General features: G+C 54.7%; 50 protein-coding genes and 9 pseudogenes (2 of these 59 running past the window's edge). 35 read left to right on the top strand and 24 right to left on the bottom strand.

Annotated elements, in window-relative coordinates:
• The 5 genes in view from ACR0DY_RS12475 to ACR0DY_RS12455 are tightly spaced (at most 55 nt apart) and all read left to right on the top strand, a layout consistent with a single transcriptional unit that may run on beyond the window.
• A protein-coding gene (locus ACR0DY_RS12475) for an aminomethyl transferase family protein (protein WP_480545993.1) crosses the window boundary here: on the top strand, positions 1-851 show its 3' portion. 295 nt of this gene lie to the left of the window's left edge; only the last 851 of its 1146 coding nucleotides appear in the window; the start codon falls outside the window, past its left edge; it ends in the stop codon at positions 849-851.
• Between the two features lie 55 nt (positions 852-906).
• Entirely contained in the window at positions 907-1503 is a 597-nt protein-coding gene (locus tag ACR0DY_RS12470; RefSeq protein WP_480487939.1) for a dimethylamine monooxygenase subunit DmmA family protein, read from the top strand.
• Entirely contained in the window at positions 1500-2462 is a 963-nt protein-coding gene (locus ACR0DY_RS12465) for a PDR/VanB family oxidoreductase (RefSeq protein ID WP_480508325.1), read from the top strand. The genes ACR0DY_RS12470 and ACR0DY_RS12465 overlap by 4 nt, the downstream gene beginning before the upstream one ends.
• A gap of 13 nt (positions 2463-2475) precedes the next feature.
• Positions 2476-3543 (top strand): heme-dependent oxidative N-demethylase family protein, encoded by a 1068-nt coding sequence (locus ACR0DY_RS12460; protein WP_480483607.1) that lies wholly within the window; start codon positions 2476-2478, stop codon positions 3541-3543.
• A 28-nt stretch (positions 3544-3571) separates the two neighbouring features.
• A complete protein-coding gene (locus tag ACR0DY_RS12455) occupies positions 3572-4069 on the top strand; it encodes a GNAT family N-acetyltransferase (RefSeq protein WP_480483606.1) in 498 nt (165 codons plus the stop codon).
• On the opposite strand, the gene ACR0DY_RS12450 is transcribed toward ACR0DY_RS12455, so the two are convergent.
• The 7 genes and pseudogenes from ACR0DY_RS12450 to ACR0DY_RS12420 all read right to left on the bottom strand — a co-directional run bounded on the left by ACR0DY_RS12450 (position 4047) and on the right by ACR0DY_RS12420 (position 9090).
• Positions 4047-4676 (bottom strand): helix-turn-helix domain-containing protein, encoded by a 630-nt coding sequence (locus ACR0DY_RS12450; protein WP_480483605.1) that lies wholly within the window; start codon positions 4674-4676, stop codon positions 4047-4049. The genes ACR0DY_RS12455 and ACR0DY_RS12450 overlap by 23 nt on opposite strands.
• Before the next feature lie 550 nt (positions 4677-5226).
• Positions 5227-5358 (bottom strand): annotated as a pseudogene (locus tag ACR0DY_RS12445) (IS481 family transposase); the annotation flags it as partial.
• Between the two features lie 270 nt (positions 5359-5628).
• Entirely contained in the window at positions 5629-6228 is a 600-nt protein-coding gene (locus ACR0DY_RS12440; RefSeq protein ID WP_480483604.1) for a short chain dehydrogenase, read from the bottom strand.
• A complete protein-coding gene (locus ACR0DY_RS12435; protein WP_480898387.1) occupies positions 6225-6587 on the bottom strand; it encodes a MerR family transcriptional regulator in 363 nt (120 codons plus the stop codon). The genes ACR0DY_RS12440 and ACR0DY_RS12435 overlap by 4 nt, the downstream gene beginning before the upstream one ends.
• Positions 6588-6784: 197 nt before the next feature.
• Entirely contained in the window at positions 6785-7495 is a 711-nt protein-coding gene (locus tag ACR0DY_RS12430) for a transporter substrate-binding domain-containing protein (RefSeq protein ID WP_480483602.1), read from the bottom strand.
• Positions 7492-7857 carry a MerR family transcriptional regulator gene (locus ACR0DY_RS12425; protein ID WP_480483601.1) on the bottom strand — a complete coding sequence of 122 codons (366 nt, stop codon included), beginning with the start codon at positions 7855-7857 and terminating at the stop codon, positions 7492-7494. Before ACR0DY_RS12425 ends, ACR0DY_RS12430 begins: the two co-directional genes overlap by 4 nt.
• Before the next feature lie 321 nt (positions 7858-8178).
• On the bottom strand, positions 8179-9090 hold the full coding sequence (locus tag ACR0DY_RS12420; RefSeq protein ID WP_480483600.1) for a PLP-dependent cysteine synthase family protein: 912 nt from the start codon (positions 9088-9090) through the stop codon (positions 8179-8181).
• 126 nt (positions 9091-9216) lie between these two features.
• Between ACR0DY_RS12420 and ACR0DY_RS12415 the strand changes: the two genes are divergently transcribed.
• Entirely contained in the window at positions 9217-9594 is a 378-nt protein-coding gene (locus ACR0DY_RS12415; RefSeq protein WP_480483599.1) for a winged helix-turn-helix transcriptional regulator, read from the top strand.
• A 364-nt stretch (positions 9595-9958) separates the two neighbouring features.
• On the opposite strand, the gene ACR0DY_RS12410 is transcribed toward ACR0DY_RS12415, so the two are convergent.
• The 6 genes from ACR0DY_RS12410 to ACR0DY_RS12385 form a co-directional block, all read right to left on the bottom strand.
• Positions 9959-10636: an aspartate/glutamate racemase family protein gene (locus ACR0DY_RS12410; RefSeq protein WP_480545999.1), complete on the bottom strand. Its 678-nt coding sequence runs from the start codon at positions 10634-10636 to the stop codon at positions 9959-9961.
• A gap of 7 nt (positions 10637-10643) precedes the next feature.
• On the bottom strand, positions 10644-11366 hold the full coding sequence (locus tag ACR0DY_RS12405) for an ABC transporter ATP-binding protein (RefSeq protein ID WP_480546000.1): 723 nt from the start codon (positions 11364-11366) through the stop codon (positions 10644-10646).
• Positions 11367-11369: 3 nt separating this feature from the next.
• A complete protein-coding gene (locus ACR0DY_RS12400; RefSeq protein WP_480546001.1) occupies positions 11370-12152 on the bottom strand; it encodes an ABC transporter ATP-binding protein in 783 nt (260 codons plus the stop codon).
• Complete coding sequence (locus tag ACR0DY_RS12395) at positions 12149-13120, bottom strand: branched-chain amino acid ABC transporter permease (protein ID WP_480546035.1); 972 nt, start codon at positions 13118-13120, stop codon at positions 12149-12151. Before ACR0DY_RS12395 ends, ACR0DY_RS12400 begins: the two co-directional genes overlap by 4 nt.
• Before the next feature lie 19 nt (positions 13121-13139).
• Positions 13140-14009 carry a branched-chain amino acid ABC transporter permease gene (locus tag ACR0DY_RS12390; RefSeq protein ID WP_480483595.1) on the bottom strand — a complete coding sequence of 290 codons (870 nt, stop codon included), beginning with the start codon at positions 14007-14009 and terminating at the stop codon, positions 13140-13142.
• Between the two features lie 97 nt (positions 14010-14106).
• The gene (locus ACR0DY_RS12385; protein ID WP_480483594.1) at positions 14107-15294 is read right to left on the bottom strand and encodes an ABC transporter substrate-binding protein; all 1188 of its coding nucleotides are present in this window, start codon (positions 15292-15294) and stop codon (positions 14107-14109) included.
• Between the two features lie 228 nt (positions 15295-15522).
• Here ACR0DY_RS12385 and ACR0DY_RS12380 point away from each other — a divergent pair, with 228 nt between their 5' ends.
• Positions 15523-16233, top strand: coding sequence for a GntR family transcriptional regulator (locus ACR0DY_RS12380; RefSeq protein ID WP_480483593.1), 711 nt, complete (start codon positions 15523-15525; stop codon positions 16231-16233).
• A 57-nt stretch (positions 16234-16290) separates the two neighbouring features.
• Here the strand turns inward: ACR0DY_RS12380 and ACR0DY_RS12375 are convergent.
• Positions 16291-16970: pseudogene (locus ACR0DY_RS12375) on the bottom strand (IS6 family transposase); the annotation flags it as partial.
• 83 nt (positions 16971-17053) lie between these two features.
• Positions 17054-17257: pseudogene (locus ACR0DY_RS12370) on the bottom strand (transposase); the annotation flags it as partial.
• 476 nt (positions 17258-17733) lie between these two features.
• Between ACR0DY_RS12370 and ACR0DY_RS12365 the strand changes: the two are divergent.
• Genes ACR0DY_RS12365 through ACR0DY_RS12355 form a run of 3 tightly spaced genes read left to right on the top strand, consistent with a single transcriptional unit; the run spans position 17734 to position 19800 of the window.
• On the top strand, positions 17734-18408 hold the full coding sequence (locus ACR0DY_RS12365) for a phosphatidylserine decarboxylase (protein WP_480483591.1): 675 nt from the start codon (positions 17734-17736) through the stop codon (positions 18406-18408).
• 12 nt (positions 18409-18420) lie between these two features.
• Positions 18421-19167 carry a CDP-diacylglycerol--serine O-phosphatidyltransferase gene (gene pssA / locus ACR0DY_RS12360; RefSeq protein WP_480487950.1) on the top strand — a complete coding sequence of 249 codons (747 nt, stop codon included), beginning with the start codon at positions 18421-18423 and terminating at the stop codon, positions 19165-19167.
• A gap of 9 nt (positions 19168-19176) precedes the next feature.
• Positions 19177-19800 (top strand): class I SAM-dependent methyltransferase, encoded by a 624-nt coding sequence (locus ACR0DY_RS12355; protein ID WP_480483589.1) that lies wholly within the window; start codon positions 19177-19179, stop codon positions 19798-19800.
• Between the two features lie 104 nt (positions 19801-19904).
• On the opposite strand, the pseudogene ACR0DY_RS12350 reads toward ACR0DY_RS12355, so the two are convergent.
• Positions 19905-20373: pseudogene (locus tag ACR0DY_RS12350) on the bottom strand (DDE-type integrase/transposase/recombinase).
• Positions 20374-20634: 261 nt separating this feature from the next.
• A complete protein-coding gene (locus ACR0DY_RS12345; RefSeq protein WP_480898383.1) occupies positions 20635-21318 on the bottom strand; it encodes a DnaA N-terminal domain-containing protein in 684 nt (227 codons plus the stop codon).
• Between the two features lie 469 nt (positions 21319-21787).
• Between ACR0DY_RS12345 and ACR0DY_RS12340 the strand changes: the two genes are divergently transcribed.
• The 7 genes and pseudogenes from ACR0DY_RS12340 to ACR0DY_RS12310 form a co-directional block, all read left to right on the top strand.
• Positions 21788-23095 (top strand): AAA family ATPase, encoded by a 1308-nt coding sequence (locus ACR0DY_RS12340; RefSeq protein ID WP_480483587.1) that lies wholly within the window; start codon positions 21788-21790, stop codon positions 23093-23095.
• Positions 23092-24201, top strand: coding sequence for a ParB/RepB/Spo0J family partition protein (locus tag ACR0DY_RS12335; protein ID WP_480487952.1), 1110 nt, complete (start codon positions 23092-23094; stop codon positions 24199-24201). Before ACR0DY_RS12340 ends, ACR0DY_RS12335 begins: the two co-directional genes overlap by 4 nt.
• Before the next feature lie 530 nt (positions 24202-24731).
• Positions 24732-24964, top strand: a pseudogene (locus tag ACR0DY_RS12330) (IS6 family transposase); the annotation flags it as partial.
• Between the two features lie 68 nt (positions 24965-25032).
• Entirely contained in the window at positions 25033-25677 is a 645-nt protein-coding gene (locus tag ACR0DY_RS12325) for an IS110 family transposase (RefSeq protein WP_480546002.1), read from the top strand.
• Positions 25677-26057, top strand: a complete 381-nt coding sequence (locus tag ACR0DY_RS12320; RefSeq protein WP_480483584.1) for a transposase — start codon at positions 25677-25679, stop codon at positions 26055-26057. The genes ACR0DY_RS12325 and ACR0DY_RS12320 overlap by 1 nt, the downstream gene beginning before the upstream one ends.
• Before the next feature lie 232 nt (positions 26058-26289).
• Positions 26290-26739 (top strand): annotated as a pseudogene (locus ACR0DY_RS12315) (IS6 family transposase); the annotation flags it as partial.
• A 92-nt stretch (positions 26740-26831) separates the two neighbouring features.
• Positions 26832-26963, top strand: a pseudogene (locus ACR0DY_RS12310) (IS110 family transposase); the annotation flags it as partial.
• A 303-nt stretch (positions 26964-27266) separates the two neighbouring features.
• Here the strand turns inward: ACR0DY_RS12310 and ACR0DY_RS12305 are convergent.
• Positions 27267-27425, bottom strand: a pseudogene (locus tag ACR0DY_RS12305) (IS6 family transposase); the annotation flags it as partial.
• 107 nt (positions 27426-27532) lie between these two features.
• Here ACR0DY_RS12305 and ACR0DY_RS12300 point away from each other — a divergent pair.
• Entirely contained in the window at positions 27533-29356 is a 1824-nt protein-coding gene (locus ACR0DY_RS12300) for a caspase family protein (RefSeq protein ID WP_480898381.1), read from the top strand.
• A 25-nt stretch (positions 29357-29381) separates the two neighbouring features.
• Here ACR0DY_RS12300 and ACR0DY_RS12295 read toward each other — a convergent pair whose 3' ends face one another.
• On the bottom strand, positions 29382-31250 hold the full coding sequence (locus ACR0DY_RS12295; protein ID WP_480898379.1) for a CHASE2 domain-containing protein: 1869 nt from the start codon (positions 31248-31250) through the stop codon (positions 29382-29384).
• A 44-nt stretch (positions 31251-31294) separates the two neighbouring features.
• A complete protein-coding gene (locus ACR0DY_RS12290) occupies positions 31295-31945 on the bottom strand; it encodes a DUF928 domain-containing protein (RefSeq protein ID WP_480483581.1) in 651 nt (216 codons plus the stop codon).
• Between the two features lie 222 nt (positions 31946-32167).
• Between ACR0DY_RS12290 and ACR0DY_RS12285 the strand changes: the two genes are divergently transcribed.
• Both ACR0DY_RS12285 and ACR0DY_RS12280 read left to right on the top strand, forming a co-directional pair.
• On the top strand, positions 32168-33943 hold the full coding sequence (locus tag ACR0DY_RS12285) for a caspase family protein (RefSeq protein WP_480483580.1): 1776 nt from the start codon (positions 32168-32170) through the stop codon (positions 33941-33943).
• A gap of 134 nt (positions 33944-34077) precedes the next feature.
• Positions 34078-35775, top strand: coding sequence for a caspase family protein (locus tag ACR0DY_RS12280; protein WP_480483579.1), 1698 nt, complete (start codon positions 34078-34080; stop codon positions 35773-35775).
• Positions 35776-36172: 397 nt separating this feature from the next.
• Here the strand turns inward: ACR0DY_RS12280 and ACR0DY_RS12275 are convergent, their stop codons facing one another.
• On the bottom strand, positions 36173-36826 hold the full coding sequence (locus tag ACR0DY_RS12275) for a GntR family transcriptional regulator (RefSeq protein ID WP_209506749.1): 654 nt from the start codon (positions 36824-36826) through the stop codon (positions 36173-36175).
• 208 nt (positions 36827-37034) lie between these two features.
• Here ACR0DY_RS12275 and ACR0DY_RS12270 point away from each other — a divergent pair, with 208 nt between their 5' ends.
• The 14 genes from ACR0DY_RS12270 to ACR0DY_RS12205 all read left to right on the top strand — a co-directional run bounded on the left by ACR0DY_RS12270 (position 37035) and on the right by ACR0DY_RS12205 (position 51960).
• Positions 37035-38117: a Gfo/Idh/MocA family protein gene (locus tag ACR0DY_RS12270; RefSeq protein ID WP_480483578.1), complete on the top strand. Its 1083-nt coding sequence runs from the start codon at positions 37035-37037 to the stop codon at positions 38115-38117.
• 100 nt (positions 38118-38217) lie between these two features.
• Entirely contained in the window at positions 38218-39228 is a 1011-nt protein-coding gene (locus ACR0DY_RS12265) for a sialic acid TRAP transporter substrate-binding protein SiaP (RefSeq protein WP_480483577.1), read from the top strand.
• A gap of 30 nt (positions 39229-39258) precedes the next feature.
• Entirely contained in the window at positions 39259-39834 is a 576-nt protein-coding gene (locus ACR0DY_RS12260) for a TRAP transporter small permease (RefSeq protein WP_480483576.1), read from the top strand.
• A complete protein-coding gene (locus ACR0DY_RS12255; protein ID WP_170753386.1) occupies positions 39831-41126 on the top strand; it encodes a TRAP transporter large permease in 1296 nt (431 codons plus the stop codon). Before ACR0DY_RS12260 ends, ACR0DY_RS12255 begins: the two co-directional genes overlap by 4 nt.
• A complete protein-coding gene (locus ACR0DY_RS12250; RefSeq protein WP_480898378.1) occupies positions 41126-43012 on the top strand; it encodes a bifunctional sugar phosphate isomerase/epimerase/4-hydroxyphenylpyruvate dioxygenase family protein in 1887 nt (628 codons plus the stop codon). The genes ACR0DY_RS12255 and ACR0DY_RS12250 overlap by 1 nt, the downstream gene beginning before the upstream one ends.
• Positions 42954-43886 carry a shikimate dehydrogenase gene (locus tag ACR0DY_RS12245; protein WP_480898376.1) on the top strand — a complete coding sequence of 311 codons (933 nt, stop codon included), beginning with the start codon at positions 42954-42956 and terminating at the stop codon, positions 43884-43886. The genes ACR0DY_RS12250 and ACR0DY_RS12245 overlap by 59 nt, the downstream gene beginning before the upstream one ends.
• On the top strand, positions 43883-44698 hold the full coding sequence (locus tag ACR0DY_RS12240) for a citryl-CoA lyase (protein WP_480487955.1): 816 nt from the start codon (positions 43883-43885) through the stop codon (positions 44696-44698). Before ACR0DY_RS12245 ends, ACR0DY_RS12240 begins: the two co-directional genes overlap by 4 nt.
• Positions 44688-45857: a Gfo/Idh/MocA family protein gene (locus ACR0DY_RS12235; RefSeq protein ID WP_480546007.1), complete on the top strand. Its 1170-nt coding sequence runs from the start codon at positions 44688-44690 to the stop codon at positions 45855-45857. Before ACR0DY_RS12240 ends, ACR0DY_RS12235 begins: the two co-directional genes overlap by 11 nt.
• A gap of 7 nt (positions 45858-45864) precedes the next feature.
• Positions 45865-46155 carry a hypothetical protein gene (locus ACR0DY_RS12230; protein WP_480546008.1) on the top strand — a complete coding sequence of 97 codons (291 nt, stop codon included), beginning with the start codon at positions 45865-45867 and terminating at the stop codon, positions 46153-46155.
• Positions 46156-46203: 48 nt separating this feature from the next.
• Entirely contained in the window at positions 46204-46539 is a 336-nt protein-coding gene (locus ACR0DY_RS12225) for a hypothetical protein (RefSeq protein WP_480826651.1), read from the top strand.
• Positions 46532-47722 carry a Gfo/Idh/MocA family protein gene (locus ACR0DY_RS12220; RefSeq protein ID WP_480487961.1) on the top strand — a complete coding sequence of 397 codons (1191 nt, stop codon included), beginning with the start codon at positions 46532-46534 and terminating at the stop codon, positions 47720-47722. Before ACR0DY_RS12225 ends, ACR0DY_RS12220 begins: the two co-directional genes overlap by 8 nt.
• A gap of 152 nt (positions 47723-47874) precedes the next feature.
• Positions 47875-48789 (top strand): sugar phosphate isomerase/epimerase family protein, encoded by a 915-nt coding sequence (locus ACR0DY_RS12215; protein ID WP_352996563.1) that lies wholly within the window; start codon positions 47875-47877, stop codon positions 48787-48789.
• Positions 48770-50179, top strand: a complete 1410-nt coding sequence (locus tag ACR0DY_RS12210; RefSeq protein WP_480483569.1) for an aldehyde dehydrogenase family protein — start codon at positions 48770-48772, stop codon at positions 50177-50179. The genes ACR0DY_RS12215 and ACR0DY_RS12210 overlap by 20 nt, the downstream gene beginning before the upstream one ends.
• On the top strand, positions 50179-51960 hold the full coding sequence (locus tag ACR0DY_RS12205; protein ID WP_480483568.1) for a thiamine pyrophosphate-binding protein: 1782 nt from the start codon (positions 50179-50181) through the stop codon (positions 51958-51960). The genes ACR0DY_RS12210 and ACR0DY_RS12205 overlap by 1 nt, the downstream gene beginning before the upstream one ends.
• A gap of 415 nt (positions 51961-52375) precedes the next feature.
• Here ACR0DY_RS12205 and ACR0DY_RS12200 read toward each other — a convergent pair whose 3' ends face one another.
• On the bottom strand, positions 52376-53755 hold the full coding sequence (locus ACR0DY_RS12200; protein WP_480546010.1) for an NCS1 family transporter: 1380 nt from the start codon (positions 53753-53755) through the stop codon (positions 52376-52378).
• Positions 53756-53774: 19 nt separating this feature from the next.
• Complete coding sequence (locus tag ACR0DY_RS12195) at positions 53775-54473, bottom strand: aspartate/glutamate racemase family protein (RefSeq protein ID WP_480483566.1); 699 nt, start codon at positions 54471-54473, stop codon at positions 53775-53777.
• 183 nt (positions 54474-54656) lie between these two features.
• On the opposite strand from ACR0DY_RS12195, the pseudogene ACR0DY_RS12190 reads away from it, so the two are divergent.
• Positions 54657-55052 (top strand): annotated as a pseudogene (locus ACR0DY_RS12190) (IS6 family transposase); the annotation flags it as partial.
• A 35-nt stretch (positions 55053-55087) separates the two neighbouring features.
• On the opposite strand, the gene ACR0DY_RS12185 reads toward ACR0DY_RS12190, so the two are convergent.
• Positions 55088-57078, bottom strand: partial view of an oxidoreductase gene (locus ACR0DY_RS12185; RefSeq protein ID WP_480898372.1) — the 3' portion only. It continues 37 nt past the right edge of the window; only the last 1991 of its 2028 coding nucleotides appear in the window; its start codon lies beyond the right edge, outside the window — the gene reads right to left on this strand; its stop codon occupies positions 55088-55090.

The raw sequence follows: 57078 nt of genomic DNA, 5'->3' as shown, positions 1-57078 counted from the left end.
GCAAGTTTGTTGATGACTGCATCATCTATCGTCTGTCGGTGAACACATGGTTGGTGGTGCATGGCACCGGAACAGGTATGGAGCAGCTGACATCCGTGGCGGCAGGCAAGAACTGCTCGGTCATTTTTGACGACGACATGCATGATATGTCGCTGCAAGGGCCAGTTGCCGTTGATTTCCTGGCAAAGCATATCCCCGGCATTCGTGACCTGGCTTATTTCGGCATCATGCAGACCAAGCTTTATGGGTGCCCGGTGATGGTTTCGCGGACCGGATATACCGGTGAGCGTGGGTACGAGATTTTCTGTCAGGCCAAAAATGCTGTGCATCTGTGGGACAGCATTCTGGCTGACGGCAAGGACATGGGCATCGTACCAGTCCAGTTCTCGACACTCGATCTGCTGCGCACCGAAAGTTACCTGCTGTTCTATCCGGGCGATAATTCGGAAACCTATCCGTTCGATGGTGAGACATGTGGCGATACGCTGTGGGAACTGGGTCTGGAATTCACTGTCTCGCCCGGCAAGACCGGCTTTATCGGCGCCGAGAACCATTATGCCTCGAAGGGCAAGGAACGGTTCAAGATCTATGGCGTCAAGTTGGAAGGCACGACACCGGCGAATGAGGGCGCGGACCTGCTGCAGAACGGTGAAAAGGTCGGTGTTGTCACCTTTGGCATGTATTCCGAAATCAACGGGCATAACGTGGGTATCGCGCGGATGCCGGTTGCCTGCGCATCGCCCGGAACCAAGCTGACGGTGCGCAACGGAGATGGAACGGAAATAGCGGCGACTGCGGAAGAGATGCCGTTCTACGATCAGGATAAATCGATCAGAACCGCAAAGGGCTGAGTTTCAGGGGGCGCAACGGGCATACCGTGGCGCCCTTTTCCTATTTGAGGGTACAATGTCAAAGTTCGAATTTCCCAAGTCAATCACAAGCCGACCGATCTGGGGCACGCTGGAAGCTCGCAAGGGTGACCATCATCTCATGATCGCCGAAGCCGAAGGCGCAGAAGCCGTTCTCGACATCGCGACGCCTGATCTGATGGCCAAAACGCACCTGATCTATATCCCCAAAGGGACGGACTACTCGGAAAGGTTGCAGGCGCTGAACCCCGCGCAGTTCTACGAAGGACCTTCCTATGCGGCCGCGCTGCAACGCATCCGCCGCGTACTGGAGGACGCGCATATGGGACTGCAGGTCTATCTGAGCGGTACTGAGGGCATGATGGGCCAGGCCATGAACGAGGTGACAGCAGTCGGCCTGCCACACACGGCAATACAGACCGAGCATCGCGGTTCAGTTGCACGCCGGATGCAATGTGTGCACTGCAAAGGCATCACCGAAGATGTCGAGGTTGATCCATTTGTCTGCTCGCATTGCGGGCTGAATCTGTTCGTGCGCGATCACTACTCCCGCCGGCTTGCCGCCTATCAGGGTGTCCGCGTCGACGCCGAAGATCATGGCAACGTGCCCGAGCCGAAAGGGATTTACGAATGAGCGGTGCCGAGAAAATTCAGGTCAAAGTGACCGAAATCACCCCGCTGAATGAACTGGTGACGCGGTTCCGGTTCGAACGCATCGACGGCGGTCAGTTGCCAACATTTTCCGGCGGGGCGCATACCGTTGTCGAAATGAAGGATGGCGGTATCACACGGCTTAATCCTTATTCCCTGATGTCCGACCCGTTTGATCAGTCATCCTATACGATCTCGGTCCGCCGTGATGATGAAGGCAGGGGCGGTTCTTTGTTCATGCACCGTCAGGTCAAGCTGGGTGATGAAATGACCATCAGCTACCCGGTCAACCTGTTCTCGCTTGACTTGCGCGCCCGCAAGCACCTGTTTCTGGCCGGTGGCATTGGCATCACGCCCTTTCTGGCGCAGATCAAGCAACTCGAACTGCTGCACGGGCACTGGGAACTGCATTACGCGTGCCGCAACACGGCATTGGCGTCTTATGCCGAGCAACTGACAGACAGGCATCCGAATGAAACCCATCTGTATTACGACGACCAAAACCAGCAGATTGATCTGAAAAACCTGCTGAGCGGGCAACCCTTGGGAACGCATGTTTATGTCTGCGGTCCCAAGGGCATGATTGATTGGGTGCGCAACACCGCTGCTGCCGAGGGCTGGCCCGAGGATTGCGTCCATTACGAAGAGTTTCTGGCACCGCGACCCGGCAAACCGTTCGAAGTGCGGTTGGCCACATCGGACAAGGTTATTCATGTGGGCGAGAATGAAAGCCTGCTGGAGGCGATCGAACGTGAAGGGGTGGATGCTCCGTATCTGTGCCGCGGCGGGGCCTGTGGCCAATGCGAAACAGTTGTGCTGGATCATGATGGCAATTTCGTTCACCGCGACCACTGGCTGACCGATGAGGAAAAGGCAGCGGGCAAGAAAATCATGCCCTGTGTATCGCGTTTCGAGGGCAAGTCCCTCGTGCTGGACCGCTGAGAGGAGGCCCAACATGACCATTCAATTCAACGACGAGTCCTTCCGCGACGATTATACGTTTCATAACTCGGACTGGGCGATAAATCGCTTTCCGTTTCCGTTCCACGAAGACAGCTACATGTATTCGGTCAACATGGAACAGCATCGCGGCGGGCCCGAAGGGTCAGTCTATGAAAAGCGGTTCGATGTGGACGAACATTACGTTTCGGAAATGAAAGACCGCGCCATCGTTCTGGATCAGGACCCGCTGCGTTGCCAGTCTTTGCCACACATGACATTGGCGGGTTGGGACATTCTGGAACTGATTATGGTTTGCAAGTCCGAGGATTACCCGGATCTGTTTGAACTGCACCGCAACGGCAACCAGTGGCGCTGGATCAACAAACCATTGGGGATTGATCACAGCTTTACCTTCATGGATGAAACCACCCTGCCCTGCGGGCCGATGGAATATATCACCCGTCAGGCCCAGGGTGACTATGCGGTGCTTGATCAACGTGACGACATGCTGTGGATGGATGCCGGAATGGTGACCACCCAGGCCGACTGGAGCCTGGATTTCGACATTGGCATGAACTTTTTCGAATGGCACGCCCCGGTACCACTGGCCCACGAGATGGGTATCTTTCAGCGTGCGCTGAAATTCTTGCTGAGTATTCAGCAGGGCGCACCCGCACGCCGCCTGAACTGGACCATGACGGTCAACCCGCTTTTGGATACCAGCCCGGAGAACTACCATAAATGGGGTATTCAGAAAACCACACTGACACCGGAGAATATTGGCCAAAAACAACATCTTCGGGTCGAGTTGCAGACATTCTTCCGACTACCGCGTTCAAACGCGCTGTTATTCCCAATCCGCTGTTATCTGTGTAGTTTTCAGGATCTGATGACTGTACCGAAATGGGGTCGTCGCCTGCATCGTGTTGTTCGTGATCTGCCAGTGGAACTGGCAACCTACAAAGGGTTCATCGACAACCGGCCGCTGATGCTGGACTATCTCAGCCAGTTCGACGACGGGTTGCCCACCTCGCCCGGGATCTGGCCGGATCTGGAAACGGAACCCCCCTTGTCAAAGTAAACCGGCAATGTCAGGTGTCTTGGCTGTTATGACTGATCCAGACAGAACACCGTGGCTCATCCCGAGCGATGACTTCGCTCTGTATGACGCTCTGGCGCTGCTGCGCGAGTCCTTTCGGTACATGGATGCTCGGATCGACCCTCCGTCGTCCATCCATCGTCTGAACGTGGACGGAATGCTTGCGCATTGTCAAAGTGGCGGAGAAATCTGGGCCATCGGCCGACCGCTTTTCGCCTGCATGTTTCTAACGCCCAAGCCCGACAGCTTGTACCTTGGAAAGCTGGCAGTGAAGGACGGATTGCGAGGACAGGGTATTTGCCGGTCCTTGGTGGATCATGCTGCAATCCGCGCAGCGCAGCTTGGCCTGCCCGCGCTGGAACTGCAAACGCGCGTGGAGCTCACTGAAAACCATCGCATATTTTCCAGGCTTGGGTTCACGATTGTCAGCACGGGCAGCCATGAGGGGTATGACAGACCCACAGATTTCCTGCTGCGCAAGCCGATCAGTTTGTCTGCGGATAGCTGATCACTGAAAGATAGCGTGCCGGCAGATTGACCAACCGTTCCGGGCCGTGGGGTGCGTCGGCGTCAAAGAACAGGGTATCGCCGGGCTTCAGGGGATAAATCTGGTCCCCGTGGCGATAGTCTACCTCGCCTTCAAGCATGTAAATCGTCTCAATTCCGCCATGTTGGAACGTTGGGAACACATCGGATTCAGCAGTCAGTGTGATCAGGTAAGGTTCCACGATTACACCTGATCCATTGGCGCCGATATGCCCAAGCAGGTTGTACTGATGGTTGGCGCGAGTTCCCTCGCGCTCCAGTTCGACCCCTTCACCAGCTTTCGTATGAACCGCCTCGCGGCGTTCTTCAAACTGACGGAAAAAGCTAGTCAGAGGAACCGAGAGCGCATCCGCCAGCAATTGCAGGGTTGTCAGAGAAGGTGACGTGTTGCCGTTTTCGATCTTCGACAACATGCCGATTGACAACCCAGTTAGCTGAGCCAGGTCTGCAACCGTGATGTTCTGCTGTTTACGAAACGCTCGAACCTCGCGACCAATGGCGACTTCGAGAACTTTTTCCCTGTCACCCGAACGAACCGAATGCGGGTCCTGACTCAGATTTATCGCCATGTCTTTGTCTTTTTTTTTCAATTTCACTCTTTCAACGTCTTGCTACACTTGTCCAAACCGGTTCTGCAACCAGGCGCGGTGCAATAGCCCATCCAATTCGGACCACAATAGCACCAAGCTTTCCTGATAGTAAAATAATCATGCTGACAGAGAATATGAGCACACTGTTCAATCGCAGGAACCGTTCCGCTGCACGCAGGTGTTTTGCCAAAACGCTGGACTGCCAGGTTTCACTGCATCAATCTGAAATCTCGGCTAAATCGACCCAGCGATTTACTTGGGTCGATTTCAGTACTGCGCCACAGAATCGCATTTCGTAGCGACCGTCTTCAAATGTCGCCAGTTGCGTAAAGTGCGACATGCTGCCTGTCGTCAGGGAATTTGGGACAGTTGGCCGCCTGAACTAAGAGAGGATCAGGCTCACCTGGTTGTTTTGATTATGCGGCGGATTCGAGGTGGAGCAAGCGCCGGGTTTCGATTGTCTTTTGTTTGGTCCTTCCTCGTTGTCTTAGTATGGTCTGCCCGCGTCCGAAGTAGACATCGGCCGGGGTTAGGTGTTCAGTTTCGGCATCTGGTGGATTGGATTTAGGATGGATCGATCTGGTTTTGATGTCCAGATTTTGCAGATGTATTCATATGGTGCGAGACCGCTGAGCGTCTTCAGTCTGAGGGCAAAGTTGTAGGGGTCAATTGCGGAAGAGTGTGGAATCCAACGCTAAGAAAACAATGACGCCATTGCGGGACGGGGCGAAATGACACTCTGAGCGATTTCGTGTTGCGCGCGCTCACAGCACCTGTATGCCGCAGGGACGGAAATTTCGGCGCCGCGGTGCAGCGCGGAGACCGGCCATTCATCGACTGCGCAGCAATTTTCGGACACCCAATTTACGAGTCGCGGACGAGAATCCTATTTCGCTGCGGTTGCACCAACGTCCGGTCGCACGACGGGTTTCTAGTCAACGATCACCACCTGCCCTGTGAGAGCACCCTCGACACATTTCGCATATGCCAATCCAACATGATGGGATGAAACCGGTTTGTGGCCGTGAAACCATGCGCCGTAACGTGGCGCGGACACGTCCAACATGCCCGGACTGACAACATTGACTCTCAACCCGCGCGGCATCTCGATTGCAGCGCTCTTTACGAAGCCTGCCAATGCTCCGTTAGCGGTTGCCGCATTTGAACCCATTCTGATCGGATCGCGATCAAGAACACCGCTTGTCAGAGTGAAGGAACCTGCATCCGAAATGACGTCCAGCCCAGCCAGGACAAGGTTCACTTGCGCCATAACCTTTTGCTGAAGACCCACCATGAAGGTCACTTGGGTCATCTGCGGCAACGGGGCAAAGGTCGCGTCGCCTGCACAGGACACCACAGCATCGAAATTGCCGAGGCTTTCATACAGTGATTTCACCGCGTTTAAGTCACTTGAATCGACCCGATGGTCCCCACTTGAACGTCCCACTGTGACGATTTCATGCCTTTGCCGAAGCTCCTTGCAGGCAGCTTGTCCAATATCACCACCTGCTCCGACTACGATAATTCTCATGCCTGATCCTTCAATATCTCATCATAGCGTTTCAGTTTTCGATTTAGGATCACGCGGCATCGGTTCAGATCGGCCTGTCGATCTTCCAGGCGGCGGCTATGTGCCAAAAGGGCAGCTTTGCGCTCAGGGACTTTGCCGTCGCCGGATGCGTAAAGCTCCGCAAAAGCCCGCATTTCTGCCAAAGGCATACCTGTCGAACGAAGGGACGCCAGTAACTCTAACCAATCGGCATCTGCCTTCGAGAATTTGCGCTTGCCATCCGCGCCGCGTTGGACGAATGGACACAACCCCGATTTCTCATAGAAACGAATTGTTGAAGCGCTGAGTCCGGTGCGTTCTGCAACTTCTGAAATCATCATGCGATCTGATCCTCTCGCCCAAGTCCCTACCTACCTGAAGCTACTTCAGGTCAAGCAACTTCTGCAGAAACTCTCAAAAGCCGCCATTCTCGCATCGCGCAGCTTCGGCCACTCTGGCTCGCTGCAAAGCGCTTGGGCAGTATCGATGCGGACAGACAGGACTTGGCGCGCCGCGGCCAAGGTCAGCTTTCGACGTATCAGGCAGCCACCATATCAACTTCGGCAGCCGAGAATCCAAAAGAAGCGACCATGTTCCGATGGGCATCGGTCCCAAGGAATTGCGAAAGAACTGCGTCGACTTCGTTCCGCAGGTTTGTGTCGTTCAAACCAAACGCGAATGACCCGAACGCAGGAGGTTTTTCTGAGTTTGGCACAAGGATCAGCTCCAGATCCCATTCCGGGTTCTGCTCGATAAATCCACCATGCGCTCGGCCCACGCTGGCATAGGCATCGGCGGTGCCTTCACAAACAGCTTGTGCGGCCTCGACATATGTTTCGAAAATCATGATGCGCTCTGCGCTGACGCCAAATTCAATCGCCGAGCGATGCTGAAACTGGTCCCGGATAACCGCCAAACGGATATCAGAATTGTCGGCAACCGATCGATATCCGCTCAAACCCATCTGATTGCCCCCAGCCACCAGGAGCCCGTCGGGTTGCGCCCAGATCGGGCGGCTGAACAATGCGCTCTTCCTGCGTTCTTCCGTTCCAAAAAGACCGGTCGTCATGCGCCATCGGCCATCCCCGACCCCGGGCAAGAGTTCAGCAAATTCCGTTTCTACCATTTCAAAACCGGCAATGCCAAGTTGCGCCATTACATACCGCGCGAGCTCAACGTCACAGCCGGTGACGAGGCCTGTTGCATCGATGTAGTTGAACGGCGGTTCGATCAGGTAGGCAAACTTCATGGGTCATCCTCTTTGGTGTCCGGGCCATAGCTGGCGATCTTGATGGCGAGGATACTTTCGCATTTTTCGAGAGTAGCGCGTTTGGCTTTTAGCGTTGACGCGTGGCCCAACAGGATTTGTCGCCGTTCTTCGATACCTGCATCGCCCGCTTTGGCAAGAGTCGTAAACCGACGCATTTGCTTGAGTGGCATGCCGGTTTCGCGCAGCCAATAGAGCAGAGTCAGCCACTCGACCAAACGAGGCGTAAACCGACGATGTCCATCGGTGCCACGCTCGATCTCTGGCAGCATTCCCGACTTCTCGTAGAACCTTATAGTATGTGCGGATAGCCCACAGGCTTCCGCCGCTTCAGCAATTCTCATCTTCGCAAATGTTCCTCTGATCTCTGGGTAGCGAGTTAGAGCCACTCTAAGTCAATAGCGACTTTTGAAAAGCTGGCATTCGTGCAGAGTGCGGTATCTGTCAAACTGGGCTCTGGGCGGTCATCGAAGGCGGAGCAGCATCTGAATTAAGAGAGATCTGTGGAGCCATCGAGGACGGCCCAAACCAATCTCTCAGCGCAACCCCATACTCTACGGTCGCTGCCCGAAATTCAGACATTCGCTGCAGGCACGAAAGGTAAGATCACCGCAAGGTCAGCAGCGCGAACAAAGCTGGCATCGACAATTCGTGTTTGAGATCCACTACCGATGCAAGTCTCCGTTCAAGTATCGCAGACCGGTGTCGATGATCACGGTCACTACGGTTTTGCCCGGTCCAAGTTCCTTGGCCTTTTTCAGGGCCGCCCAGATGTTTGCACCTGACGTCACACCGCCAAGCAAACCTTCCTGGCCAGCGAGCGCCCGGGCCCCCCAATAGGCGTCTTCATCCTTCACTGGAATAACATCATCAATGAGGTCCCTGCGCAGGATCTTCGGCACGAAGGATAAGCCTATCCCCTCGAGCTTGTGCGTACCACTGGTGTCACCTCCTGAGAGGTTGCGCACGTAGTTGGGCTCCACGGCGACAATTTCGGTGTTGGGATTGTGCGTCTTCAAGACCTCAGCATTGCCCGAAATGCAACCGCCACCGCCCGCAGCCATGACGAAGGCATGTACGGGAGTGTTTACTTGGCTCAGAATTTCCTGAGCCATATCGTGATACCCCAGCTTGTTATCTATGTTGTTCACCTGATCCGGCCAAAACGTGCCTGGTTCACCGGCCAGTTCTTTTGCGCGCACGATCATCCGGTCGAGTACATCCGCAGTCAGCACGCCGCCCTCAGCGTGGACAATTTCCACTTCCGCGCCGAACGCTCTCATCGTTTGTAGCTTTTCCTCGGAGAACCCGTTTGAAGACACAAAGTGGGCCTTATACCCGCGAGTGGCACAGACCATCGCCAGCGAGCTTCCGGTGCTGCCACCAGTGTACTCGACAACGCGCCCACCGGGCTTCAACTCTCCGCGCCGTTCGGCCCCTTCGATCATCGACAAGGCCATGCGGTCTTTCATACTGCCCGTTGGGTTGGCCCCTTCCCACTTCACATAGATGTCGGCGTGATCGGGTCCTGTCAGATGGGACAGTTTGATGAGTGGGGTATTGCCGATGGTGGTCATTTTGGAGCCTTTCGCGGACTGTCATCACCAGCGGCTTCCATAAATTAAGTCACAATCCGAGTCAAACTTCCATTTTTTAAGTAACTGCACTAAGTTCAACAAATTGACAGCTAACATGAGGACGGAATGACCCAAACAGAGCATGAGTTTCGTTCCCGATGCTCGATTGCGCGCAGCCTTGAGATCCTTGGTGACAAATGGACCCTGCTGGTGGTGCGAGACCTGTTGTGGCACGGAAAACATACATTCCAGGAATTGCAGAACAGTGAGGAACACCTGCCCCCAAACCTTCTGTCTCAACGACTAAAGCGGTTGATGGAGTGGGGGCTTGTGGAGCGGGAGGCCTATCAGGTCAGGCCTGTGCGCTATCGTTACATGCTTACCGACCGGGGGCGAGCGTTAGAGCCAACCTTGTTGGGGATCATGAACTGGGGGCACTTGCACTTAGGGGGAGGACTGTTCGACCCAACGCTTGGCAAGACAGTGGCTGGAACATCGGTCTGAGTTTCCAGACACGTTCGTCCTGGGTTCGTAGCAGACCTGGGAGCATGCGCGTCAACTAGATCCCAGAGTTTGCGACACATCCTCGGCATGTCCGAAGCAGAATACCAACGGCTTCGCGATCTGACCAGCGAATGGCGTTTCGGCAACAACTATCTGCTGACGGTCCTCCTGGAACACTTAGACGATGTTGTGGACATGAGGCTTGGAGCACTGTGATGGCGGACTTCATCGAGGAATACGGTCAGCCGGAAAGCGGCAGATTGTATTAGCTGACGATGAGGCCCGGCTGATAGTGTTGAAAAACTCTGAATTTGCCCAAAAGTGGTGGAATAGTTAGCCGTAGAGAGCCAGTCGAAGACCCCGGCTAGGCGTAAGAACACAGCTTCGACGTCGTCAATCTGGATTTGACCAAGGCTTCGGCAAAGGTGACGGCACAGGCAACACCATCAACAACTGGTAAACCAAACTCCTCGGATAATTGTGACATCAAGTCTGTCATTCCGGCACAACCCAGAACGATGGCTTCAGCTTTGTCCTCGTCAATGGCGGCGCGAATTTCAGCCCGTATCTTATCTATTGTCGCCGGATCATTTTCCTCAAGCTTCAGAACCGGCACGTCCGATGCCCGAACGCGGGCGCATCTGCGATCCAGGCCATATTTCAACAAATTGGTTTCCAACCCAGCCAGAGATCGGGACAGCGTAGTAATGACGCTGAATTTTGGACTGATCATGGAGGCCGCGTGATAGGCGGCCTCACCAACACCAACGACCGGAGCCGAGGTGATGCAACGTACAGCGTCGACGCCTGTGTCATCGAAACAGGCCACTACGATGCCATCCACATCCGGATGCTGCTTGACCACATCCAACAAGCCCGGAACACAAGTAGAGACATCCAGATAGCCCTGTATGCTGGCGGGACCGTCTTGCGAAGTGGCAGCAATAATCATGGTTTCAGGATGCACAGCCGCCCGCGCTGCCTCTTCTATCTTTCGCGTCATGGAACTGGTGGTGTTGGGATTGACGACTAGAAGTTTCACAACGTCCTCACATTTCTCCGCCCAGATAGGCAGCTTTGATCCGGGGATCGGTCAACAGCTCTTTGGAATTGCCCGAGATCACCACATTTCCAGTGGTTAGTGCATAGGCACGGTGCGAAATCGAAAGCGCCATGCGCGAGTTCTGTTCCACCAGCAGTACAGACACACCTTCGTCCCGGTTGATAGCCACAATAGACCGCGCAATGTCCTGCACCAGTTTGGGCGCAATTCCCAACGACGGCTCATCCAGCAACAGCAGGCGTGGCTTAGCCATCAGAGCGCGCCCGATCACCATCATCTGCTGCTCGCCACCCGACAAGGTTCCTGCCGACTGGCTGTAGCGCTCTTTCAGTCGCGGAAACCGTTCCAGAACCGAATCCAGAGTGCGTTGAACATCCGCTTTGTCTGAGCGGGTAAACGCCCCCATCAGAAGATTGTCTTTTACCGACATGTACGGGAAGACGCGCCGCCCTTCTGGAACCATTGCGATGCCTTTCGAGACAATCTCGGCCGGGTTGGTTCCGGCGATATCTTCACCTTCAAACGCCACCGATCCGGATTTGATTTTCGCCAGCCCGGTAATCGCCCGCAGGATCGAGCTTTTGCCTGCCCCATTGGCGCCGATCAGAGCAACTGTTTCGCCTTGCTCAAGATCAATTGATACCCCTTTAAGGGCATAGACGTGATCGTAGTAGAGCTCGACGTCCTTGAAATCTAACATCTTGGTCATGGCTCAGATCCCAATCTCGTCGTCGGCGCTGCCCAGATAGGCTTCGATAACTTTTTCGTTGTTCTGGATTTCTACCGGTGTGCCCTCGGCGATCATCTCACCGAAGTTCAGCACGACGATCCGGTCCGAGATATTCATCACCGCAGGCATGTCATGTTCTACCAGTAGAACGGTCACCCCCCGGTCATCCCGCACCTTGCGCACCAGATTGACCATTTTCATGGTCTCGTCATGGTTCATCCCGGCGAAGGGTTCATCCAGCAGCAACACCTTGGGATCTGTTGCCAGACCAATCGCGATCCCCAACGCCCGCAGGTTTCCCTGTGGCAGGTTTGAGGCCTGTTCGTTGGCGATCTCGGTCATTCCGAGGAAATCGATCAGATCGTCGGCATATTGCCCGAAACTGTCGACATCCTCATGCGCCGTTTTTGTGCCCCAGAAATACCCGGCCAGCGAGGCACGGGCCCGTAAGTGCTGCGCGACGATGATGCTTTCGCGCACTGTCATGGATTTGAAGATCGTCGTTTCCTGAAACGTACGGACAACGCCTTTACGCGCCACTGCGTGCGGTTTCAGGTTTGAAATCCTCTCACCCTTGAACAGCACCTCTCCGGTCGTGGTCGGCAGAAAGGACGAAATCATCTTGAACAGCGTGCTTTTACCCGCACCGTTCGGTCCGATCACCGACAGGATCTCGTTCTCATTGACGTTGAACGAGATGTTGCTGTTCGCGGTTAGGCCACCGAATTTCCTGGTGACGTGGCGGACTTCCAGAAGATGGCTCATTTGTCCTCTCCTTTCTTGCCGGGCAGACGCAGGCTAAGCAGCCCGTTGGGCAGGAACAGCATCAGGATGATCAGCAAGCTGGAATAGGCCAGCAGTTGGAAGCGACCCAATTCGAACAACAGGTCCCAGCCAAAATACAGGACCAGCGTGCCCAACATCGGGCCAAACACATATCCCAGACCACCGAGGAAGCAATTCAGCATGAAGTTCACACTGTCGGCGACCTGAAAGCTGGACGGATAAACCGATTGCGCAATCGATCCGAACATCGCGCCGCCAATGCCGCCCAGAAAGGACGAGATGGCAAAGACGATGACCCGGATATACGAGATGTTCACACCGATGGAGCTGGCCAGTTCCTCATTCTGCTGCATCGAGCGACAAAGATGGCCAAGGCGCGAATTCACCAGCCGGTACATGGCGGCAAAGGTCAGGACCATCAGAACACAGGCCGTGTAGTAGAAGGCCAGCCTTGGGTTCTCCAGCGTTCCGAAATCGGGTATCAGAGGGATACCAAGGATCGACACCCCACCCGGAAGCGGGATCGAAGTGATGCCCTTGGCACCATTGGTGACGGGCAGGGCCAGCGCAGTCAGGGTGACGACCTGTGTCAGCACCAGCGAGATCATTGCAAAATACACGCCCCGCAGCCGCAGGATCGGCAGACCGATCAGAACCGCCACACCGGCTGCAAAGAGGCCCGCAAGCGGCAGGGACAGCCAGAACGAAATGCCAGCCTTGGTCACCAGAATGGCCGAGACATAAGCTCCGATCAGGGCAAAGGCGCCCTGCCCTATGTTAATGCGGCCGATATAGAAGGTCAGCCAGACACCGGCACTGGCGATCGACAGCAGCGCTACCGAGGTCAGCGTGTAGTACAGGTCAGACCGTCCGGAGGCGGCGACAAAGCCGGGAACCGCGATGAAGATGGCCAGCAGGAAGACCGCCACACCGGCCCATTGGATCATTGAAAATTTTGGCACTGCGTTATCCCCACGGTTTGCCCATCAGGCCCTGCGGGCGGATGGCCAAGAAAATCATCAGCGAGACGAAGATCAGCAGATAGGTGATATCGCCATATTGCGAGAGCACCGCTAAACCGATGGCTTCCATGAAGCCAAGGATGATGCCGCCTGCGATTGCGCCGGAAATCACACCTGCGCCGCCGATCATGACCATCATGAAAGCCTTGATTGAGGTCGGTCCGCCCATACCCAGATTGACGCCGGTAATAGTCACGAGCAGACCGCCGACCAGACCAGCCAGCATTGCGCCCAATGCAAATCCAATCATGGAGTAGCGAGCAACATTGACTCCCATCAGTTGGGCAGCGGTTCTGTCCTGCGCCAGCGCACGCAGGGCGCGGCCGGTTTTGGAATACTGCATAAACAGGATGAAAGTGACGATCGACAAAATAGCCAGCACGCAGATCAAAATACGGTCATATGGCATGATCAACTTGAAATCCCAGTTGAAAACCCCGTTGACGATCTTGGGCACACCGCGCTGTTTTTCTCCAAAGACCAGCAGGATGACCGCGTCAAACAGAAACGCCAATCCCGCCGCCAACAGCATTGTGCTTTCTTCGCGCGATGACCGTCGTATGACTGGGGCGAACAGAAACCGTTCTATCAGTGCGCCGAGCACGGCCAGAGTGATACAGGACGCCAGCAGCGCAAGGATGAAAGGCCAGCCAAGTTGTCCGTAGAAGGTGTAGGTCACAAAGCCGCCGAGAACGTACATCTGTCCGTGAGCAAAATTCAGTACGTTCATCAGGGCAAAGATCAGCGTCAGACCCAAGGCGATCATCGCATATTGCGCGCCCAGATAGATGCCGTTTGCTAGTATCTGTTCCATGATAGTCCCGCGTTAGGTTCGGGTTTCCCGGGCCGATCATCAGCCCGGGAGTTTGAGTGGCTCGTTAGGCTTTCGCCTTGTCTTGGGGAGTTCTGCCTCAGTCGACTTCAGCGACAAAGAGTGTTTCAAACTCTCCGTCCTGGTAAACATTCACTACCAGCGGGACCGCAATCTGACGCTTTTGTCCGAAGGAGGTTGTTCCGACGTACCGCATCACGGCGTCGCCCTTCATGAAAGGGTTCGGTGCTTCGAACGTGTCCATCGTGGTCTGGAACGCCTTGACGTCGTCAATGCCCGCCGGGTTGGCGTTCAAGGTCGCCAGAATATACTCCAGCGCATAGACCTTGGTATTCGATTCATCGTTATATTCGCCGAACATATCAGTGTAACGCTTGACGAATTCCTTCATGTCGTCCGATGCGATTTCAGGCGTCGATGCACCGCCGACCGAGATGAACCCGTTGGCCAGATCGCCCGCACCTTCGCGCAGAACCGTCGCATCCTGCGCGGTTTCGGTCGAGATGATGCCCTGATACCCCAGTTCGCGCGCAGACCGGATCAACTGAGGTGCATTGGCCGGCGAGACGCCGGACAGAACCAGCAAATCAGGCTGCGTGCGCATTACAGGCGTCAGAACCGGGGTAAAATCTGTCGTGTCCACCTGATACGTCACGTTGTCAGACACAACTTCAAGACCCAACGCATTGGCCGCTGCGATCCCTCCATCCCGCTGGCTCAGCGGATCAGACTCGTTGGCAGCAACAAAGGCCACGCTCTTTACGCCTTTTTCGTCGCGCAGGTATTCGTAAATCGCCGGGCCGGATTGATAGTTCGCAACCATGCCCAAAACCGCATTGGACGCCGGAGCGGTATAAAGCTCTTTCGGGAAGGCATATGGGAAATACATGATCCCTTGAGCCTCGGCCACAGGGCGCACGGCGGCAGCGCCGTCATCCACATTCGGACCAACCACATAGTGGATGCCTTCCTGTGCCATCTTCTCCATGCCCGCGATTGCGCGCTTGGGGTCTTTCTGGTCATCGAACGAGACGATTTCGATATCGTAAGTGGTATCACCGATCTTGTAGCCGCCGGATTCATTGATCCAGTCAGCGCGTGCTTCCATCGAGCGCTGGTTCGAGATGCCCCAGGCCGCTGCCGGACCTGAAGTCACACCAACAAAGCCAATCTTGAGAACCGGGTTTTCCGCCCAGGCGGTGGAGCCCAGAACGGATATGGCCAGCGCCAGGGCCGCCGATGATTTCATCAGATTTCTGCGTTTCATTTTTTCCTCCCTATTGAGGTTTGGGCGCCTCTTTCGGGCGCTTGCAAAGGTCATTGAGTCACAGGTCGAATCCCGGTGATGCTGCCAAGCTCAACATTGTTAACAATCTATGTCAACATTTTTTAATGAATGACAGTGTTGATATTGTGAACAAATACTCAATATATTGTCAGTCAGAAGCCGTGCGTCTAAGAAAACGCACAAGAATTCCAGTCGAATTGAAACCAGATGACAGACGCACAACAAATACTCGACACCGTCCAATCTGATCCGGATGAGCAATTGATCGTTGATCGAATTTATTCCGCGGTAATGGAACAAAAGCTGGCGCCACGAACCAAATTGAGCGAACAAACCTTATGTGAGACCTTTGGCGTTGGTCGAATGCGCGTCCGCCGCGCATTGTTGTTATTGAGCAGCCAAGGCATTGTTGAACTTCATTCCAACCGCGGTGCCTTCATTGCTTGCCCAAGCCCCGAAGAAGCCCGAGACGTGTTTGAGGCCCGCTTGATGATCGAAACCGGTATCGTTCGGGATTTGACGCGAGAAATTAGCAACGCGGGGGTCAAAGCGTTGCGGCTTCATATCAAAAAAGAAGATGAGGCTAGGGCAAGGAACGACCAAACAGAAATTATCAGGCTCTCTGGTGAATTTCATGTCGAGTTAGCTAAATGCCACAACAACGCAGTACTCACTCGCGTCGTCAGGGAACTGGTGACCCGGTCTTCTCTGATCGTGGCGCTGTTCGGAACCAACAAGGACTCATCTTGCCCCGATGATGAGCACGCGTCGATCATCAATGCGATCGCGAGTGGTGACCCGCAAGCTGCGGTAGACAGCATCCAACACCACCTTTTTCACGTTAAAAACAGCCTGGATCTGGAAAAAACCCAAAAGGTTGAACCCGATCTGGCCAAGATACTCACCGGGCGCATGTAATTGGATCTGTTGCAAACTTTTGGAATGGCCAGAGTAGCGAATAACCGGACACACCTTTCCTGCGATCTCTGCAAATAGCTGAAATCCCGACGTCGTAGCGTTGGGGAACAGCTGCTTTCGGATCATGTTTGCGACCTCGATGCCGTCCAGACTAGCCGATGCGGACCCGAACGATTTGAACCCGCACATGTGCCGCACGCGACGCTTGATAAACCGGTGATCCTGCTCGATCAGGTTATTCAAATACTTGACCTGACTGTTTGAATTTTGTCGAGGCAACCAAACCGATTAAAGATTTTGTTCACCTCTCGAATGCCCGCTGCGTTGTTTCCGCTTTTGTCGATGACGATCTTGCTCGCGACTCCATTTGAAGACAGCGCTTTGGCAAAGAACCTGGCTGCCGCTGGAGGGTTCCTCCGCTCAGACAGCATAAAATCAAGGGTCTTGCCGTGCTTGTCGACAGCTCGATAGAGGTAAACCCACGCGCCTTTCACCTTGATGTAAGTTTCGTCCATTCTCCACGAACGATCACAAGGTCCTTTGCGGCGACGTGCTGCCTCAGCGATCGCACCAGAATACCGTGTTACCCATCGGTTTAGCGTGGCGTGGTCCACTAAAACAACGCGCTCGGCCATGATTTCTTCCAGATCCCGGTATGACACACCGAATCGGACACAAAAAAACACCGCGAACAGGATCACGTCCTTCGGATATTGCGCGCCTTTGAAAGAAATCATGAACCAACTTTCGACTGATTATACCGAAAGTCATTCACCCGCAGCATCTGACCTCGTCAACAGCCAAATGTTTGCAACAGATCCGTTGAATGCCGTCTTGGAACCAGCCCGAGCCAGGCGGCGAAGTCGCGCCCTCGCGGGAACGTTTCCGGCGGCGGGGCGAGGGCCACCAGCGCAGTTGCGATGAGCGGACCAATTCCAGGCACCGTCATAAGGCGGCGTGCCGTTTCATTTGACCGCGCGCGGCAGGCAATCTCGGCATCCAGTTCTTTGATCTGACCCTCCAGTTGGTTCAACATGCTGATCAGCCTTTCTAAGCACTGGCGCAGGCCTCCATTCAGGTTGTTTGCAAACCCACAATGGCACACCGAGGCCAGCGGGGGCCTCTACACCTTCAGAACCGTACAGGATTTCTCAAATGGAGCGATTTCTTTGCCGACCCGGTGGCAGAACTGGTCGATATGGAACTTAGAACGCTCTGTGGCGGGATCGTCCGGTGGTCCGGCAGATCTCACGAATTGATCGCATTTGAAGAAGGCGGACTTGTACGAAGCCTCGATAGCTTCCAATCGGGTCAGGTCGAAGACTTGGTTGCGGAATTTGGCCTCAACCCAGCTGAAGTTACCGAAGTGCGCGGAGATTCAGACGATCAAGCCCTTTGGATCAGATATCTGAAATAATGAATCGTCTGCACCCGCTACACTTGCGTTCCCCAGCAATCCACTTATGAAAGTGCCATCAATTGACCTAGGGAAAGCTTGCGATGCGCATGCGCGATACGTTCATCAAACCGATGCACCCTGAAGGCATTCGGTTTGTCGCGATCTTTGCCGCCATCACGGTCGGTCTGTTTCTCCTGTCCGACATTCTGGGCTGGATTGGCGTCGGCCTTACGATCTGGTGCTACTATTTTTTTCGCGACCCCGAACGCGTATCACCGACAGGGGAAGGCCTGATTGTCAGCCCGGCGGATGGGGTGGTATCGCTAATCGAAGCGGCAGTGCCGCCGAGTGAGCTTGGGATGCCAAACACGCCCCTCACTCGTGTCAGTGTATTCATGAGCGTCTTTAATTGCCATGTGAACCGCGCGCCCATTGAAGGTGAGATCACCGCCGTTGCCTACCGCCCCGGCAAGTTTTTCAACGCATCCCTAGATAAGGCCAGTGCCGATAACGAGCGCAACAGCCTGCGTATTCGAATGAGGAATGGTCAGGACCTGGCCGTGGTCCAGATTGCCGGCCTAGTGGCCAGACGGATCGTCTGCTTTGTGAAATCTGGCAACGCGCTTCAAACCGGAGAGCGATTTGGATTGATCCGTTTCGGATCCCGGCTGGATGTTTATCTTCCAGATGGCGTGGAGCCGCAGGTGCGTGTCGGGCAAACGATGATTGCCGGCGAAACCATCCTTGCCAGTTTGCACACACCCAATGAAAAGTAGGTGGCTGGATCAGTGACAGAACCATCCGAACAGGAAGAGACCGGGTTTGCGCTGATTCATTTGCTGCCCAATGCACTGACAATAACAGCCATTTGCGCGGGCCTGTCGGCAATCAGATTTGGCGTTCAGGGAAACTACGAGCTTGCGGTGCAGTTGATTATAGCCGCTTGTGTGCTGGATGGGTTGGATGGGCGCATTGCGCGCTTGCTCAGCAGTGACAGCAAAATCGGGGCAGAACTGGATTCGCTCGCGGATTTCTTGAACTTCGGCGTTGCCCCGCCGCTTGTTCTCTATTTCTGGGCTTTGCAGGATGTACCCAGTGCTGCATGGCTCGCCGTGCTGTTTTTTGCGGTGTGCTGCGTTATGCGCCTTGCTCGGTTCAATGTGGGCAGCAAGTCCGAGACCTGCGAACATGACAGCGCTTATTTCGAGGGGGTTCCAGCCCCTGCAGGGGCGCTGCTGGTCATGTTGCCAATGTATCTGTCCTTCGCTTTCGCGGATGCGCCCGCGCTGCCCAGTATATTGATTTGCCTCTTCATCGTGATCATTGGTCTTTTGCTTATCAGTCGCATACCGACCTGGTCTTTTAAAACCACGCGGATTTCACGCGAGAACGCGAAGTTTTTTCTCATCGGTGTCGCTGTTGTTGGCGCCGCGCTGCTGACCTTTGCCTGGGCCACGCTGATCGCGCTTTGTGTCGGATATGTGGGAATGGTCGCCTGGGCGTGGATTGACAGGGAAGCACGTTCTAACCGTTAAGGATACGATATGGACATCAAAGCCGTTCAAACCTCTTACGCTCGCTGGGCACCCGTCTATGACAAGACGTTTGGGGCCGTCACCAATGTCGGGCGGCAGCATGCGGTTGACTATATCAACAGACGTTCTGGCAAGGTTCTGGAGGTTGGCGTGGGCACCGGGCTGTCACTGGAACATTACGGACCCAGGACTCAGGTGACCGGAATCGACTTCAGCGAGGACATGCTGCAAAAAGCACGCGGCAAGGTAAGAGATTTATCCCTGAGCCACGTTGCGGAGCTAAGGCAAATGGATGCCCGCGCGCTTGATTTCCCAGACAACCATTTCGATACGGTTGCAGCGATGCATGTGCTGTCCGTCGTTCCAGAACCGGAAAAGGTAATGGCGGAAATTGTGAGGGTCTGTAAACCCGGCGGCAGTGTGGTGATTACGAACCATTTCAAACGAGAGCGAGGTCTGCTGGCAACCTTGGAACGCGCGTTTGCGCCAATTGCTAACACAATCGGTTGGCACTCTGACTTCGAAATCGACACGGTATTACAAGAGCAAGCGCTAACTGTCGAAGAGCAAAGAGCCCTACCACCGATTGGGATGATGACCTTTCTGGTTTTGAGAAAGTCAGTGGTTGCATAGTGGTCTAATGAAAAGTTAGCGCCTACTAAAACAGGAAGCCGAGCAGAATGACAGGTATTGCCAAGTTGATGACCTGAGCATGTGAGGTATTGGCGAAGACAGGATCAAGCGGTCATTTCCGCAGTGTACTCGTCCCAGAGGTTGAACGCGTCGGAACGAGCGTGGCGGTAAGAGTTTGCGGTGAGTTGATAGCGGCTGGGGCGGAAGACCAGGTTGATTTTGTCATGCGCAGACAGAAATCTCTGAGCCTTTAGGTCAGACTTGAACCGGCCCATGATCTTTTCTCGTTTGCGGGTTGGTCGGTGCGACACTTCGATGGCGTTATTCAGACCTTTGTGGGCATGATGGTCAACCTCTGGTGCAAGTATTTTGATCGGCTTGATATAGCTGCGCAATTTGTCGGTGATGACGACCCTGGGTTCGCCAAACTTGGCAACCGGCCCGAGCAGCCAACAGATCCTCAACGTCAGCTGTGCTCAACCCAAAGCGATGGTAAGCCCAGACCGCGTAGGCAATGATCTCACGAGAAAAGCGAAAACTTTTCAGGAGTGGCATGATCGTTGGGATGTTCATTGGCGCGACATAGCTGGATCATTCAACGTGAACAACTTGGCAATACCGTCGAGTTAGGTTCTTTCGCAAACTTCTCTGAGATCTGCATACATGAAGCTGGAGGGACGATTGTCCAGCCAGTTGGCTGAACTGCTGAAAAAGACGGAATATGGGCGTGAATTGACCTTTGCTGATCTTCTTGAAGACTGTTCGGAAACTACTCGATGGGACCGAACATGAGATCACGTACGTTCGACAATTGGGCAACAAGGCCGAAGACAGTTACTCAGCTGCGTCCACGCGAACCGTCCTGATGCTGGGATCAATATGGCTGTAGGCGGCCAGAAGTCGCGCCGACCACTTCTGCGAAATATAATCGGCCATGAATCGTGACGGTGCGATAAGGACAACACGCCCCCCTGCCCTTTCAGCTTCGGACAGATGTTGAAACCAGCTTGCCCACAGTTCCGGATCGCGACCGTGTAGAATCGCCTGTACCTGCGACCACACATCCCCAGCTGGGCTGTCAGGGGCACTGGGTTTGGTTGCAAAGGGTACGACATTCGTTTCGGGTTCCGGCACGTCAGTCATCCGGGCTTGAAAGTCCGATCCGATAACAGACCACACCTCTTCGGTGTCAATCAGGATTTGTTTCAGATCGATCTCGTACACGGCTACACGACCCCGCGCTGAGGGCCGTTTTACCGTTACCCAACCTAATGTGCGAAATCTGGACATTTCGCGCTTTACGGTTCTTTCGTTCACTGCCCACAGGCGCGAAATTTCTTCCCGCCCAATGGATAATTCGTTGTTGCGCCAGTTATACCGGGTCGTAATCAACGCAATGATACGCAAAATACTTCGTTGTCGGTGCTTGTCGCCTGACAGCGCATGAACGGTCAGAGCAGATAGTATATCATATTTCAAAGCCGGCGCATTTCGCCCGACCGGTTTCGCAAGCTGCATATCCGTTCTCACCGCTCAGTCTGCCTCTGGCGGGTGTGTCCCGCCAATCTCGCGCCGTTTGCCAACGCTTTTCGTCATCTTGGCCTAATTAGCGTCCAAAGCTTCGATTCTGTCAAGCCAAGACTGGAACATCGCGTGATCTTGCGCAGATCAAACTCAAAAAACGAAAAGAAATTTGGTGAAATATTGGTGATGGGGGTCATTCTGTGTGTCCCCTTATTGGGTCTTTGTGTCCCCCTATATGTGGTTATTTCCTTCGGTCCGTCCCCCTAAATACTGGCTGGATAGGGCTGTCTTGATCGTTTTGTTCCACCTGGGGCGGTCGAATCGCTTCGGGTGTTTTTGCGCCTTGTTTTCTTACCCGTGGGTAAGATCGTACTCTCATCATAATTTCTTTTGCTTAAAGTGCAAATCAAGCGTAAATAAGAAACGAGCAGAAATTTACGTTCCAAACTAAGAGACCCGAGGCATGTACACGCACGAAGACCTGAACGCATTGCGCAATCAGTCCCTCAAGTTGCAGGGGTGGATTCGCCAGCAGACCTTTAGCCCTGAGATGGAGAAAACGCTCCGCCGGTTTTCCAGCTGGGAAGTGTCCGAACTGATCTTCCGGGTGAATCAGTCAACCTTTCGCGGAAAGCTTGCAGCCGATCCTTCCCTACCTGGTGGAGAAGTTGAGCCCGACGGGCGTCAGCGCTGGTTCAGCCTGGAAGAGGTGAACGAACTTCGGCGACGGCTCAAGATTAATCGCAAGTCACTGATGCCCCCTCGCCCTGAAGGCAAGCGCGCCATTCGTGCGGCTGTCGCAAACTTCAAGGGTGGCGCGGGAAAGTCGACCGTGGCGCTGCATCTTGCCCATGCAGCCGCCCTGGATGGGTATCGGGTCCTTGTGGTGGATTTCGACCCTCAGGCAACACTAAGCCATTCGATGGGGCTGACGGATGTGGCCGAAGATTATACGGTCTGGGGGATCATGGCGCGTGACCTCATTCGTGAAACAGAACGCATGAATAACCGCCCCGCCGCTGCAGAATCGGGAACCGCCCTGCCCCGCCGGGAGTTGCCGCCCGCGATAACAGATATGGGCCTGGGCGATCTGCGAATTGCTGATTTCATCAAGAAGACCTCCTGGTCGACGATCGATGCGATACCTTCCTGTGCGAACGCAGCCTTTGTTGAATTTGCGTCGGCCCAGTACCGGCACCTGAATCCCGAATGGTCCTTCTTTGCGGCGGTGTCCCGGTATCTGGATCAGATTCCGGATGACGCCTATGACCTTATCCTGTTCGATTGTCCGCCCGCAATCGGGTACCAGTCTATGAACGCGGTCTTTGCCGCAGACATGCTTTATATCCCTTCGGGCCCTGGCTATTGGGAATATGACTCGACCACATCGTTCATCGGCCAATTGGCAGAAGCGTTGGAAGACCTGGCTTATGGGTTCGACAAGACCTTACCCACGGGTAAGATTGGGTTGCCCAAAACCTTCTGTGAGTTGCGGTTCCTGTTGACGCGGTATGAACCGGGCAATGCGCTGCATCTGGCGATGTTTGATGCCTTTAAGAAGGTATTTGGCGAGCACGTCGCACAGCACCCGGTGGAAATGACCCGTGCGGTGGAGCAGTCTGGACGTTTTCTGAGCTCGGTCTACGAAATGGATTACCGCGAAATGACCCGCGAAACCTGGCGGCGCGCCCGCTCAACTTTCGACAATGTGTATGAGGAATTCCGGGGCGTAATGCTATCGGCCTGGGACAAGGTGGAGGATGACGCATGAGCCGCAAGCGGAGAATGTTCGATATTGATCTACCGGCTATGGATGACATTCCTGTTGGTAAGGTGCCGGATAAAGTTTTCGAAAAACGACGTGGCCCAATGGCCGCTGCAATTTCGGAAAATGCCGACGCTTTGCGTGATCAGCAATCGACGGAACAATCCATTCGCGCAGAAAACGATCGTCTTGCACACGAACTGGTTCGGCTGAGAGCCGAAGGTTTGGTGACAGAACGAGTGGTGCTAAACGACGTTGTAACGGAAAAGCTGACACGAGATCGCAAACCCGGTCCCGATCCAGAACTGGATGAACTTAAGGACTCTATTAGGGAGGTCGGCTTGTCCAACCCGATCCGCCTGGAGCGCAGGTCGGACGGGCTGTATGAATTGATCCAGGGTATGCGCCGTTTGTCTGCCTATCGAGCCTTGTACGATGAGACCGGTGATGAAACCTACGCCAGAATTCCAGCGGGGATTTCTGATGCGGGTGATCTGGACAACAGTTATCGGCGTATGGTCGACGAGAACCTGATCCGAAAGGATATCTCATTTGCGGAAATGGGTGCCCTCGCCCGTGCATATTCCGAAGACCCTGCGAATGACTGTCCCGATGTCGACAAGGCGGTGTCCACGCTGTTCAAATCTGCCAGCTACACAAAGCGCAGCTATATCCGGTCTTTTGCCAGTTTGCTGCTGATGTTGGACAAAGTTCTGACCCACCCGAACGACATTCCGCGAAACGTGGGTGTTGAGCTAAAGCGCAAATTTGACGCGACGCCAGGTCTGGTTCGCCAGGTAAGCGAGGCACTGAAGAGTGAGCCTGATCGGGATGGCGCGCGTGAAGTCGCAATTCTGAGGTCATTTCTAGGTGAGCCAGAAGCTGTGTCCTCGAAGAAGACGGAGGCCGCCAGTGCAGGTAAACCACGCCGCGCGAAAACAACTTTTCAGGTTTCGGGCAGGGCAGGGATCGCGAAATGTGCTGCTTCTAGTGGAAGGATCGAGGTGCGGTATGATCTGGATTTTACCCGCGTTGATCGAAGCAAACTGGAGGCAGCAATTGCCGCGCTGCTCGATGCGCTTCCCGAGGAAGATGATCTTACCCACGGGTAAGATCACGAACTAGCAAGTCAGGTGAAGGCGTCGGAAAGGTTTCGGCGCCTTTTTTGTTTTGCCGCGCAAAGGGTAGGGGCCTTGAGTGACATTGTCGGGTAAATCCACTGTCCAAGCTGAACCGGAGGGCGCGGGCCATGGCGTGAACGGGGTAACCGGCATATCAAAGCTTGCTGTCAAGCCAAGTATAAAGTTTCTCAACATATCGATTATGGACATAATCTGCTTAGGCATGTATCTCCGTTCTGTCGAAAACAGGCGGCGCCGGGAGCGTCGCGCTTACCCCGCCGACCCGCCGAACGTCAAACTTACCTAGTGCACAAGCATCGTTGCGATGTTTACAGTCGAAGATCAGTCGGTTGTGATTTGAGGCATATGTAGTGTTAGCGACTTGCATAAACTACAATATATGCCAACAGCTCTGGCTTGGCACCCAAAAAAGATGTGTCGCAACCTCTGGGGTCTGGTTGACGCGCGTGCGTGATCCTCGGTTTGTACTCGTCGGATAGTTTTGAACAGGTTGTTTGAGCATGATCTCATTGAACGGCTGTCATTTCTCAAGGATGCAGTTTTGTACGCTGTGTACTTCTACCTGCGTTACACGGTGTCGTATCGGGACTTAGAAGAAATCCTGGCGGAACGCGGCGTTCAGGTGGACCATGCCGCTCTCATCAGGTGGGTCGTGAGGTATTCACCGATGATCGCAGTAAGATCGCAATTGAAGAAACGCCCAACGCCGAACTCTTGGCGCATGGACGAGACTCTGAGTAATTGACCAGCAGCTCTCTTGGCCGGTGCATGATGGCATCGGAACAAAGACAGGAGAGTAAAATGGAACAGTGTTTTGTCGGATTGGATGTTTCGAAAGCTGAGACGTCTATTTGTTTATGCGACGAGAACGGTGATCCGGTGTTTGCTGCGAAGAAAGTCACCGAACCGGATGTCATTTTCCAAGTGCTGCGCAAACACCTTGGTTCCCTCAAATGCGTCGTCCTCGAAACCGGTCGAATGGCGAACTGGCTCTATACTGAGCTCTCGGATCGGGGATTGCCGATTGTTTGCATCGACGCCCGTCAGGCTCATGCTGTTCTCAGCCAGATGCACAACAAGACTGATGCCAATGATGCCGCCATGTTAGCAGAGCTGGCGCGCACGGGGTTCTATCGGAAGGTAGAGGTTAAGAGCCGGCTCGCCCAGGAGCGGCGGGCATTGCTGAAAGCTCGGGAAGTGGCATTGAAATCCCGCGTGAATGTCGAAAACACAATCCGCGGTCTTTTGGCCAGTTTCGGGCAGCGGTTGCCAAGGCATCTGCACACATACGAGGAACGGGTCCACGCGATCCTGAAAGATCGGCCAATCTTATCCAAGATCATCCTGCCTTTGCTCGACTTGCGCACAACCGCGCTGCGGCAAGCGGCAGCTCTGAGTAAAGAAATGGCGCGCCATGCGAAAAACGATGAAGTCTGCAACGTTTGATGACGATCCCTGGCGTTGGCCCGGTGAGCGTTGTGACCTTTGTGGCAACAATCGACAACCCGCATCGGTTTGTGAAATCCAGATCGGTCGGAGCCTATCTCGGGCTGACTTCCCGGCGCTACCAATCGGGGGACATCGACTATGGGGGGCGAATATCGAAACGGGGCGATCCTATGCTGCGTTCTACGCTCTATGAAGCGGCCAGCAGTTTACTGAACCGAGTAAAACCGGGCAAAGGATCTGAATTACAGAGATGGGCTCGGGCTCTCAAAGCCCGTACCAGTCACAAGAAGGCGGTTGTCGCCTTAGCCAGAAAACTTGCGGTCCTTATGCACGCCATCTGGACAAACGGATCAACCTTTCAAATGAAGGAGGCATAATCAGCGTAACAGCGGATAAACCGAACACGAGTTGCCGTACCGACCAACACGGCAGGCTGTCGACCGAACCCGTGAGATCTACATGCGGCTATTTAACCAGACCGCGCATGAGACCTTTGGGGGTTGATGCCTTGAACGCCGAGATGGAGCTCCAACAGAATGACTTCGGAAAGAACCTTGCAGGTGGTCGATACTGGAATAAAGTCACCGAGAGCTGCTGCTCAATTAAAGAACCTACATCAAAGTTAAAGGCGCGTGGGTTTACCTCTATCGAGCTGTCGACAAGCACGGCAAGACCCTTGATTTTATGCTGTGTGAGCGGAGGAACCCTCCAGCGGCAGCCAGGTTCTTTGCCAAAGCGCTGTCTTCAAATGGAGTCCCGAGCAAGATCGTCATCGACAAAAGTGGAACCAACGCAGCGGGCATCAAGGCCATAAACAAGATGCTAAAGGGCTTTGGATGTCCGATACCAATTGAGATAGTCAGGCGGAAGTATTTGAACAACATTGTGGAACAGGATCACCGCTTCATCAAAAGACGAACCCGTCCGATGCTCTGCTTCAAGTCCTTTGCTTCGGCTTCAGCCACTCTCGCAGGCATCGAAGTCGCGCACATGATCCGCAAAGACCAATTCACACCTGGACTCTGTCCCTTTCAACAATTCAAAGAACTGGCCGCTTAACTCATCAGGTCAGATGCATTTCTCCGAACTGCAGGAAACTTCGCAACAGCGTTGTTATGTGGCGTTCACGTAAGAGAACGGAAACCGATCCCTGGCTTGCCCGCATGATCGAACGCAAGCCGCCACTGCTGGTTCGCGTGGCCCTTGCGAACATGATGGCGAGGATCGTTTGGGCCTTGATGAACACAGGGGAAGTCTACCGGGCTCCGGCTGCCAACGCGTAAGGCGTCTGTGGCCGCGAGGCGGCGGAAACGGAAGAGGACAATGGACGGTATGGCATAAGGATCGTGAGACCGGGTCGGAAAAACCAGCTTGCGACAGAGTGCTTTGAGCACGTGGTTCTGAATTGGACCGGATCCGCTAACACCATAGGGGCCAGCGGCATGTGCAAACGCCGCGCAACAGGCCGAACACATGTCAGTACCCGAACCGATGCAATTACCGGTCAAAATTACCTCTTGTGTTTTGGGCGTCTACACGTGTCGCAAACTTAAATGAGATTAGCATTGTCAGTGCTGACGAGCCGATTATCCAGCCAATCTGGCAAACTGTTGAAATGGAGAGAGTCCAGGCGTGAACTGACCTTTGCGGATCATGTTGACCAGTTCGATACCAGCCAAGGCAGATGCTGCTGAAGTGAACGACTTGAATCCCAGCGTAGGCCTGATCCTTCGTTTGATGAAACGGGAAGTTTTAGCGCGGTTCATACGAAAAAGTTGGCGGCACACCTGGCAAATTCTTTGTAGCCTTATCGCGATTCGATGTGGATTATGTTAAAGTAACTGCGGCTTTCGTGGACGAAGTTATTATGCTAGTACACCTTGTTTTTCTAGGTTTTTTGCGGCTTAGGTCTAGCCTCATCGCTATTGTGATGTTCGGACCTGCTATTGTACTGGCGGACGTATCTGATGTCAGACGTACGGCGCTTGTCATAGGAAATTCGCAGTATGAGTACGTTTCGAATATTCCGAACTCGGCAAATGACGCCCGGGATATAGCAGCAGCGCTTGGTCGGATAAGTTTTAATGTGACCGAATTATACGATCTCGACTATCCCCAAATGCGGCTGGCCCTTCGGGATTTTTCCGACAAGGCTGCGACGGCCGACGTGGTATTGGTCTATTTTGCGGGTCATGGCATCGAAATAGACAACACTAATTACCTGATTCCCACCAACGCGGAACTCAAAAGCGACAAGGATGTGGAATTCGAGGCTATACGGCTGGACTCGGTACTAAATTCGGTATCGACGGCGAAAGGTCTCAAACTTGTTCTTATTGACGCCTGCCGAAACAATCCGTTCCTTTCTGATATGGAGCGCACAACCGCGACGCGGTCGATCGGGCGCGGATTGAGCAGTATTGACCCCGGAGGTGTTCTGGTCGGCTATTCTGCACGCGGTGGAACTTTGGCTTTGGATGGAAAAGGTCGCAACAGCCCATATGCCGAAGCGCTGCTTGAACATATTGAGGTTCCCGGGCTGGAACTTGGGAAATTGTTTCGCAAAGTCCGGGATTCAGTCTTTAAACTTACCGATGGGTACCAAGAGCCCTTCACTTATGGCTCATTGCCAGGGCGGGATATATTCCTTGTCCCTGCAGCGGCCAAGGTACCTTCCATTTTAAAAGAAACGCCTGCGCCTGTTGCCGAGTCCTCGCCTGAAGATGAGCGTGAAAAATCTGCCCAACGCGTTCTGCGCGAAGCGTTAAAGTTGGATGATCAAACGGTCAAGTTGGGCGCTTTGAAGATGATCGCGCAGCTCTATCCAAATACACGCGCTGGTCAATATGCGGCTGACGTAGCCGATGTGCTCAGCCGTTCACAACCGATTAAGAACAACGCCAGCGTGCCTACAGAGTCTGCTGCCGCGTCCCAAAGCCCGATCAACACGACGAACCAGGAGAACGTCGCGGGGCAACAACCAGATCCAGCCCTTGTGGCAGAAAAGGATCTTAATCTCAGCCAAAACGACTATCGCAACATTCAACGTGGTCTGAATTTCCTAGGGTATTCAGCCGGGCCTGTTGATGGGATATTCGGTACGCGCTCTCGTGCGGCACTAAAGCAATTTCAGAGCAAAAGCGGTTCGACCAGAACGGGGTATCTGACAGCGCAAAGCCTTGCTGTGTTAAAGAACGTCGCAAAGCCGCCACCCTCGGCGCACAGCGAGGAACAAACGAGCGGCGAAACGCTTGCTGCCTTGCCGAAGACGACCCAAACCGGCGCAGTAGCAAACAGCTACCATGGGGATTACTCAATCGTGGTCAGAAGACGACCCAATCCAAACTACAATGACCCGGAGCTTGCTAAGGATCGGCCCAAAATAGTGTTGCAGATGGTGTACCGGAAGTCGTCCGCCGGGTTTCAGATGATCAGCGCTCAGGATCTGACGGAAGGTGGTGAAAATCGACCAAAACGATTTCGCGCATCGTTATCAGAAAAGGGGCGGTTGCGTATTTCGGGAAATACAGGGTACCTGTTTGGTAAAGTAAGAGTTGTCCCCTTCTCAATTACTCAGAGAATTCCTGCAGACTTTTCCAAGGGGCAAACCCTCCACTCCAACCAAGGCCAGTTCGACAAAGCCTTTTTCATGGATGTGACGATAACAAAACGTTGAAACTCACAACACGAAGTATTCGCAGCTACTCGGGTACGCGCCTGTTGAGTTCAACCACTTGAATTTCTGTCTCGCCATCATCGTGAATGAAACTCGCAGCCACTGGCCATCGTCGTTCAGCGTCCACAGTTTTTGCCGTCGCCATGGTCATATAAATAGGACGAAACCCATCGGCATCCGGTGCTAGGGTCTTGATCCAGCTTTCCAGGCGTGCAGCGACATTTATTGTATCACCGATGACGTTATAATGCATGGATCCGCTGACACCCAGTGTGCCACCGATTGCTTCTCCACTGTTCAGCGCTATCCGTAGCTTGTATGCACGTTGATTTCGAAAAGTGTTATTAAGTGATGCCACGGCTTCGCGCATGGCGTTGGCACAACGTAGTCCGGCCTGCGCGTCCGATTGCCTTTGCTCGTGTGTTTCGCTTGGAATTGGCGCGCCAAACACAACCAGTATGCCGTCTCCTGTATATTTCTCGACAAACCCACCATGCGCGCGAGCGATTTCACCCAGCCGATCAAGAATTCGCGCGATCCACGTCATAAACTCGTCTGCATCCATCGCATTCCCGGCGAGGGTCGACCCTTCAATATCCGCAAGCAGCGCCGTAACATACAGCTGTCGAGATCGGGGCTTTCCACCCGACATTAGATTTTTGCGCTGCTTCCAGATCTCAGCTGACAACTCTTCGGACAGATGAGATGAAAAAACCTGTGCGATCGCGCGTCTTTGGTTGCGCGAAAAGCCTGAGATGATCCCAAAGCCGAAAAGAAACCCGAAAGTCCAGCCCAGCAGAGAAGGCGCGACAGGCATTAACAACGCGAACTGTTGAAACATGGACAACGTAATCGCTAGCAGGACGCCACCTATCCCAGCCAGCAACACCGCATTGCCGGTGACCCTGACGAAAACAGACACGCAGGCACCTAAGAAGACCGAAGCGAGGATGATGAACGCAGGGAACTGACCGTCCAACGCGCGCAGCGGAGAGGCTTGGCCGTTGAAGTAGTCAATCAACTGTTGAACGATGGCGGCATGAATTTCGGCACCAAAGGTAAAATCTGACCCGGTTGATCGGTTGAGTGGTGTTGAAAAGTAATCTTTTACGGAATGACTGGTAACGCCGATTATCACGGCATTTCCCTCAAAGCGATCCAGCCCAGTGTGAGTCAGAATCTCTGCGGCGGGAACACTGCGCGTGATCGGCAGTGCATTTTTGTAATCAATGACGATTTGATAGCCTGACGTATCCACGTTGCGGAACAGGTTTGCACCCGGGGCCAAGGGTTCTACAACTGTATCGCCAAACATCAAATAGCGCGGATTGTCGGGAGCGCTTTTCAATGCGGGTTGCCCGGTATGGGTCGCGGCCAGATGCATAGGCAGTGACAGGGAAATACCATCGTGCGTATTTACTAACAACAAGGCGCGTCGGGCAACGCCATCAGGGTCAATTGGAATATCAGCGAACCCAGTGTGCGTGCCCGGCGGCGCTGAAATGCCAGCAGTCTCGCTATCCTGCAATTTCGAGATCACGAAAACTCTGGGATCGCTCAGCACCTCAAGTAAGGCGTCCCGACCTTCACCTGCCGGAACGTCCCTGTAAATGTCGACGCCCACCGTAGTTGCACCAGAGGCGAGCAAGGTGTTTACAATCTGTGCCAATTGCCGATCGGGGACAGGCCAACCCCATTCGCTCAAATCTCGGTCGGTGATGGCAACCAGATAAACGTCTGCTATAGGTTCATCCGCCGCAAAGGCCGATATTGTCCAATCGTATTGGAGAAGCTCAAGTGACTCGAGCATGCCTTTTTTCCGGAGTTCGACCAGAGGCATGCCGACAATCAGTGTAATGACACAGACCAACACCCAGCGTTGCCAAACCGGCATGAGCGATGACGTTCTCTGCCATGCATGCTTTTGACGCTTCGATGTCACTGACCTACGCCAGCTGAGTTCAGCAATTGTTCGAGTTCGGCTGGGTTCGTCGCCTGCACACGGCCGCTGAGGCCTATATCCACAAGTTCAGAGAGCGCATCGAACCACAGACCAGCTGCGGCCGGGGTGTCGGATCTAAATTCTTCCGGCAAACGCTCGATCAATCCTGATGTTCGTTCGACCACCGCGTCGGTGTTTGGATCGAGCAACTCGAGTTGCAAAAGATAAACTCGGTCGGTGTCCAGCACAATATTTGACCTACTGAGGTCCAGACCGTAATCGCCGGGTGGGAAAGGGCCACTGATGTGTAACTCTGTTGCAGTCATCCCGGATGGGCCCAGTTTGACGATTACATTTCCTCGATGGCCGCGAGTTAGCCGCCAGATCAACGGCGGAAAGGCTTGAGTTGTTAGCCCACCGTCTGCTGGAACCAGTAGCAATAGGTCAGAAGCGGCATCCGAAGGTATATTCCGGGTGCCTGCGCCCATTCGATCTTTTGGCGTACCTATTTTGGGAGGAACAAACACAATTTCTGCGGACGTGTCGGTGTTTTTCTCATCGCCGGAAGCTAGCGCAAAACCGCTGAGAAAAAGGCCTGCAGCGAGTACGAAGACAAAAACAGCTATTGATACCCAATTCCACGACACAAGACGCCTCTCGAAGAAAACTGCAAGTGTATCCGCTTTTTGAAGGTTTAGCGTAGGCTTGAAACTACGTTGAGTCCAGTTCCTGCTCTGTCTCGCTTCAGCTGATCCTAAGCTCGGTGGTCAGGCAATTTTATGCTAAAATAAGGATCTGTTCGGTTCAGAGTCGAGTCTGTGCTCATGGTTCCTGAAAGCAAATGGCGAAGCGGCGCCTCGTGTTTGTTGGTGGTTTGTTTGCTCTTGATCTTGCCGCTTGCGGCAGAGGCTAAGGGCAAGCGCGTCGCGCTTGTAATAGGTAACTCCGCCTATCAATACGTCCCGGACCTGCGCAATCCGGCCAATGATGCTGAGGACATATCTAAGGCGTTACAGCGCATTGGGTTTGAGGTTACACAGCATCAAAACGTGAGTTACACCGATATGCGCATTGCATTGCGCGACTTTGCCGAAGCCGCAGCCGATGCGGAAGTGGCGCTTGCGTATTTCGCGGGCCACGGAATCGAAATTGAGAACACAAACTATCTGATACCCGTGAATGCCGCGCTAAAAAGTGATCGGGATGTAGAATTTGAAGCCATTCGTCTGGACGCTATCGTGAATGCCATTGCTGGCTCGTCGGCTCTAAGTATCGTGATTGTTGACGCATGCCGAAACAACCCGTTTTTGGCCCAGATGAAAAAGGCCTCGAGCACTCGTTCAATCGGGCGCGGTCTGGCCGCAGTTGAACCAAGAGGAGTCGTGGTCGGATACGCGGCCCGAGGTGGGACTCTGGCGCAGGATGGCGACGGCCGGAACAGCCCTTACGCGCAGGCGTTTCTGGAACATGTTGAAGAACCGGGAGTGGAACTTGGTAAACTGTTCCGCAAGGTGCGCGACCGCGTGGTCGCACTGACCGACGGGTATCAGGAGCCTTTTGTCTATGGCTCACTACCGGGCGAGGACATTTTTTTGGTCCCCAAGGTAGAACAGGCTGCATTACCCTTCCCTGACCTTCAGGAGTCTGACGAACCAGTCTTGCAGCCGCAGGTAACTCAGAAAAACGCGCTGGCCGCAGCTATGAAGGTGAACACAGTCAGGGGGTGGGATTTGGTCGCCAGATCCTATCGCGCTGCAACGTTATCCGAGCCCGAAATACTGAAGCGGATGGCCCAGATCACACCTGCCTGGACCAGAAAAAGCGGGCGGCTCGATGAGATAGAAGCCGCGCTCTTGCCGGGCCCTGCTCAGAAGAAGGAAGTACAACAAAGTCTTAACAACTCAGGCTTCGACGTCGGTACACCTGACGGAGTTTTCGGACCGCGGACCCGATCAGGCATCAAGGCGCTTCAGGCCAACGTCGGGTTAGAACCAACCGGATATGCCGATCTTGCTGTCCTGTCCGGCTTGGGGATCAGACCGCTGGCGGATGATGGCGCGAGTTTTATCAGCAATCCCTTTGCTGTCCGACAGGATATATCCGAGCTGGAAGTGTTGGGTGAATCCGAAGAGGTCACGCAAATTCTTGGCTGTTTGGGCCTGCGTAAAAGCGTCTATGGTACGTTTCGCGGAAACCTATATATTGCGCTGGTTTATTCAGGCAGTGTGCAGAGTGCGCGCAGCGAGGCGCAAAAATGTGGCTTGGATTTGGCCGCAATAACATCGGCTGCAGAGAATGCGTTCATCGTCCGGATGATTTCAAGTGACCCGGCTTTCTTTGAATTGGGATACGACAGCAAAACGAAAATCAGCTACAAGGCCGGACCCTATTTCGGGTTCAGAAAGGACCCCAAAGAAGACGGTGCCATCATCGGATGGCGATGGTTCAGCGGAGAACCCGTGAGCTACACCAACTGGTTGCCATCCAAGCCAAACAAAACCCACGGCAAAGGCAGAAAATCATTTGCCCAATTTCAGTACGAAGCGCGAGGACGGCGCGACCTTGACGATGTGACCCCAACAAAATGGTTCGATGGCTCTGGATGGAATGCGCGTTCCGTGGTCTTGGAAGCTTCTCTGAAATAACGCGCTCTGCCCAAAGGGTTTCAGCGAAGCTATGTTTTTTATGAGGATACGCTGGCAATCGGATCAGCATATTCGATTCAATCAGGTTATGTGGTAATGTTCAGGCGTCTCAACTTGTTCCGATCGGGGGCAGTTTGTTTAACAGTTCATTTCAATATCCTTTCAGGACATTCTTATGGCTGATAGGCTTTGCGATTTGGTTCTCGGTTTCGCATGTTGCGCACGCGGACACCAAACGGGTCGCATTGGTGATTGGAAATGCCGAGTATCAACATGTCGCCAATCTTCCAAATGCAGGCAATGATGCCTCGGATCTGGCCAAAGCCTTGCAACGGATCGGTTTCACGGTTTGGCACAATCAGAATCTAGATTACCGTGGTCTCCGCATTGCGTTGCGCGACTTTGGTCGAGCGGCGAAAGATGCGGATATGGCCATCATCTATTTTGCGGGTCACGGGATTGAGATCGAAAACACAAACTACCTTATTCCTGTAAACTCAGAACTGCGCAGCGATCAGGATATCGAATTTGAAGCGATACGGTTGGACTCCGTCATCAGTTCTTTGTCGGGTGCCGATGGGTTAAAGGTCGTTTTGATCGATGCGTGCCGGAACAACCCATTCCTGAGCACGATGGAAAGAAATGGCGGCACACGCTCCATCGGTCGCGGATTGGGTCGTATTGACCCCAGCGGAGTATTAGTAAGCTACGCAGCCAAGGGTGGAACGTTGGCTCTTGATGGAGAGGGGCGCAACAGCCCGTATGCCACAGCGCTGCTAAAGCACATCGAAGAGCCTGGGCTGGAACTAGGTAAAATGTTCCGCAAGGTCCGCGACACCGTATTTAAGTTGACAGATGGGTTTCAGGAACCTTTCACCTACGGTTCTTTACCGAGCCAAGATATCTACCTAGTTCCGGTGGCAGCGCCCATGCCGCCGGAAGCCAAGCGTGTCGGGTCTGACAACCGTGAAATCTACGCTGACTTTGAGTTGGCTCGTTCACTCGGAACGCTGGATGCAATTGAGTCCTTTCTAAACCGTTATCAGGAACAGAATGATCACTTTGCGGTAACGCTCGCCCTTTCGCTTCGGGATGATCTGCGTGAGAAGGCAAGGCAACAAGCTGCTCCTGACGACAACCCCAGAACGAACGAGACGGAAGTCGCCGTTGCGGCTCCGCCGGACAATCCGACTGAGGAAGCACAGACACGCAGCCTGGTCCGTGACATTCAGAGCGAATTGAACCGCGTCGGATGCAGTGCGGGCGCGGCGGACGGCGTTGCAGGTCCTCGCACTAGAGCGGCATATACTAGATACCGGAACGCCCGAAAAAACCTGGGGCTTCCGGCGGAAGGTCTGAACCAACAACAGACCCTTATTGCGCTTAAGAAAGAACCGGGTCGCGTTTGCAAGGAAGTTGCGGTTGCTGTAGGTTTAGACGGTGATTACGTCATCTCCATTCGGCGTAGATGGGATGATGACTATTGGCAGACTGCAACGCGCGGCGACGAATCCTACTACCCCGGAAAAATCGAACCACTCGCTTCATTGCGGATCAATCGGAAAGGCAGCAAAGTGACTCTGGTGTCCGCCCAAGCGTTTACCGGAGGCGGTCCGTGGTTCAAGGATTTCCAGGGGTCATTGGATGACAACGGTCAACTGAAACTCCGTTTCACCCTAAGCTCACATTTTGGTCCACCGGTGACGCCCTACAAGGTTCGAATTGATGTAAAATTGCCTCAAGGACTGCAACCCAACCGACGCCTCGTGTATGAGCCACGACGTATCGACGGTCAGTTTTTCCTGAATTTCCTGGTTAGACGTGCGAACTAGCTTCCAACGGAAATCCCAAGATGACGAGGGTCGACAAGAGCGGCATGAATACCAAGCTGCGTGCCGTTTGCGCCAAAGTTGCAGAGACCGATTTCCTCTACTACGAAGTCGGCCATCGGCTTGAGAGCCGTTGAAAATAGAATTTCCACTAAATCAACTGAAGTAGCTGCATGTTGTTGTAGAACTCCGTACCCTGCCATGAGGTCGGTGATATCGGAAGGTGGTGGGCGGGATCCCAGCGATCGGCAGCTATGCGGGCTGCACCACCAGCATTCGGCTTCGACGCCAAAGGTCCGGTATGGGGCGCTCACAAACTTCTCGATTTAGATGTGGAATCTTGAGGTATTCCCTGCCAAATCGACCTGAAGACGTCGAGGCACACAATCAGCATGCCGCCTTACATAGCCTCCAACGTGTGGGCGAGGCCATTTCTGATGTGATCTTCCAACAGTTTCTTGGCTGTATCAGCGTCTTTGGCCAACGCGGCATCGAACATGCGTTTGTGTTCTTGGGCTGCAACCTCACCTCGGTAGGTCAGTACGAGCATCTGATAACGAAGGTACTTGTCATAAATGATTGAGTGAAGGGATAAGAGGTTCTTGGAATTACAGGCTGCAATCATCGCTTGATGAAACTCTGAATCGTACCTCTTCCAGGTTTCCTTTTCAGAGTCATCACCCTTGAGAAGCCGTTGCTCCATCAAATGCAGCTTATGATGCGCAGCGACCAGGTTGCCTTCCCAGTCCGTGTCGCCATTCGCAATGGACAACTCCAACGCGTGGCATTCCAGCAGAACGCGCAGTTCTGAAATCTCGGTCAGGTCTTCTCGTGAAACTGGCGTGACCAGGAAACCCCGTTGCTCAGGAGCTTCGACAAATCCGTCGCTGGCGAGCCTGTTCAGCGTTTCACGAAGTGTCGAAAGGCTTGCCGAATAGCGTTCCTTCAAGGCGTCCAGCTTCAGTTTGGAGCCGGGCTGCAGCTCCCCGAAGATGATGTCCCGCTTGATGCGCTGATAGGTGCTTGCACCTATCGTAGACGGCTGTTTCGCCATGCGTTTCACCCGATATTTTTAGTTTCCTCGTTCAATTAGCATTTTTTTGAGACATCAGCAATCCAAACTGATGTATGGTATAAATAATAATATCATACATTATTGCGGAATCGCGAAAACCCCAATACGGTCGTGGCCAAATTGGGCAAGGCAGCCTGATCGCAATCAACGGTTTCGGGATTTTCCGGACCCTCCGGAAGGAAGCAAAGTGTCTAAGAACTTTCGCATTGCCATTGTCGGCATTGGTCTTGTTGGACGCCGCCACGCAGACGCTATCCGAGCGTTGCGCCATGTTGATCTCGTTGCGGTAGTCGACCCCAGTGATGAAGGTCGTGCTTACGCCGTTGAGCACGGGGTCGCATGTTACGAGACCCTCGAGAAAATGTTTGCAAATCAGACGCCAGACGGAGCTGTTCTTGCGACCCCGACCACGCTTCATGTTGAACAAGGCCTCACGTGTGTTCGACACGGTTGTCCTGTTCTTGTCGAAAAACCGATCGCCGTAGAAGCCACCGCTGCACTTGAGCTTGTTCAAGCTGCGGAGAAGGCCAATGTGCCACTGATGGTCGGTCATCATCGCAGACACAATCCTCTGATCAGGTCGGCTAAGGAAGCAATTGTCGATGGAAAGATTGGAAATGTGCGCGCTGTCCATGCGAATTGCTGGTTCTATAAGCCAGACGAGTATTTTGATACTGCGCCCTGGAGAAAGAAACCCGGTGCAGGGCCCATCTCGGTCAATCTTGTCCACGATGTGGATCTGCTGAGGTACCTGGCCGGAGAAGTTGTGACCGTACAGGCTCAGTCGGCTGCATCGCAGCGGGGCTACGACAACGAAGATGTTGCTGGTGCGCTGTTGACATTTGAAAGCGGGGCGATAGGGACCATAAGTGTGTCCGACAGCATCGTTGCTCCATGGAGCTGGGAGATGACGTCTCAGGAATATCCAATCTATCCTTCGACCACAGAGAGTAGCTATATGATCGGTGGCTCTCATGGTTCGTTGTCCGTTCCCGATCTTCGCCTGTGGAGTTACCAGAGTGAGCAACGGGACTGGTGGACGCCTATCTCATCGACCGCGCTGAAGAAGGGTGCGTCTGACCCTTTGGTCAATCAGCTCAGGCACTTTATTGAAGTAGCCCGGCACGAAGCAGTGCCGATTGTGTCTGGATGGGAAGGTTTCAGAACGCTTCAAGTTATTGAAGCTATTCAGAATTCTTGCAGAACAGGTGAAACGGTCAGGATCAAAAACTTACAAAAAACACCAATGGTAGATATGACAGTAGTATAAAATATCAGATATTTTGCAAAAAATCTTGCAAAATTTCCAAAATAGGGCAAAACTCTGAATCGCAAAAAAGAAGCATCATGATGTCTCAGGGAGGAGCAAAGTGATTACCAAACTTACCCGCCGGGCTGCTGTATCAGCCCTTGTTGCAACCGGTGTTCTGTTTGGCGCGACAAGCGGTGCGCTGGCGGAAGACAAAGTGCAACTTCGCCTCGCAACATCAGGATCGGAGACCGACCAGCGCTCGGTCGCTATGGCCGAGGTTTTCGCGCCGATGGTCGCTGATTTTGCAAGCTACGAGCCCAGCTATAATGGAACCATCTTTGCCCAAGGCACCGAGTTGGATGCCATCAGCCGGGGTAACCTGGAAATGTCGATCACCTCGGCGCAGGAACTGGCACAGTTCTTCCCCGAGTTTTCGATCTTTACCGCAGGTTATGTCCACCAGGACGCCGCGCATCAGGTGGCTGTCTTCAACGATCCCTTGATGGATGCCTTTAAGCAGAAGGCCGAAGAAGAATTAGGCGTCAAACTGCTGTCGGTCATGTATCTGGGCCGTCGTCAGGTGAACCTGCGCCAGCCCAAGGATGAGCTGACAGTCACGACACCCGCAGATTTGGAAGGCGTGAATCTGCGGATGCCGGGCACCGACGCATGGCAGTTCCTTGGCAAGGCGCTGGGTGCCGCGCCGACACCGATGGCCTTCTCCGAAGTCTATACCGCGCTGTCGACCGGTGCCGTTGACGGGCAGGATAACCCGTTGCCGACCGTCGTCGACGCCAAGTTCTATGAAGTGACCAATCAGATCGTCCTGACATCGCATCTGGTCGACCTGAACTATATCGCCATCGGCAAAGAGGTTTGGGACGGGCTGACACCGGAACAGCAAGCCAAGGTTCAGGAAGCTGCGGACGCAGCAGCTGAATCAGGCCGCCAGAAGCAGCTTCAGAAAGAAGAGGATCTTGTCAGCTTCCTGAAAGAGCAGGGCATGGAGATTTACGAACCCGATCTCGCTGCGTTCCGCGATCAGGTACAGTCTATGTATCTGGACAGCGAATTCGCTGGCTCATGGCCCGAAGGCGTTCTGGATCAGATCAACGCTCTGGGCAACTGAACCCAGTAAGACAGGGGAGGGAGAACCATAATGAAGGCCTTTATGAAGGGGTTCTCCCGACTGACCGAAGCGATTGCCGGCGGGATGCTGGCGGCAATCTTCCTTATCTTCCTTCTCCAAATTCTACTACGGTACTTCTTCACCCCAGCAGGCTGGACGCTGGAATTGATCGGCATTCTTTGGGTCTGGGTGATTTTCTTCAGCTGCGCTTTCATCGTGCGCGAACGGGATCACGTGAAGTTCGACATCATCTATCTTTCGGTGCCGATGCGCGTACGGCAGGTCTTTGCGATGCTGGCGGCCGCAGCGATCGTAGTCGGTATGCTCTACAGCTTCCTTCCGACGTGGGACTACATCGACTGGATGAAAATCCGCAAGACATCGACTGTCCGCAATCCGTTCTCCGGTGAGAAGATTCCGCTGCGCACAGTATTCTCGATTTACGCGGTATTCATGCTGGTCGTCGCAGCGCGCTACGCGTGGCTATTCTTCGACGTCATGCGCAATGGCCCACCAAAGACAGAGTTGGAACTGGTCGTTGGGTACAACGTGGTTGACGATCATCCCCGTGTCGACGTCGAAAAGGATGAGGAAGTTAAGAAATGAGTTTTGAACTTCTTTCCTGCCTGCTCGCTCTCTTTCTTCTGGCAGGCATCGGGACACCTATCGGCTATTCCATCCTCCTGGCCTCATTAGTGTACCTGGGCACGGCCGGACTGGACGTCGCCCTCGCGGGCGAGAAGATCCTGCAAGGTTTTTACAAAAGCACGATCCTGCTTGCCGTGCCTTTGTTCATCGTCGCCGCGAATATCATGAACGCTGGATCGATCACGGACCGTCTTTTGAACTTCTGCGTCGCTGCTGTCGGTCGTTTCAAGGGCGGCCTCGGGCACGTAAACGTGGTAGCGTCACTGATCTTTTCGGGTATGTCCGGCTCGGCCGTCGCGGATGCTGCTGGGATCGGGAAGATCATCATTGAAATGATGACCAAGGATGGCCGCTACAGCCGAGGCTACGCAGCTGCAATCACGGCGGCGTCGGCAACGATCGGCCCTATTATTCCGCCCTCTATCCCAATGGTTTTGTACGCGCTCGTTTCCAAGGCCTCCATCGGGTCGCTGTTCCTAGCCGGTATTCTGCCGGGCCTGATCATGGGCGTCGTCCTCATGGCGATGAACTATTATCTGGCCGGAAAGCGGAACTTTGCATTGGAAGAACCTGTTCCACTGCGCGAGTTGCCGGCTAAAACCGCCAACGCATTTCCGGCACTGCTGATGCCCGCAATCCTGCTCTACGGCATATATGGGGGCGTCACCACTCCGACTGAAGCTGCCGCCGTAGCTGCATTCTACGCCCTGCTACTGGCAGCGTTGTTCTACCGAGCGCTGACCTTCCGCGGCCTTTATCAGGTGTTCGTCGATAGTGCGCGCTCTTCCGCAGCCGTCGGGGTTGTCATTGGTGGCGCGTTCATTCTGAACTTCATCGTCATCCAGGAACAAATACCGCAGTCTATCTCGGCGCTGCTGGAGGGTTCCGATGTTAGCCCGATTGTGTTCCTGATCCTCGTAAACCTGCTGATCCTCGCGCTGGGATGCGTGTTAGACGCAACAACGATCATCCTGGTGATTGTGCCCCTGTTCATTCCAACCTGCGAGGCGCTTGGGATTGATCTGGTGCATTTCGGGGTGCTGGTCGTCGTGAACTCGATGATCGGTCTGATCACGCCGCCCTATGGCATTCTGCTCTTTGTGATCAACGCCGTGACGGACATTCCGCTACGCGAAATCATCTCGGAAATCTGGGCCTTCCTCGCGGTTCTCATCTTCGCCCTGGTGATCATGATACTGATGCCTGATTTGGTCCTGTGGTTGCCGCGTATGTTTGGATATCAGGGATAATGTGCCTCTCGGTTTCGACAACGTCGATCCCCGGTGATCTGGCCGAAAAACTAAGCACTATCGCTGACGCGGGATTCGGGGGTGTCGAATTACACGAACCGGACTTGACCGCTTTTGACGGGCCGCCATCGCAAATTCGGAACATTGCATCAGATCTCGGCCTGAAGATTTGCCTGCTGCAACCTTTCCATAACCTTGAAGGTCAGTCTGGCGGCGGACGGGAGCGCGCCTTTGATCGACTGAAGCGCAAACTCGACCTGATGAGCGAATTGGGTACGGATCTGCTGCTAATCGGGTCCGCATTCGAGGTCGATGCCGCTGCGACCGAAGAACAGGTAATCGCAGATCTTGGCGAGGCGGCCGAAATAGCAAAGGCATTGGGGTTGCGTCTGGCCTATATGGGCTTGCCATGGTCGGATCTTATTCACTCGGATGAACAGGCGTTAGGCGTCGTTGAAGCTATCGACAGCCCTTATTTGGGGTTGGCCTTGAATTCCTTCTTCTCGCTTGCCGACGGGTCCAAACCAGCCCGCCTTCGGGACATTCCCGGAGATCGGCTGTTCCATGTGCAGCTATCCGATGCACCCCGACTTGAGATGGATATTCGCAGGCTCAAACGGCACTTTGGGCTTCTGCCGGGGCTTGGGTCGCTGAACCTTGCGGGCTTTGTGCGGGTGTTGTCCCGCGCTGGGTACAAGGGGCCTTGGTCTATTGCGCGTGTCAATGAAGCAGCTCCTCAACCCGGTGGCCTGACACTGGCCCGAGACAGCTACAGGTCGCTGGTGAACCTGTTAGATGAGGTTTCCCGGACCGAACCGGGAACAGATTTCGGCATCCCGGACCTGCCGGAACGCGTCTATGCGTCAGGCTTCGAATTCGTCGAATTTACAGCCGACGAAACAAGCGGCGCGCAGCTGGCAGATATGCTGTCAACAATGTGTTTTCGAATGGAGCGAAAACACGTAACCAAGTCCGTCGAGCTGTGGCGGCAGGGCGCGATAAACATCGTTGTGAATACCGAAAAGGAAGGTTTCGCCCATTCGGCGTTCCTGGGTCACGGCCCCTCCGTGTGTGACATGGGGTTGCGTGTCAAAGATGCGGATCAGACGGTTCAGCGAGCGACCGCGTTGGGCGCGCCGAATTTCTCACAGCCGGTAGGGACTGGGGAACTGGACATCCCGGCCATCCGAGGTGTTGGTGGCAATGTTGTCCATTTCATAGATGAGAAATCCGATCTGCATCGGGTTTGGGACATCGAGTTCGAGCCAGTCGCCAAGACCAAAGCGATCCAGCCTGCCGGTCTGCGCCGCATCGACCATCTGGCGCAGACGATGCGTAACGATGAGATGCAAAGCTGGCTGCTCTATTACATTTCGACTTTTGAGATGGCAAAATCCCCGATCGTGAACGTTGCCGACCCTTCAGGTGTTGTGCAAAGCCAAGCCATCGAAAGCCCCGAGGGCGAAGTGCGTTTAAACCTGAATGGTGCAGTTGGGCGTCGAACACTGGCGGCTTCATTCCTTGAAGACGGTTTTGGCGCCGGTGTTCAGCACATAGCCTTCCAGTCGGACGACATATTTGAAACCTCAGCCCAATTGCGGAAGTCCGGCTTTCCCAACCTGTCCATCCCAGAAAACTACTACGCTGATCTGCAAGCGACATTCGGGTTAAGTGAAGACCTGATCGCCCAAATGCGTAGGGATAACATTCTCTACGACCGCGCAGCGGGTTCCGAGTATTTTCAGATCTACAGCCGACCTATCTTTAACGGCTTCTTCTTTGAAATTGTTGAGCGCCGATCTGGCTACTCCGGCTATGGCGCGCGCAATGCTGCGTTCCGATTGGCGGCCCAAGCGCGACACCACATGGCGGAAGGAACAACCTGAAATGAAGGCGGCACTAATCGGCCAAGGTATTGCTGGCTCCATGACGCCTGAGATGCACGAGGCAGAAGGTCGGGCGCAGGGTATCGATCTGAGCTACGGTAGGATCGACACTGCAAAAGAGCCATTTCGTGGAATGTCGGTCGCTGATTTACTGCATTATTCCGTTGAATTAGGCTGCGCGGCGGTCAACGTGACGCATCCCTACAAAGCATCAGTCATTGATCATCTTGATGAGCTTTCCAAGACTGCTGAGGAGCTTCAAGCTGTCAACGCGGTGGTTTTTTGTGACGACCGAATGGTTGGCCACAACACCGACTACATAGGTTTCCACAGTGCCTTCGGAGATTCTTTGGGATCATCGAAGACTGAAACGGTTCTCATGTTTGGTGCTGGTGGCGCGGGCAGTGCAGTCTCTTTGGCTTTGCTTGATTCAGGTGTTCGAGACCTGGAGATTATTGATCCTGACCTCCGCCGAGCGCAGGCGCTGGTCAGTCGACTAGAGGTCTTGCGCCCTTACGCAAAGATTCAGGGTTCCCCTTCGATTTCGTTGGATCGGATCGAACTTGTGGACGGAGTGGTCAACGCAACACCACTTGGAATGGACAAGTACCCCGGAACAGTCATTGAACCATCCCTGTTGCGGCCCGATGCATGGGTGGCAGACATCGTATATTTCCCGCTTGAGACACACCTACTGAGCAGGGCCCGCGCAACTGGGTTGAAAGTGATGAATGGTGCTGGAATGGCGGTTCATCAGGCTGCAGCGTCTTTTGAAACCTTCACCGGCTGCACCGCCTCAATCAGTCGCCTTCAAAACGTTTTCGATTCACTTCGTCAGCAGCGCATGCGCGAGTTTAGAGGTGCAACGGTATGACAAACGACGAACAAGCAATCCGCCAATGGTGGCGCACATCCATCATTGACATGAAACCCGGCAAGATCGCGTTTCGTGGCAACGCAATAGAGGATCTGATCGGGAACGTTTCTTTCCCGCAGATGATCTGGCTGATGGTGCGGGGCGATCTGCCCAGCGACGCACAAGCGCGTCTGTTCGAAGCCGCTTTGGTCGCAGGCGTGGATCACGGCCCACAGGCCCCCTCAATCGCGGCGGCGCGCATGGCTGCCACCTGCGGGGTAGGTCTCAATAATGCGATGGCGACTGCGGTGAACATGCTGGGCGATGTGCATGGCGGAGCAGGCGAACAATGCGCCGAGCTGTACTATGATATCTCGGAACGCGTGAATGCTGGGGCATCGCTGATTAATGCTGTTCAGGACGGTCTGGACAGCTGGCGCGAGACGTACGGCAAGATCGTCTCGGGCTTTGGCCACCGTTTTCACAAGCCCGTCGACCCGCGCGCGCCCCGGCTGATGCAACTTGTTCGTGATGCGGCAGATGAAGGCACTGTTTCGGGTCGCTTTGCTGATATCGGAGAAGAGGTTCAGGCTGAACTCGGCCGTCAACGCGGCGGTCGGCCAATTGCCATGAATATTGACGGCGCGACAGCTGTGATCTTCTGCGAACTTGGCTTTCCCGCGCCCTTGTCGCGGGGGTTGTTCTGCCTATCCCGCTCGGTCGGAATACTCGCCCACGCTTGGGAGCAGATGAACCAGGGTGGCCGCAACAAAGGGCCCATGCCCCCGAATTACTTACCTCTCTACGAAGACAGGAATGATGACACGTGAGACATCGAAATCCTTCCGGGTCGGCCTTATCGGTTGTGGTCGTATCAGCGATATCTATCTAAAAACGCTATCCAAATTCTCAAACGTCGAGGTCGTGGCTTGTGCAAGCCTTGATCCTTCGGAAAGCCGCGCCAAAGCAGATCAATACGGTGTCGCCCAGGCCTGCACACCAGATGAAGTGTTTGACGATCCGACGATTGACTGCGTTCTGAATCTGACAATTCCGGCGGCGCATGCGGAAATCAGTTTGCGCGCGTTGGAGGCCGGCAAGCACGTCTATTCCGAGAAGCCGCTGGTTATGAATCGAACGGACGGAAAGGCGATCCTGCACACTGCCACTGAAAAGGGGCTACTGGTCGGTTGCGCACCCGACACGTTTCTGGGCGGTCGTTGGCAGACCGTTCGGCGCTTGATCGATGAAGGCGCTATCGGGAAACCAACAGGGATTTTTGCCCATGTCGGGACCCACGGGACGGAGCGCCACCATCCCAACCCGGATTTCTACTATAAGGCGGGTGGTGGGCCAATGCTGGACCTTGGGCCGTACTACCTGACCGCCATGATCTGCTGCCTTGGACCCGTTGACCGGGTTGCCGGAATGGCTCGGCGCACGTTTGACAAAAGGATGATCGAAAACGGCCCTCGCAACGGCGAATGGATGAATGTCGAGGTGGACACGCACTCCCTAAGCCTGCTGCAGTTCTCTTCCGGAGCAATAGGGTCGATGACCATGAGCTTCGACGTCTGGGACAGCGAAACTCCGCGGTTCGAGATCTATGGTGAAAACGGAACCATCAGTATCCCTGACCCTGACCCGGTTCATGGAGCCAACATCTTTCAGGGAGATGTCTGGCTGAAAACACGCGAAACCTCGCGTTGGTCGCATCAGCCCCGCCCAACCGGTCGCGAGGACTGGCAGGTGGTAGAAAACAAACACGGCTTCAACGAAGACAGCCGCGGTCTCGGCCTTTTGGACCTCGCCCTGGCGGCACAAGAAGGACGCCAACCCCGTGCAAGTGGAGCGCTTGCTTACCACGTTTTCGAGGTCATGGACGCAATTGAACGGGCGCCAAAATTCGGCGCCTATCAGACGATAGAAAGCCGTTGCGCGGCTCCGGAGCCTTTGCCGGTCGATTTCCTTAACGATGAGAGGAAGTAGCTGGTCCATGCCGATTGAGACACTCGACTTTGCCCAGCCATTCTTTGGCGTCCAGCACATAACTGACGAGCGCAGAATTTCTATCGAGGGTCGCGCCATCGTCCTTAACCTTGGGGGGCGAAATCTCTCTGTCGATGATCAGACCGTTGCACCGCTTTCCTCTGTGATCGTGCAAGACAGCACGCTTACCGGCGTGGAACGTGCAGTCATTGTCCACGGTTTCGACGCCCATTCCAATGACAACGAGTTGTTCGCATGGGTGAAAGATACATGGCCATCTGCTTTCGATGTTCGCTAAGAGGAGCGTCTGCGTGGCGTCAGCCACTACATGTCGCCGAAGGTCTTCGTGGGTAACGTTGGACTGACCATGTACCATTCCGGCTCGGTCCCTTTGAATGTCGGATTGCATAAGGATCATCCGTTCTGCCCGGTACCAGGGTTTCGCGAAGTGCATACGCAGATCGTTGGCTTCGGCAAAATGCAGCAATGTCGCGAACGGGATGTCGAGACCCTGTATCTCGAAGAATTCATGGCCCCGGGCACGACCCACAAACCTATGTATGACGCCGAAGGCAATTATCCCTGGCATCAATACGAGACGATCACCCCCGGTATCTTCATGGCGGTGGAGATACTGCCCGAGGGCGTACGGGTCCCGGAAGCGGAGGTTGAGAATGGCTGAGAGACTTTTACCCGAAGACCTGAAGTTCGACGGCCCTTTCCCCCGGTTGTCTCGCCGTTTGCGGCTGGGCGTTGTTGGTGGAGGACGGATCTCGGACACGCAAGCAACGGCTGCGCGCATGACCGACCGGTGGGAGGTCGCCGCAGGCGCGCTCAGTTCAGATACCGAGCGCAGCAAGGCGCGCGGGGTCGAGTGGTTCCTGCCGGCCGACCGGTGCTACGCGTCGTTCGAGGAGATGGCACAGGCCGAGGCGGCGCGCCCAGATGGCGTAGATGCCGTCATGATCACGACCCCAAACCACGTTCATTTCGGCGTGGCCAAAGCGTTTCTGGAAGCGGGCATTGACGTGTTGTGCGACAAGCCCCTGACCAACGAAGTGGCCGAGGCCGAGGGGCTTGAGGAGATTACCGCGCGCACGGGACACATCTTTGCTGTCGGTTATGTGATGTCATGTTTTCCGGTGATACGGCAGGCCAAGCAGATCGTGGCCGACGGGGGCATCGGCAAAATCAACCAGATCCATGTCGAGTTCATGCAAGACTGGATGACGCCCGAAGATGTGGCCGATGCGCCTCATGTAAAGTGGCGGCTGGACCCCAAGATTTCTGGTCCAACCAGCTGTGTCGGCGATATCGGCACCCATGCCGCGCATCTCGCCAGTTTTGTTTCCGGCCTGCCCTTGACCGACCTGCGGGCCGAGTTTCATGTCTGCGGCGCGCCAAAGCCTTTGGAAGACACGGTGTTCATGTTCACCCGTTACCAAAATGAAGTCCCCGGAACCTTGATGGCAACACGCCTTGCCCCCGGAAACCGGGGTGGGTTGCGCCTGCGCATATTCGGGAACGAAGGAGGCCTCGAGTGGGACCTAGAGAACTCGGAGCGGCTGAAATTCAATCGGTTTGGTGAACCGGATCAAATCATCAGCCGAGGTCTCGGGCATGGTATCGGACCCGGCGCAGAACGTTTGATCCGTACCGCGCGCGGCTTCCCTGAAGGGATTATCGAAGCTTGGGCCAACCTCTATACGGAACTTGCGATGGCCGTAGCCGCGCGTCGGGATGGCGTAACCGTTCCGGCCGATTGGCTTGCTTATCCCAGTGTCGAACAAGGCGCAGACGGTGTTCGATTCATTGACGCCTCTGTGCGCTCTCACCAGTCCGGAGGGGACTGGGTCACTCTCTAAGGGTCTGCCTACACGAATGTAATACACGCCCGGGGCGTTGCCCGGGCGTTTTCATTTCTGTTAAGTATTGAAGTTGATATTTTAAAAAATATCAGATATTTTTGACTACGTGTGATGAATTTTAGATTCGCAGACACGTGGAGCTGTCGTTCATGGTGAAACCCGAAGAGGCTGGCGCAAGCCCCTCTCTCTATTCCTTGGCGCATCTGACGCTGATTGGCTGTACGCCGCCCGAGTTGGTCTATATCGCCGCACGGGCCGGTTACGATGCCGTCAGCCCCCGATTCATTCCGATGCATGTGCCCGGCGAATTCACTCAATCCCCAATCGACAAGGCACAGGTGCAGGCCACCAAAACGGCTCTCTCTACCACCGGATTGAAGGTCCTTGATGTCGAGCTTGCACGCATCACCGAAGATGTCGATCCACGCAGTTTTGAGCCTTCTCTTGAGATTGGCGGGGAGTTGGGCGCCAAACGCATGATTATGAGCGCGTGGACAAACACCCGCGATGATCGTGATTTTCTGATCGACGTCTATTCCGAAACCTGCGAACTGGCAGCGCCCTACGGATTAACGGTGGACTTGGAGTTCCCGAGCTTCTCCCGCTTGCGCACGCTGGATGAAGCACTGGACATTGTCCGCGCCTCTGATCAGCCCAACGGCGGTATTCTGGTCGATACGCTCTACCTGCACCTCAGCCGCGTAGATCTTGGTGAGCTGTTGCACGTTCCCTCGGACCTGTTTCACTTCCTGCATATCTCTGATTGCCTGCCCGGCATCGCCGATACGCGTGAGGGCATGATCCAACTGGCCCGCGATGCGCGGCTATATCCCGGTGAGGGATGGATCGATTTCACAGGCATCATCGAACGGATGCCACCCGTCGACTATTCCATCGAACTGCCCAACCAAAGCCGCGTGGCCGAGTTGGGATATGAAGAACACGCGCGTCGCTGTCTCAGCCACGCCAAGCGAACATTCGGCGAGGCGCGGTCACAGCGTCGTATGCCCGATGCTGCAATTCCAAAACACCAAGAGGATCATCATGGGCAAAGAGCTCACTGAAAACGACCGCAACATGGCGGCCGATATGCTGGCACGCGCCCGCGCTGCCATGGCCGAGATCGAGGATTGGGATCAGGGCAGGTTGGACCGCCTGTCTCAGGCCATTGCATGGTATGCGGGGAACGAGAAAACCTTCACGCGTCTGGCCCAGCAAGGCGTGGACGAAAGCGGTATCGGAGATCGCGAAGGGCGTCCTGCCAAGCGATTTAAGATTCACATGGTGTTGCGTGACGTCTTGCGGACACCATCGACCGGGATCGTCGAAGTAGACGAAGAAAAGGGTCTGGTAAAATATGCCAAGCCTGCCGGTGTGATCGCATCTCTGATTCCGATGACCAATCCAGCGATGACACCACCGGTGACCGGTGTTTCCGCCGCCAACGCCCGGAATGCTGTTATCTTCAGTCCGCATCCGCGAACCGCTCATACCACCTTCGAGATGGTCGAGGTCATGCGAGCGGCCTGCCGTGCCGCTGATGCCCCCGAGGATCTGTTTCAATCCATTCGCAAACCGTCGATCCCATTGACGCAACATTTGATGGAGATCTGTGATCTGACGCTGGCAACGGGCGGCAAGCCCATGGTCAAAGCGGCGTACAGTTCAGGGCGCCCGGCCTTTGGCGTCGGCGCGGGCAATTCATCCATCGTCATCGATGAGACTGCCGACCTGGACATCGCCGCTCAGAACACACGAATTTCCAAGACGTCTGACTTTGGTTCGGGTTGTTCGGCCGACGGTAACATCATCATCCAGCGCTCGGTTTACGACGATATGGTCAAGGCGCTTGAGGCCGAAGGTGGATACCTGTGTTCGACCAAAGAGAAGGCCATGCTCGAAGCTGCCATGTGGGATGAGAAAGGAAACCGTACCTTCCCGACTATCGCCTGTCCGCCTCAGCAAACGGCCAAGGTCGCCGGTTTCTCGATCCCCGAAGATCGCAAGTTCCTGATGGTTGAAAATCAGGGGCAAATCGGGCCGCAGCACAAGTTCTCGAAGGAAAAACTGACCACGCTGATGGCGCTATATCACTTTGACACTTTCGATGACGCGCTGGAAACGGTCAGCCAGATTTACAACACCGGAGGCAAGGGCCATTCCTGCGGCATCTACAGCCACAATGACGATCACATCGACCGGTTGGCGCGCCTGGCTCCGGTCAGCCGCATGATGGTGCGACAGCCTCAGTCCAAGGCCAATGCGGGTGCCTGGACCAATGGCATGCCTATGACCAGCAGCCTAGGTTGCGGCATCTGGGGCGGCAACATTACCAATGAAAATGTCACCATGAAACACATGATGAACTACACCTGGGTCAGCCGTCCCATCCCCGAGGATCGCCCCTCGGAGCCGGACCTGTTCGGTGAGTTCTACGGACAGGAGGTCGCGTGATGGACGGAGCGAAACTGGAAGGCAAAACCGTTGCCGAACACATCGTCGACTTTCTCGAACGTCGCGAGGTCAAGCATGTATTTGGCCTGTGCGGGCACACGAATATCGCGGTTCTGGCCGCGTTGGCGGAAAGCCCCATCGATTTCGTCACCGTACGGCACGAACAAATCGCCAGCCACGCAGCGGACGCATATGCCCGCGTGACGGGCAAGGCCTCGGTGGTGCTGTCCCATCTCTCCCCGGGGCTGACCAATTGTGCAACCGGGGTCGCCAACGCCGCACTGGACTGTATCCCGATGGTCGTGATCGCGGGCGACATTCCAACGCACTACTACGGTAAACATCCACATCAGGAAGTGAACCTCCATGCAGACGCCGCCCAGTGGGAGATCTATCGTCCCTTTGTCAAACGCGCCTGGCGGGTCGATCGGGCAGACCTGATGGCCGAAATTCTGGAAAAGGCGTTTCATCTGGCCGAAAGCGGCCAGCCCGGGCCAGTGCTGGTCAACGTGCCGATGGACATCTTCTCCGAGGTGATCCCCTCGGACAGTTTCGACCGTATCCGCGACAACACGCGCGCGCTCAAAAAACCGTCGATTGACGATGAAACAGCGCGAGAGATTGTCGAAGCGTTGGCGCAGGCTCAAAGTCCGGTCGCTTATGTCGGTGGTGGTATTCTACTGGCACAGGCCAGCGAGGAATTACGCGCCTTTGTGGAGCACATGGGCCTACCAGTCGCGCATTCTTTGATGGGTAAAGGCGCACTGCGCGACGACCATCCGCTTGTGCTGGGAATGACCGGGTTTTGGGGCACCGAGCTGGTCAACCAGTCTTGCCTGAATGCGGATTACATCTTTGCTGTCGGAACCCGGTTCAAAGAGGCCGATTGCTCCAGCTGGTATCCTGGTTACACGTTCAACATTCCTGGCTCAAAGGTCATCCATATCGACATTGAACCGCAAGAGATTGGACGGAATTATCCCACCGAGATCGGAGTCGTTGCTGACGCCAAGGCCGCTTTGCGCGTCGTCAACCGAGTTGCCCGCGAGATGTATCCTGAGGGCTTCAAACGCCCCGCGCTGGAACAGAAGATCACCGACTTCCGAACGAACTTCAAAGCGCGCAACGTGGACATGGCGACCTCGTCGTCCTTTCCGATGATGCCCGAACGTATTTTGGCAGATACCCGCAAGGCACTGCCCGAGGATGCCATTATCACTACGGACGTGGGATGGAACAAGAACGGCGTCGGACAACAATTTGATATCCTGGCACCCGGTTCAATCCTGACCCCGGGTGGATTCGCGACGATGGGCTTTGGCCCTCCGGGAGCGATCGGCGCAAAACTGGCAGCCCCTGACCGTGTGGTGATAAGTCTTGTTGGCGATGGGGGGTTCGGTCAGAACCCGTCGATGCTGGCAACCGCGGTCGAGCTTGATCTGGGCATCATCTGGCTGGTTATGAACAACAACGCCTTCGGCACTATCGCGGGCCTTCAAAAGGCGCATTACGGTCTGACATACGGGACCACGTTCCCTGGATCAGCCGCAGCTCCTGCAAACGGACCGGGTTATGCGGATATTGCAAGAGCTTATGGTGCAGAAGGGCACAGGCTCAGTGCTGCTGATGAATTGTTGCCCGCATTGGAAGCGGCAATCGCCAGCGGCAAACCAACCGTTCTTGATGTCCCAATGATCAACAACCCAACACCAACGACCGGACATTGGAACATCTTGGACATATACTCACCGGACAAAGAGGTATCTCACGTCGCGACTTGACGAAACTGGGCGCGTCTGAACGCGCCCAGTTTCTTGTGTCAATGCTCATCCGTGTTCGAGCAAATATCAACAGCTCCGTCGCGGCGCGGTCATCGTTGTTGTGTGTCTGAACTTTTTTGTTGGTTAGTTATTCTCAACGAAGCACGTGAGATAATGTCAAATTGCAATAACGCTGAAGTATGTGCGTTCTTAGCGTCCAAGTTTTCTCTCTCGCAGCGAATGGCAGATACGACGGGATGCGTCGCAGCATCACCAACAGGCAGCCAACGGCAGCCTAGGGCCGGGCGCGTCGTTTAGGCCAAGGCGCTTATTAGCTACCCGGTACGTGACTGTTTTTTGATGGCGGCGAGCAGTAAATGCCTAAGAAAGAAGGCCCGCAATGACGCGAGCCTTCTTTTGGCGGATGGGTCATCGACTATGCGTCGAGAAACCTTTTCGCGCTCGGCAGGTGGTGCATCAGCACGTAGTAGGTCAGACCCGCCGGGATCAGACTTGCGTACCAGGAGATCCCCGAAAAGATCAGGGCCGCGACAACTCCGACACCCATGGCGATCACGGCAGCCCAGTTCACGCCGTTATAGGGGCCTTCCGGATCATAGAGCTTGTCAAGATCAAGCGTCTGTTTGCGCAGCACGAAGTAATCGACGACAAGGATCGCGAAGATGGGACCTAGGAAAGCCGAGTAGGTCTGAATGAAAATGCTCAGGCCTGCCGCGGACTCATCTTTTACAAGTTCCCACGGGAAAGTGCAGAAGGCGAGCAAGCCGACGATCACTGCAGAGGTTTTGAATTTGATCTTGAAGACATCCATCAGCGCATAGGCGGGAGGGACGACGTTGTTCAGGATGTTCGTTGTGACCTGAGCAAAAGCAATGAACAGGAGCGTTACGACCAGCAGCAGCTTGTTGTCGACAGCGCTCGAAAACACCTTGATTGGATCAACTTCACCGGTAGCACCGGACACCATCAGCCCAATGAGGCCCATAAAAAGTGTCGCCGGCAGGATCGAATTGGCATAGATCGCGACCTGCCTCAGCGGCCCAACGCTCCGACGCAATTCGCGCGAATAGTCCGATACGTTCAGCATCATCGTACTGTAGATCCCAAGGAAGAGCATGGTTGCCCCCCAGAACGGTGCACCCCAGGTGCCCTCGACATTTACCAGATTGGTCGAGATTTCTTCGCCGTATTTGTTGATGACGCTAAAGAACATGTAGATCAGCGACGCGATGATGAAGATCGATCCGATATTCTCGAGCCACTTGATCCCGTGAAACCCAAGCACCGAAAAACCGATCTGAAGGAACTGGAAGCCGATAAAGAACGCCCACATGTTCGAATAACCGAGGAGCGTTTCCGACACGAGGTTGAGTGCGCCCGCGCCGATCCAACTCTGGAACCCGAACCAGACGATAGCGGGAACCGAACGCACCAGCGCCGGAATCCGAGTGCCCGCAAAGCCAAAGGCGGACCGGGCCTGTACCATGAACGGAATGCCATATTTGTGACCGGCCTGACCGTTGATCATTAGCGCGAGCCCGATCACCGTGCAGCCGATGGCGATAGCGACAAAGGTCTGCAGGAGGTTCAGCGTACCGACCAAGCCCGACCCGATAGTAAATGTTCCGATGGAAACACATCCGCCAAGCCACGCGAAAAGATAGGACCACGGGTCCATGATCCGCGTCTCTTGCGGTGCCAGGCTCTCTTCCCCGATCGCCTTGTGTTCGATATGGGTTACGTGATCGTCGTGCGACATAGCGACCGTGTCGGCCGTGTCTGATTTGATTGTCATTTTCTCCTCCGATGACAGGTTATTTTAGTTTTGGCCGGGCGTAGGCATTGATTTTGCTGGTCTTTAGGCCGCAACCGACCAGCGCTTCGATCATGCGGGTTGCCACGCTCACGCCATCGATCACAGGAATGCCGGTCTCTTCGCTGAGCCACGCGGTCAAATCGGCCATCCCCGCACATCCCAGAACAATTGCTTCGCAACGATCTTCCTCAATCGCGCGCAGGATTTCCTCGCGGATCTTTTCGCGCGCGTTCGAGCCGGGCTCTTCCAAGGCCAAAACAGGGATCTCTGCTGACCGAACCCGCCGGCATTGATGCGACAGGCCATAGCCATGGATCATGTGTTCGATGATGGGCACTGACCGCGGCAAAGTGGTGACGACCGAGAACGAGGTGGCAAGCATGCTCGCCGCCTTCACCGCAGCTTCGCAGATTCCGATGACAGGGCCCGTCGCGATCTCGCGGCAAGCGCCGATACCGGGATCATCGAAACAAGCAACGACAATGCCATCGACCTGCTGGTCTTCTGCGGCTTGCACGCAGGACAGAAGGCCGGGAACTGACATCGCTTCGTCGAAATGCCCTTCGATACTCGCCGGTGCGCCTTGCGCGGTAGCGCCTCTGATCACGACACCGGCACTCGCGGCCGCCTGGGCGGACGTGATGATCTTGCGTGTCATCGATTCAGTAGAGTTGGGGTTTACAACTAGAATTTCCATGTGATCTCCCTTGACGATATAAATTGTTAACAAACAGTGTTAACGATTCCAAACAAAATGTTAACTTAAATTGTCAAGGCGTTACCGATGCCTAGATGGCGTCTGTTCCGACTGGGGGCAGAATGACAGGGGTGTTGTCAGGTTAACCCTAGATCGGTTGCTCGTGTCTGGATTTGGACATAGATCGCATTGGTGAATCCATCGTCCAACAGCTACAAGCGTCACCGATTTCCGCCTCAGATCATTGCCCACTCTGTGTGGCTGTATTTCCGCTTCAATTTGAGCCTTCGCGAAGTTGAAGAGATGCTGCTTGCGCGCGGGATCGGCGTTTCTTACGAGACTGTCCGGCGTTGCGTGATCAAGTTCGGACGGATGATGGCTCGAAACTTGCGACTAAGTCAGGACCGTCCTGGTGATGTCTGGCATCTCGATGAAGTTGTCGTGAAAATCGCTGGTCGCAGGTATTGGCTTTGGCGCGCGGTCGATCAGCATGGCATCGTGCTGGACGAAATACTCCAACCGAAGCGGGACAAACGGGCCGCAAAACGGTTGTTGCGCCGCCTGATAAAGCGTCTTGGCTTCCTCCATTGGTCAGCAAAGAAGTGAAATTTCTTTCAGACAGTTACACATATCCGCAATGCATCGAGAATTGCGGCGTGTATATTTCGGCTTGTAACTGCGTCGCCAATTCGGGCCAAATGGAAACGGCCGCTTAGATTGGTGTCAACGAATGGAAATGTCCCACCAATAAGCGCCTTGTGTTCAACCTGCCCGTGGTTCCGCGAGCTTGGTTTGAGATCGTGAAAAAGTCCGTCCATTGGGGACAGGCCATGTTCTACGACTACGTGATCAACAAGACGTTCAGTGACATCCCCCGTCAACACATGACGCAGGTTGGCGCGAACTCCATCATCTTCGCGCACCAGGGAGGTAAGCTCTTGCAGGCAGGTGAAGGTAACTCCATTGGCGGCCAGATCGCGTAAGGCGACGGCAGAGGTCGTTGGGCCAAGGTCATGCAGAAGTGCCCGGTCCGGGGTTACAAGATTTACACTGCAACCATTGCCCGCCAGCGCGTCGGCAGTTACAGCCGCAGGGTGGTCGCCGACTTCATCGAACAACAGCACCTCGCCCGAGACACGTGCCTCGCCCGACAACACGTCCCAACTGGAAATTGCCAGGTCGCCGCCGGGGATAACTGTGGTTTCGGGCCAGCCGCCTGTTGCAACGATCACCAAATCGGGGGCTTCGGATATCACGTCATCAGCTTCGGCATAGGTGTTCAAGCGGATATCGATCCCAAGCAAAGTCACTTCGGAAATCAACCAGTCAGCTACGCCCCAGACCTGTCTGCGCGTTTTCCCTTTAGAGGCCAGAACCAACTGCCCGCCCAGCCGATCCGATGCCTCGAACAGCACGACTTCGTGACCGCGCAGGGCGCAGACCCGTGCGGCCTCCAGTCCGCCGGGCCCGCCGCCGACGACAACAACTTTCTTTCGGGTGTCGCTGTAGGCGATGATATGAGGCAAGGTCTGCTCACGCCCCGTGGCGGCATTGTGTCCGCAAACGGCAGGTTTGCCCTGATTGACCCGGTCCACGCAGTAGCCCAAGCCGACACAGGGGCGGATGCGTTCTTCTTCCCCCCGCGCGAGTTTTTCTACCAGATAGGGATCTGCCATCTGTGCGCGGGTCATGCCCACCAGATCGACATGGCCGCCGGAGACCGCGTGGCGGGCCGTGGCAATATCCGCAATCCCTCCTGCGTGCAGGATAGGCAAATCGACGGCATCACGGATGCGCCCGGCCACGGTGATATGCGGTGCCGCCGGCAGGCCCATGGGGCGCACCCATTCAGCCAAACCCAGATCATCATAGGGCGCGCCGGCGAGGATGTTGAGCAGGTCGACATCGCTGGATTTTTCCAGCATCCTGGCTGCGGCAATGCATTCTTCAGCGCTCAGCCCACCTTCTTTCAGTTCATCGCCGGTGATGCGCATCGACAGGATGAAATTAGCGCCGACTTCGGCGCGCACGGCGTCGAGCACCTGCAAGGTCAGGCGCATGCGGTTCTCCAGCGTTCCACCATAGTCATCGTCGCGCTTGTTTGTCAGCGGGGACAGGAATTGCCCCAGAAGGTGTGAGTGGGACAGGAGCTCGATCCCGTCGAATCCTCCTTGCTGACAGCGACGCGCAGCGGCTGCGAAATCGTCAATCACGCGGTTGATGTCTTCTTGTTCCATGGCCTTGGGAAAGGCACGATGTGCACGTTCGCGGATACTGGACGGAGCTATGACAGGCAGCCAATGGCCATCATCCCATGCAGTGCGGCGCCCCATATGAGTGATCTGACACATGATCGCGGCACCATGTTCGTGAACGCCATCCGTTAGTTTCCGAAACCATGGAATGACGCTGTCATCACCGGCATAAAGCTGGCCGAACACCGATGGGCTATCAGGGGCGATATTGGTCGACCCACCGACCATGGTCAGGGCAACCCCGCCCTTTGCCTTTTCCTCGTGATACAACCTGTAGCGGTCCCGGGGATGGCCATCTTCAACAAAATTCGGCGCATGGGACGTGCTGACGATGCGGTTGCGCAAAGTCA

Source organism: Ruegeria sp. O6 (assembly GCF_056535045.1).
Note: the sequence above shows the minus strand (reverse complement) of the source record. Positions and strands in the feature narration are given on the sequence as shown.

What these genes read in the sequence shown, in the direction of transcription:
- ACR0DY_RS12260 (WP_480483576.1), top strand. Translation starts at nt 39,259, where the DNA reads ATGAAGGCCTTTATGAAGGGGTTCTCCCGACTGACCGAAGCGATTGCC.
- ACR0DY_RS12390 (WP_480483595.1), bottom strand. Translation starts at nt 14,009, where the DNA reads ATGGAACAGATACTAGCAAACGGCATCTATCTGGGCGCGCAATATGCG.
- ACR0DY_RS12385 (WP_480483594.1), bottom strand. Translation starts at nt 15,294, where the DNA reads ATGAAACGCAGAAATCTGATGAAATCATCGGCGGCCCTGGCGCTGGCC.
- ACR0DY_RS12395 (WP_480546035.1), bottom strand. Translation starts at nt 13,120, where the DNA reads ATGATCCAATGGGCCGGTGTGGCGGTCTTCCTGCTGGCCATCTTCATC.
- ACR0DY_RS12295 (WP_480898379.1), bottom strand. Translation starts at nt 31,250, where the DNA reads ATGCCGGTTTGGCAACGCTGGGTGTTGGTCTGTGTCATTACACTGATT.
- ACR0DY_RS12325 (WP_480546002.1), top strand. Translation starts at nt 25,033, where the DNA reads ATGGAACAGTGTTTTGTCGGATTGGATGTTTCGAAAGCTGAGACGTCT.
- ACR0DY_RS12230 (WP_480546008.1), top strand. Translation starts at nt 45,865, where the DNA reads ATGCCGATTGAGACACTCGACTTTGCCCAGCCATTCTTTGGCGTCCAG.
- ACR0DY_RS12400 (WP_480546001.1), bottom strand. Translation starts at nt 12,152, where the DNA reads ATGAGCCATCTTCTGGAAGTCCGCCACGTCACCAGGAAATTCGGTGGC.
- ACR0DY_RS12425 (WP_480483601.1), bottom strand. Translation starts at nt 7,857, where the DNA reads ATGAGAATTGCTGAAGCGGCGGAAGCCTGTGGGCTATCCGCACATACT.
- ACR0DY_RS12250 (WP_480898378.1), top strand. Translation starts at nt 41,126, where the DNA reads ATGTGCCTCTCGGTTTCGACAACGTCGATCCCCGGTGATCTGGCCGAA.
- ACR0DY_RS12465 (WP_480508325.1), top strand. Translation starts at nt 1,500, where the DNA reads ATGAGCGGTGCCGAGAAAATTCAGGTCAAAGTGACCGAAATCACCCCG.
- ACR0DY_RS12455 (WP_480483606.1), top strand. Translation starts at nt 3,572, where the DNA reads ATGACTGATCCAGACAGAACACCGTGGCTCATCCCGAGCGATGACTTC.
- ACR0DY_RS12405 (WP_480546000.1), bottom strand. Translation starts at nt 11,366, where the DNA reads ATGACCAAGATGTTAGATTTCAAGGACGTCGAGCTCTACTACGATCAC.
- ACR0DY_RS12240 (WP_480487955.1), top strand. Translation starts at nt 43,883, where the DNA reads ATGACAAACGACGAACAAGCAATCCGCCAATGGTGGCGCACATCCATC.
- ACR0DY_RS12210 (WP_480483569.1), top strand. Translation starts at nt 48,770, where the DNA reads ATGGGCAAAGAGCTCACTGAAAACGACCGCAACATGGCGGCCGATATG.
- ACR0DY_RS12415 (WP_480483599.1), top strand. Translation starts at nt 9,217, where the DNA reads ATGACCCAAACAGAGCATGAGTTTCGTTCCCGATGCTCGATTGCGCGC.
- ACR0DY_RS12420 (WP_480483600.1), bottom strand. Translation starts at nt 9,090, where the DNA reads ATGACCACCATCGGCAATACCCCACTCATCAAACTGTCCCATCTGACA.
- ACR0DY_RS12470 (WP_480487939.1), top strand. Translation starts at nt 907, where the DNA reads ATGTCAAAGTTCGAATTTCCCAAGTCAATCACAAGCCGACCGATCTGG.
- ACR0DY_RS12430 (WP_480483602.1), bottom strand. Translation starts at nt 7,495, where the DNA reads ATGAAGTTTGCCTACCTGATCGAACCGCCGTTCAACTACATCGATGCA.
- ACR0DY_RS12220 (WP_480487961.1), top strand. Translation starts at nt 46,532, where the DNA reads ATGGCTGAGAGACTTTTACCCGAAGACCTGAAGTTCGACGGCCCTTTC.
- ACR0DY_RS12335 (WP_480487952.1), top strand. Translation starts at nt 23,092, where the DNA reads ATGAGCCGCAAGCGGAGAATGTTCGATATTGATCTACCGGCTATGGAT.
- ACR0DY_RS12340 (WP_480483587.1), top strand. Translation starts at nt 21,788, where the DNA reads ATGTACACGCACGAAGACCTGAACGCATTGCGCAATCAGTCCCTCAAG.
- ACR0DY_RS12195 (WP_480483566.1), bottom strand. Translation starts at nt 54,473, where the DNA reads ATGGAAATTCTAGTTGTAAACCCCAACTCTACTGAATCGATGACACGC.
- ACR0DY_RS12460 (WP_480483607.1), top strand. Translation starts at nt 2,476, where the DNA reads ATGACCATTCAATTCAACGACGAGTCCTTCCGCGACGATTATACGTTT.
- ACR0DY_RS12320 (WP_480483584.1), top strand. Translation starts at nt 25,677, where the DNA reads ATGACGATCCCTGGCGTTGGCCCGGTGAGCGTTGTGACCTTTGTGGCA.
- ACR0DY_RS12275 (WP_209506749.1), bottom strand. Translation starts at nt 36,826, where the DNA reads ATGGCGAAACAGCCGTCTACGATAGGTGCAAGCACCTATCAGCGCATC.
- ACR0DY_RS12435 (WP_480898387.1), bottom strand. Translation starts at nt 6,587, where the DNA reads ATGATGATTTCAGAAGTTGCAGAACGCACCGGACTCAGCGCTTCAACA.
- ACR0DY_RS12255 (WP_170753386.1), top strand. Translation starts at nt 39,831, where the DNA reads ATGAGTTTTGAACTTCTTTCCTGCCTGCTCGCTCTCTTTCTTCTGGCA.
- ACR0DY_RS12380 (WP_480483593.1), top strand. Translation starts at nt 15,523, where the DNA reads ATGACAGACGCACAACAAATACTCGACACCGTCCAATCTGATCCGGAT.
- ACR0DY_RS12235 (WP_480546007.1), top strand. Translation starts at nt 44,688, where the DNA reads ATGACACGTGAGACATCGAAATCCTTCCGGGTCGGCCTTATCGGTTGT.
- ACR0DY_RS12440 (WP_480483604.1), bottom strand. Translation starts at nt 6,228, where the DNA reads ATGAGAATTATCGTAGTCGGAGCAGGTGGTGATATTGGACAAGCTGCC.
- ACR0DY_RS12215 (WP_352996563.1), top strand. Translation starts at nt 47,875, where the DNA reads ATGGTGAAACCCGAAGAGGCTGGCGCAAGCCCCTCTCTCTATTCCTTG.
- ACR0DY_RS12200 (WP_480546010.1), bottom strand. Translation starts at nt 53,755, where the DNA reads ATGACAATCAAATCAGACACGGCCGACACGGTCGCTATGTCGCACGAC.
- ACR0DY_RS12345 (WP_480898383.1), bottom strand. Translation starts at nt 21,318, where the DNA reads ATGCAGCTTGCGAAACCGGTCGGGCGAAATGCGCCGGCTTTGAAATAT.
- ACR0DY_RS12355 (WP_480483589.1), top strand. Translation starts at nt 19,177, where the DNA reads ATGGACATCAAAGCCGTTCAAACCTCTTACGCTCGCTGGGCACCCGTC.
- ACR0DY_RS12365 (WP_480483591.1), top strand. Translation starts at nt 17,734, where the DNA reads ATGCGCATGCGCGATACGTTCATCAAACCGATGCACCCTGAAGGCATT.
- ACR0DY_RS12450 (WP_480483605.1), bottom strand. Translation starts at nt 4,676, where the DNA reads ATGGCGATAAATCTGAGTCAGGACCCGCATTCGGTTCGTTCGGGTGAC.
- ACR0DY_RS12245 (WP_480898376.1), top strand. Translation starts at nt 42,954, where the DNA reads ATGCTGCGTTCCGATTGGCGGCCCAAGCGCGACACCACATGGCGGAAG.
- ACR0DY_RS12205 (WP_480483568.1), top strand. Translation starts at nt 50,179, where the DNA reads ATGGACGGAGCGAAACTGGAAGGCAAAACCGTTGCCGAACACATCGTC.